Source organism: Faecalibacter sp., from assembly GCF_057177045.1.
Genome location: NZ_CM169987.1, coordinates 865,072 through 922,742, shown reverse-complemented (window position 1 = coordinate 922,742; position 57,671 = coordinate 865,072). Strand labels below are relative to the sequence as shown.

At 34.1% G+C, this 57,671-nt stretch carries 47 protein-coding genes, 7 tRNA genes, 3 rRNA genes and 2 pseudogenes (2 of these 59 only partly in view); 23 read left to right on the top strand and 36 right to left on the bottom strand.

Features of this window, described 5'->3' with window-relative positions:
- The 5 genes from AC1QSP_RS04245 to rrf form a co-directional block, all read left to right on the top strand.
- A 16S ribosomal RNA gene (locus tag AC1QSP_RS04245) occupies window positions 1-537 on the top strand; it begins 980 nt to the left of the window's first position.
- A 171-nt stretch (window positions 538-708) separates the two neighbouring features.
- A tRNA-Ile gene (locus tag AC1QSP_RS04240) sits at window positions 709-782 on the top strand.
- A 41-nt stretch (window positions 783-823) separates the two neighbouring features.
- Window positions 824-897 (top strand) — tRNA-Ala (locus AC1QSP_RS04235).
- A 223-nt stretch (window positions 898-1,120) separates the two neighbouring features.
- Window positions 1,121-3,898, top strand: a 23S ribosomal RNA gene (locus AC1QSP_RS04230).
- A 146-nt stretch (window positions 3,899-4,044) separates the two neighbouring features.
- Window positions 4,045-4,152, top strand: a 5S ribosomal RNA gene (gene rrf / locus AC1QSP_RS04225).
- Together the 16S, 23S and 5S rRNA genes with 2 tRNA genes alongside form the textbook arrangement of a ribosomal RNA operon.
- Before the next feature lie 868 nt (window positions 4,153-5,020).
- Here rrf and AC1QSP_RS04220 read toward each other — a convergent pair.
- From AC1QSP_RS04220 to queA, 6 genes and pseudogenes are all read right to left on the bottom strand, one after another.
- Window positions 5,021-5,212: a hypothetical protein gene (locus AC1QSP_RS04220; protein ID WP_484079928.1), complete on the bottom strand. Its 192-nt coding sequence runs from the start codon at window positions 5,210-5,212 to the stop codon at window positions 5,021-5,023.
- Window positions 5,213-6,097: pseudogene (locus AC1QSP_RS04215) on the bottom strand (RHS repeat-associated core domain-containing protein); the annotation flags it as partial.
- Window positions 6,098-6,212: 115 nt separating this feature from the next.
- Window positions 6,213-7,145, bottom strand: a complete 933-nt coding sequence (locus AC1QSP_RS04210) for a polyprenyl synthetase family protein (RefSeq protein ID WP_484080384.1) — start codon at window positions 7,143-7,145, stop codon at window positions 6,213-6,215.
- Between the two features lie 56 nt (window positions 7,146-7,201).
- Complete coding sequence (locus AC1QSP_RS04205) at window positions 7,202-8,155, bottom strand: hypothetical protein (protein WP_484079927.1); 954 nt, start codon at window positions 8,153-8,155, stop codon at window positions 7,202-7,204.
- Window positions 8,156-8,166: 11 nt separating this feature from the next.
- A complete protein-coding gene (rlmN, locus tag AC1QSP_RS04200; RefSeq protein ID WP_322969575.1) occupies window positions 8,167-9,216 on the bottom strand; it encodes a dual-specificity RNA methyltransferase RlmN in 1,050 nt (349 codons plus the stop codon).
- Window positions 9,217-9,227: 11 nt separating this feature from the next.
- Window positions 9,228-10,277 (bottom strand): tRNA preQ1(34) S-adenosylmethionine ribosyltransferase-isomerase QueA, encoded by a 1,050-nt coding sequence (gene queA, locus AC1QSP_RS04195; protein ID WP_323674100.1) that lies wholly within the window; start codon window positions 10,275-10,277, stop codon window positions 9,228-9,230.
- A 107-nt stretch (window positions 10,278-10,384) separates the two neighbouring features.
- Here queA and AC1QSP_RS04190 point away from each other — a divergent pair, with 107 nt between their 5' ends.
- Together AC1QSP_RS04190 and AC1QSP_RS04185 are read left to right on the top strand one after the other, a co-directional pair.
- On the top strand, window positions 10,385-10,960 hold the full coding sequence (locus tag AC1QSP_RS04190) for a TlpA family protein disulfide reductase (protein ID WP_484079926.1): 576 nt from the start codon (window positions 10,385-10,387) through the stop codon (window positions 10,958-10,960).
- 14 nt (window positions 10,961-10,974) lie between these two features.
- The gene (locus AC1QSP_RS04185; RefSeq protein WP_484079925.1) at window positions 10,975-12,165 is read left to right on the top strand and encodes a hypothetical protein; all 1,191 of its coding nucleotides are present in this window, start codon (window positions 10,975-10,977) and stop codon (window positions 12,163-12,165) included.
- Window positions 12,166-12,227: 62 nt separating this feature from the next.
- Here the strand turns inward: AC1QSP_RS04185 and purB are convergent, their stop codons facing one another.
- The 3 genes from purB to AC1QSP_RS04170 form a co-directional block, all read right to left on the bottom strand.
- Entirely contained in the window at window positions 12,228-13,655 is a 1,428-nt protein-coding gene (gene purB / locus AC1QSP_RS04180) for an adenylosuccinate lyase (protein ID WP_484079924.1), read from the bottom strand.
- 13 nt (window positions 13,656-13,668) lie between these two features.
- Window positions 13,669-14,538 (bottom strand): fructosamine kinase family protein, encoded by an 870-nt coding sequence (locus AC1QSP_RS04175; protein WP_484079923.1) that lies wholly within the window; start codon window positions 14,536-14,538, stop codon window positions 13,669-13,671.
- A 74-nt stretch (window positions 14,539-14,612) separates the two neighbouring features.
- The gene (locus AC1QSP_RS04170; RefSeq protein WP_322969582.1) at window positions 14,613-15,902 is read right to left on the bottom strand and encodes an adenylosuccinate synthase; all 1,290 of its coding nucleotides are present in this window, start codon (window positions 15,900-15,902) and stop codon (window positions 14,613-14,615) included.
- 387 nt (window positions 15,903-16,289) lie between these two features.
- Between AC1QSP_RS04170 and AC1QSP_RS04165 the strand changes: the two genes are divergently transcribed.
- Window positions 16,290-16,976, top strand: coding sequence for a DsbA family oxidoreductase (locus AC1QSP_RS04165; protein ID WP_484079922.1), 687 nt, complete (start codon window positions 16,290-16,292; stop codon window positions 16,974-16,976).
- A 46-nt stretch (window positions 16,977-17,022) separates the two neighbouring features.
- On the opposite strand, the gene AC1QSP_RS04160 is transcribed toward AC1QSP_RS04165, so the two are convergent.
- Complete coding sequence (locus AC1QSP_RS04160; protein ID WP_484079921.1) at window positions 17,023-17,619, bottom strand: N-acetylmuramoyl-L-alanine amidase family protein; 597 nt, start codon at window positions 17,617-17,619, stop codon at window positions 17,023-17,025.
- 199 nt (window positions 17,620-17,818) lie between these two features.
- Here AC1QSP_RS04160 and AC1QSP_RS04155 point away from each other — a divergent pair, with 199 nt between their 5' ends.
- Entirely contained in the window at window positions 17,819-18,193 is a 375-nt protein-coding gene (locus AC1QSP_RS04155; protein ID WP_484079920.1) for a YchJ family protein, read from the top strand.
- A 196-nt stretch (window positions 18,194-18,389) separates the two neighbouring features.
- Window positions 18,390-18,941, top strand: coding sequence for a hypothetical protein (locus AC1QSP_RS04150; protein ID WP_484079919.1), 552 nt, complete (start codon window positions 18,390-18,392; stop codon window positions 18,939-18,941).
- Window positions 18,942-18,973: 32 nt separating this feature from the next.
- Here AC1QSP_RS04150 and AC1QSP_RS04145 read toward each other — a convergent pair whose 3' ends face one another.
- From AC1QSP_RS04145 to AC1QSP_RS04135, 3 genes are read right to left on the bottom strand one after another with little or no spacing between them, the layout of a single operon-like run.
- Window positions 18,974-19,687 carry a nucleotidyltransferase family protein gene (locus AC1QSP_RS04145; protein WP_484079918.1) on the bottom strand — a complete coding sequence of 238 codons (714 nt, stop codon included), beginning with the start codon at window positions 19,685-19,687 and terminating at the stop codon, window positions 18,974-18,976.
- 2 nt (window positions 19,688-19,689) lie between these two features.
- A complete protein-coding gene (locus AC1QSP_RS04140) occupies window positions 19,690-20,115 on the bottom strand; it encodes a RapZ C-terminal domain-containing protein (RefSeq protein WP_322969588.1) in 426 nt (141 codons plus the stop codon).
- Entirely contained in the window at window positions 20,096-21,124 is a 1,029-nt protein-coding gene (locus AC1QSP_RS04135; RefSeq protein ID WP_484079917.1) for an aminoglycoside phosphotransferase family protein, read from the bottom strand. Before AC1QSP_RS04135 ends, AC1QSP_RS04140 begins: the two co-directional genes overlap by 20 nt.
- A gap of 180 nt (window positions 21,125-21,304) precedes the next feature.
- On the opposite strand from AC1QSP_RS04135, the gene AC1QSP_RS04130 reads away from it, so the two are divergent.
- Entirely contained in the window at window positions 21,305-21,688 is a 384-nt protein-coding gene (locus tag AC1QSP_RS04130) for a hypothetical protein (protein ID WP_484079916.1), read from the top strand.
- 67 nt (window positions 21,689-21,755) lie between these two features.
- On the opposite strand, the gene AC1QSP_RS04125 is transcribed toward AC1QSP_RS04130, so the two are convergent.
- Both AC1QSP_RS04125 and AC1QSP_RS04120 read right to left on the bottom strand, forming a co-directional pair.
- On the bottom strand, window positions 21,756-23,114 hold the full coding sequence (locus AC1QSP_RS04125; protein ID WP_484079915.1) for an acyl-CoA dehydrogenase family protein: 1,359 nt from the start codon (window positions 23,112-23,114) through the stop codon (window positions 21,756-21,758).
- Window positions 23,115-23,178: 64 nt separating this feature from the next.
- Window positions 23,179-24,135, bottom strand: a complete 957-nt coding sequence (locus AC1QSP_RS04120) for an NAD-dependent epimerase/dehydratase family protein (RefSeq protein WP_484079914.1) — start codon at window positions 24,133-24,135, stop codon at window positions 23,179-23,181.
- Between the two features lie 256 nt (window positions 24,136-24,391).
- Here AC1QSP_RS04120 and AC1QSP_RS04115 point away from each other — a divergent pair, with 256 nt between their 5' ends.
- The 6 genes from AC1QSP_RS04115 to AC1QSP_RS04090 all read left to right on the top strand — a co-directional run bounded on the left by AC1QSP_RS04115 (window position 24,392) and on the right by AC1QSP_RS04090 (window position 31,037).
- Window positions 24,392-26,413: a M13 family metallopeptidase gene (locus tag AC1QSP_RS04115; RefSeq protein ID WP_484079913.1), complete on the top strand. Its 2,022-nt coding sequence runs from the start codon at window positions 24,392-24,394 to the stop codon at window positions 26,411-26,413.
- 3 nt (window positions 26,414-26,416) lie between these two features.
- Entirely contained in the window at window positions 26,417-26,752 is a 336-nt protein-coding gene (locus tag AC1QSP_RS04110) for a rhodanese-like domain-containing protein (RefSeq protein WP_322969594.1), read from the top strand.
- A 156-nt stretch (window positions 26,753-26,908) separates the two neighbouring features.
- Window positions 26,909-27,178 carry a 30S ribosomal protein S15 gene (gene rpsO, locus AC1QSP_RS04105; RefSeq protein ID WP_322969595.1) on the top strand — a complete coding sequence of 90 codons (270 nt, stop codon included), beginning with the start codon at window positions 26,909-26,911 and terminating at the stop codon, window positions 27,176-27,178.
- A gap of 138 nt (window positions 27,179-27,316) precedes the next feature.
- Window positions 27,317-29,479: a polyribonucleotide nucleotidyltransferase gene (locus AC1QSP_RS04100; RefSeq protein WP_484079912.1), complete on the top strand. Its 2,163-nt coding sequence runs from the start codon at window positions 27,317-27,319 to the stop codon at window positions 29,477-29,479.
- A 98-nt stretch (window positions 29,480-29,577) separates the two neighbouring features.
- Window positions 29,578-30,468 (top strand): restriction endonuclease, encoded by an 891-nt coding sequence (locus AC1QSP_RS04095; protein ID WP_484079911.1) that lies wholly within the window; start codon window positions 29,578-29,580, stop codon window positions 30,466-30,468.
- 77 nt (window positions 30,469-30,545) lie between these two features.
- A complete protein-coding gene (locus tag AC1QSP_RS04090; protein ID WP_484079910.1) occupies window positions 30,546-31,037 on the top strand; it encodes a hypothetical protein in 492 nt (163 codons plus the stop codon).
- Between the two features lie 14 nt (window positions 31,038-31,051).
- Here AC1QSP_RS04090 and AC1QSP_RS04085 read toward each other — a convergent pair whose 3' ends face one another.
- From AC1QSP_RS04085 to AC1QSP_RS04075, 3 genes are all read right to left on the bottom strand, one after another.
- The gene (locus tag AC1QSP_RS04085) at window positions 31,052-31,480 is read right to left on the bottom strand and encodes a hypothetical protein (RefSeq protein ID WP_484079909.1); all 429 of its coding nucleotides are present in this window, start codon (window positions 31,478-31,480) and stop codon (window positions 31,052-31,054) included.
- 158 nt (window positions 31,481-31,638) lie between these two features.
- The gene (locus tag AC1QSP_RS04080) at window positions 31,639-33,060 is read right to left on the bottom strand and encodes an alkaline phosphatase (RefSeq protein WP_484079908.1); all 1,422 of its coding nucleotides are present in this window, start codon (window positions 33,058-33,060) and stop codon (window positions 31,639-31,641) included.
- 23 nt (window positions 33,061-33,083) lie between these two features.
- Window positions 33,084-34,349, bottom strand: coding sequence for a CobW family GTP-binding protein (locus tag AC1QSP_RS04075; protein ID WP_484079907.1), 1,266 nt, complete (start codon window positions 34,347-34,349; stop codon window positions 33,084-33,086).
- 277 nt (window positions 34,350-34,626) lie between these two features.
- On the opposite strand from AC1QSP_RS04075, the gene AC1QSP_RS04070 reads away from it, so the two are divergent.
- The 3 genes and pseudogenes from AC1QSP_RS04070 to AC1QSP_RS04060 all read left to right on the top strand — a co-directional run.
- The gene (locus tag AC1QSP_RS04070) at window positions 34,627-35,718 is read left to right on the top strand and encodes a metallophosphoesterase (RefSeq protein ID WP_484079906.1); all 1,092 of its coding nucleotides are present in this window, start codon (window positions 34,627-34,629) and stop codon (window positions 35,716-35,718) included.
- A 108-nt stretch (window positions 35,719-35,826) separates the two neighbouring features.
- A complete protein-coding gene (locus AC1QSP_RS04065) occupies window positions 35,827-35,976 on the top strand; it encodes a GNAT family N-acetyltransferase (protein ID WP_484079905.1) in 150 nt (49 codons plus the stop codon).
- A gap of 12 nt (window positions 35,977-35,988) precedes the next feature.
- A pseudogene (locus AC1QSP_RS04060) lies at window positions 35,989-36,144 on the top strand (GNAT family N-acetyltransferase); the annotation flags it as partial.
- Between the two features lie 74 nt (window positions 36,145-36,218).
- Here AC1QSP_RS04060 and AC1QSP_RS04055 read toward each other — a convergent pair.
- The 5 genes from AC1QSP_RS04055 to kbl all read right to left on the bottom strand — a co-directional run bounded on the left by AC1QSP_RS04055 (window position 36,219) and on the right by kbl (window position 42,670).
- The gene (locus AC1QSP_RS04055; RefSeq protein ID WP_484079904.1) at window positions 36,219-37,484 is read right to left on the bottom strand and encodes a dicarboxylate/amino acid:cation symporter; all 1,266 of its coding nucleotides are present in this window, start codon (window positions 37,482-37,484) and stop codon (window positions 36,219-36,221) included.
- A 139-nt stretch (window positions 37,485-37,623) separates the two neighbouring features.
- Window positions 37,624-40,332, bottom strand: coding sequence for a PD-(D/E)XK nuclease family protein (locus tag AC1QSP_RS04050; protein ID WP_484079903.1), 2,709 nt, complete (start codon window positions 40,330-40,332; stop codon window positions 37,624-37,626).
- A gap of 61 nt (window positions 40,333-40,393) precedes the next feature.
- Complete coding sequence (locus AC1QSP_RS04045; protein WP_484079902.1) at window positions 40,394-40,918, bottom strand: toxin-antitoxin system YwqK family antitoxin; 525 nt, start codon at window positions 40,916-40,918, stop codon at window positions 40,394-40,396.
- On the bottom strand, window positions 40,918-41,400 hold the full coding sequence (locus AC1QSP_RS04040) for a hypothetical protein (protein WP_484079901.1): 483 nt from the start codon (window positions 41,398-41,400) through the stop codon (window positions 40,918-40,920). The genes AC1QSP_RS04045 and AC1QSP_RS04040 overlap by 1 nt, the downstream gene beginning before the upstream one ends.
- Window positions 41,401-41,470: 70 nt before the next feature.
- Window positions 41,471-42,670 carry a glycine C-acetyltransferase gene (gene kbl, locus AC1QSP_RS04035; RefSeq protein WP_484079900.1) on the bottom strand — a complete coding sequence of 400 codons (1,200 nt, stop codon included), beginning with the start codon at window positions 42,668-42,670 and terminating at the stop codon, window positions 41,471-41,473.
- Between the two features lie 83 nt (window positions 42,671-42,753).
- Between kbl and AC1QSP_RS04030 the strand changes: the two genes are divergently transcribed.
- Window positions 42,754-43,641, top strand: a complete 888-nt coding sequence (locus AC1QSP_RS04030; RefSeq protein WP_322969611.1) for a GNAT family N-acetyltransferase — start codon at window positions 42,754-42,756, stop codon at window positions 43,639-43,641.
- A gap of 14 nt (window positions 43,642-43,655) precedes the next feature.
- Here AC1QSP_RS04030 and AC1QSP_RS04025 read toward each other — a convergent pair whose 3' ends face one another.
- The 4 genes from AC1QSP_RS04025 to AC1QSP_RS04010 form a co-directional block, all read right to left on the bottom strand.
- Complete coding sequence (locus AC1QSP_RS04025) at window positions 43,656-44,570, bottom strand: MerR family transcriptional regulator (RefSeq protein ID WP_484079899.1); 915 nt, start codon at window positions 44,568-44,570, stop codon at window positions 43,656-43,658.
- Window positions 44,571-44,646: 76 nt separating this feature from the next.
- Window positions 44,647-45,762, bottom strand: a complete 1,116-nt coding sequence (locus AC1QSP_RS04020) for a glucosaminidase domain-containing protein (protein ID WP_484079898.1) — start codon at window positions 45,760-45,762, stop codon at window positions 44,647-44,649.
- Window positions 45,759-46,676, bottom strand: a complete 918-nt coding sequence (locus AC1QSP_RS04015) for a 1-aminocyclopropane-1-carboxylate deaminase/D-cysteine desulfhydrase (RefSeq protein WP_484079897.1) — start codon at window positions 46,674-46,676, stop codon at window positions 45,759-45,761. The genes AC1QSP_RS04020 and AC1QSP_RS04015 overlap by 4 nt, the downstream gene beginning before the upstream one ends.
- Complete coding sequence (locus tag AC1QSP_RS04010) at window positions 46,676-47,005, bottom strand: hypothetical protein (RefSeq protein ID WP_484079896.1); 330 nt, start codon at window positions 47,003-47,005, stop codon at window positions 46,676-46,678. The genes AC1QSP_RS04015 and AC1QSP_RS04010 overlap by 1 nt, the downstream gene beginning before the upstream one ends.
- A gap of 110 nt (window positions 47,006-47,115) precedes the next feature.
- Here AC1QSP_RS04010 and AC1QSP_RS04005 point away from each other — a divergent pair, with 110 nt between their 5' ends.
- Both AC1QSP_RS04005 and AC1QSP_RS04000 read left to right on the top strand, forming a co-directional pair.
- A complete protein-coding gene (locus tag AC1QSP_RS04005; protein WP_323674057.1) occupies window positions 47,116-47,283 on the top strand; it encodes a C1orf53 family protein in 168 nt (55 codons plus the stop codon).
- Between the two features lie 3 nt (window positions 47,284-47,286).
- On the top strand, window positions 47,287-48,024 hold the full coding sequence (locus AC1QSP_RS04000; protein ID WP_484079895.1) for a DUF2911 domain-containing protein: 738 nt from the start codon (window positions 47,287-47,289) through the stop codon (window positions 48,022-48,024).
- Between the two features lie 32 nt (window positions 48,025-48,056).
- Here AC1QSP_RS04000 and tamL read toward each other — a convergent pair whose 3' ends face one another.
- The 9 genes from tamL to AC1QSP_RS03955 form a co-directional block, all read right to left on the bottom strand.
- Window positions 48,057-50,405 carry a translocation and assembly module lipoprotein TamL gene (tamL, locus tag AC1QSP_RS03995; RefSeq protein ID WP_484079894.1) on the bottom strand — a complete coding sequence of 783 codons (2,349 nt, stop codon included), beginning with the start codon at window positions 50,403-50,405 and terminating at the stop codon, window positions 48,057-48,059.
- A complete protein-coding gene (locus tag AC1QSP_RS03990) occupies window positions 50,405-55,624 on the bottom strand; it encodes a translocation/assembly module TamB domain-containing protein (protein WP_484079893.1) in 5,220 nt (1,739 codons plus the stop codon). Before AC1QSP_RS03990 ends, tamL begins: the two co-directional genes overlap by 1 nt.
- A gap of 225 nt (window positions 55,625-55,849) precedes the next feature.
- A tRNA-His gene (locus tag AC1QSP_RS03985) sits at window positions 55,850-55,925 on the bottom strand.
- Between the two features lie 46 nt (window positions 55,926-55,971).
- Window positions 55,972-56,047: transfer RNA gene (locus AC1QSP_RS03980), tRNA-His, on the bottom strand.
- Between the two features lie 46 nt (window positions 56,048-56,093).
- Window positions 56,094-56,169, bottom strand: a tRNA-His gene (locus tag AC1QSP_RS03975).
- Between the two features lie 46 nt (window positions 56,170-56,215).
- A tRNA-His gene (locus tag AC1QSP_RS03970) sits at window positions 56,216-56,291 on the bottom strand.
- A 46-nt stretch (window positions 56,292-56,337) separates the two neighbouring features.
- Window positions 56,338-56,413: transfer RNA gene (locus AC1QSP_RS03965), tRNA-His, on the bottom strand.
- 117 nt (window positions 56,414-56,530) lie between these two features.
- Entirely contained in the window at window positions 56,531-57,232 is a 702-nt protein-coding gene (gene bshB1 / locus AC1QSP_RS03960; protein ID WP_484079892.1) for a bacillithiol biosynthesis deacetylase BshB1, read from the bottom strand.
- A gap of 6 nt (window positions 57,233-57,238) precedes the next feature.
- Window positions 57,239-57,671, bottom strand: the 3' portion of a protein-coding gene (locus AC1QSP_RS03955) for a glutathione peroxidase (RefSeq protein WP_322969620.1). Its footprint extends 158 nt past the window's final position; only the last 433 of its 591 coding nucleotides appear in the window; its start codon lies beyond the right edge, outside the window — the gene reads right to left on this strand; the stop codon is at window positions 57,239-57,241.

Sequence of the window (57,671 nt, the reverse complement as noted above, 5' to 3'; positions counted from 1 at the left end):
GCATAATGACGTATTTGGAAACAGATATTTCTTCGGACAGAATGCAAGGTGCTGCATGGCTGTCGTCAGCTCGTGCCGTGAGGTGTTAGGTTAAGTCCTGCAACGAGCGCAACCCCTATCATTAGTTGCCAGCGTTTAAAGACGGGGACTCTAATGAGACTGCCAACGCAAGTTGAGAGGAAGGTGGGGACGACGTCAAGTCATCACGGCCCTTACGTCTTGGGCTACACACGTGCTACAATGGTAAGTACAGAGGGCAGCTACCTGGTGACAGGATGCGAATCTCGAAAACTTATCTCAGTTCGGATTGGAGTCTGCAACTCGACTCTATGAAGCTGGAATCGCTAGTAATCGCATATCAGCCATGATGCGGTGAATACGTTCCCGGGCCTTGTACACACCGCCCGTCAAGCCATGGAAGCTGGGGGTACCTGAAGTCGGTGACCGTAACAGGAGCTGCCTAGGGTAAAACTGGTAACTAGGGCTAAGTCGTAACAAGGTAGCCGTACCGGAAGGTGCGGCTGGAACATCTCATTTTTAGAGAACGACGAATTTTCTTCTATTTATAGAAGATTGACCTTAATTCGGTTTTATTTTACTGTCATATACTAGTAATTAGTAAAAAGTAAATAGTAATTAGAAAATCTAAGTACTCATTACTAACTACTGAAAACTAGAAATATAGACCACTCTTTAAGAGTATTAAAGAGTCTCATAGCTCAGCTGGTTAGAGCGCTACACTGATAATGTAGAGGTCGGCAGTTCGAGTCTGCCTGAGACTACAACGTAAAACGTTTAACGTATTACGTAATACGTAAGAAGAGGGGGATTAGCTCAGCTGGCTAGAGCGCTTGCCTTGCACGCAAGAGGTCATCGGTTCGACTCCGATATTCTCCACAATATTTAGTTCTAACGACTAAAAGAAGAGTTCATTGACATTATTAGAAAAAGATAACAAGAAATTGTTAACGACATACAATCAAACAGAGATTAAGAAATTAATCAAAGCAATATAGAATTAAATAATTAAACGATTTAATTCGGCAAATTGAAGGTATACAATTAAACAAAAACGAGTAAGATTAACATAACCGCTCATTATTATGACGGTTAAATTATGAAAAAAGTTACTAAGGGCGTACGGCGGATGCCTAGGCTTTGAGAGGCGATGAAGGACGTGATAAGCTGCGATAAGCTACGGGGAGCGGCACATACGCATTAATCCGTAGATTTCCGAATGGGACAACCCGGCATGTTGAAGACATGTCACTGCGCAAGCAGAGCGAACGTTGGGAACTGAAACATCTAAGTACCAATAGGAAAAGAAATCAATTGAGATTCCGTAAGTAGTGGCGAGCGAACGCGGATTAGCCCTAAAGACTTTATAATGCTAGCAGAATAACCTGGAAAGGTTAACCGAAGAGGGTGATAGTCCTGTAAGCGAAAGTGTTATAAGGTTGATAACGAGTAAGGCGGAACACGAGAAATTCTGTCCGAATATGGGAGGACCATCTTCCAAGGCTAAATACTCCTCAAAGACCGATAGTGAACTAGTACTGTGAAGGAAAGGTGAAAAGCATATCGAATAGATAGTTGAAATAGAACCTGAAACCGTACGCCTACAAGCGGTCGGAGCACGTAAGTGTGACGGCGTGCCTTTTGCATAATGAGCCTACGAGTTAATGTCACTGGCAAGGTTAAGTACTTCAGGTACGGAGCCGAAGCGAAAGCGAGTCTGAATAGGGCGATATAGTCAGTGGTATTAGACGCGAAACCTTGTGATCTACCCATGGGCAGGTTGAAGCTTTGGTAACACAAAGTGGAGGACCGAACCGGTTGACGTTGAAAAGTCTTCGGATGACCTGTGGGTAGGGGTGAAAGGCCAATCAAACTGGGAAATAGCTCGTACTCCCCGAAATGCATTTAGGTGCAGCGTTTAGTGAAGTATATTAGAGGTAGAGCTACTGATTGGATGCGGGGGCTTCACCGCCTACCAATTCCTGACAAACTCCGAATGCTAATATATGTTTCTAGGCAGTGAGGGCATGGGTGCTAAGGTCCATGTCCGAGAGGGAAAGAACCCAGACCATCAGCTAAGGTCCCCAAATATATGCTAAGTTGAAAAAACGCGGTTGGATTGCATTGACAGCTAGGATGTTAGCTTGGAAGCAGCTATTCATTTAACGAGTGCGTAACAGCTCACTAGTCGAGCGATCCGGCATGGATAATAATCGGGCATAAGCATATTACCGAAGCTATGGATTCATACTTATGTATGACTGGTAGGGGAGCATTCTAACGGCGCAGAAGTCACCTGGTAATGGGTGGTGGAGCTTTTAGAAAAGAAAATGTAGGCATGAGTAACGATAAAATAAGTGAGAAACTTATTCGCCGTAAGACTAAGGTTTCCTAAGCTATGCTAATCAGCTTAGGGTTAGTCGGGTCCTAACACGAACCCAAACGGGGTAGTGGATGGCAAACGGGTTAATATTCCCGTACCTGCACTCAATAAAAGTGACGAATGATTGTAGGAGGTGCGTGCTGACGGAATAGCACGTTGAACCTGCGTAAAGCAGGGATAGTACACAAATCCTTCGGGTGGCGTGATAATCCTCTGAAAATTGTTCCAAGAAATAGCGAGATGTGCAGCCCGTACCGTAAACCGACACAGGTGGTCGAGGAGAGTATCCTAAGGCGCTCGAGTGAGTCATGGTTAAGGAATTAGGCAAAATAGACCTGTAACTTCGGGAGAAAGGTCGCTGGCGTAAGTCAGCCGCAGTAAAAAGGCCCAGGCGACTGTTTATCAAAAACACAGGACTCTGCAAAATCGAAAGATGACGTATAGGGTCTGACACCTGCCCGGTGCTGGAAGGTTAAGGAAGGGGGTTAGCTTCGGCGAAGCTCTTAACTGAAGCCCCAGTAAACGGCGGCCGTAACTATAACGGTCCTAAGGTAGCGAAATTCCTTGTCGGGTAAGTTCCGACCTGCACGAATGGTGTAACGATCTGGGCACTGTCTCAACCATGAGCTCGGTGAAATTGTAGTATCGGTGAAGATGCCGGTTAATCGCAACGGGACGAAAAGACCCTGTGAACCTTTACTATAGCTTTGTATTGACTTCGGGTAAATAATGTGTAGGATAGGTGGGAGACTATGAAGCAGGTTCGCTAGGATTTGTGGAGTCATTGTTGAAATACCACCCTTTATTTACTTGGAGCCTAACTTCCTTAAGGAAGGACAGTGCATGGTGGGTAGTTTGACTGGGGTGGTCGCCTCCAAAAGAGTAACGGAGGCTTTCAAAGGTACCCTCAGCACGCTTGGTAACCGTGCGTAGAGTGTAATGGCATAAGGGTGCTTGACTGTGAGGCCAACAAGCCGAGCAGGTGCGAAAGCAGGACATAGTGATCCGGTGGTTCCGTATGGAAGGGCCATCGCTCAAAGGATAAAAGGTACTCCGGGGATAACAGGCTAGTCTCCCCCAAGAGCTCACATCGACGGGGAGGTTCGGCACCTCGATGTCGGCTCGTCACATCCTGGGGCTGGAGAAGGTCCCAAGGGTTGGGCTGTTCGCCCATTAAAGTGGCACGCGAGCTGGGTTCAGAACGTCGTGAGACAGTTCGGTCTCTATCTGTTGTGATCGTTAGAAGTTTGAGCGGACTTGACTCTAGTACGAGAGGACCGTGTTGAACAAACCTCTGGTGTATCAGTTGTGCCGCCAGGTGCACCGCTGAGTAGCTACGTTTGGATGAGATAAGCACTGAAAGCATATAAGTGCGAAACTCGCCGCAAGATTAGACTTCTTTAAAGGGTCGTGGCAGACTACCACGTTGATAGGCTATAGATGTAAAGGCAGTGATGTCAAAGTCGAGTAGTACTAATTACCCATAAACTTTTTCAAATATTAATTTAACCGTCATAGAGAAGGTTAGTTAATCTTATTTGAATTGTATACTGGATTGTATAAGCAAGAGTATTTGTATTCAATTATCTAATAATGTCAAAAATAGATTAGGAATCAAACCTAATTAAAAATAACTAAGAAATTAGGGTGGTTATAGCGAAAGGGCTCACCTCTTCCCATTCCGAACAGAGAAGTTAAGCCTTTCAGCGCCGATGGTACTGCTATTGCGGGAGAGTAGGTCGCCGCCAGTCTTTATTTAAATCCTCAATCATTTATTTGGTTGGGGATTTTTTTTTATGCTATAAGCTGTAGGCTTTATGCTATAGGCTTTAAATCTTTACTTTGCTAATGTTTCGTGCTGAATGAAAGATTTCCGGTGTCTGAGGTTCTCGAAGACAAAGGAAATCGGCACTTCGAGAACCTCAGTGACCGATTTTTGTATGTGAATAAATAATTTTGAGCAAAAAGATTAGTGAATAACTAAAAGTGAAAAGTGAAAATTGAAAAATTTACTTTTGTTCTAACTTCGTCTTACGTCTTACGCATTACGTAATACGTTTTGGTTTTTGTAAAATGTAAAAAGATTAGTGAATAGCTAAAAGTGAAAAGTGAAAGCAGTATCCAAAAAATGGACAAAACCAATTCAAAACTGGGGATTAATTTTAAATCAATTTTTAGCTATATTTGAAAAAAGGGTTCAACTATAAAATAGTCAAACCCATCTGAAATATGTTTACACAAAATTTTGGACAGTGTCCTTTTTATTTTATTGTGAATGTTGGGTTAAAATTCTAACAACACATATAACATTCTACTTTTTTAAAATTTATAAAAAAATGATTTTTCATAAATATATTTATACTTCTGTTTTTTGTATATTTTTAATTCTTTACTATTTTTTTCTTTGAAAACAGAATCTCCTATTTCTAAATAATGTGAATATCTATTTTCAAAATATTCGTCATCTGTAAAATATTTTTCTATGCTTTCCTCCTTTATAGTAAAAATATCCGAAAAGTATTAATAAAATAACTATAGGATATAATTTCCATATATTTTTAAATTTCATTTTCTATTTAGATTTCATTAATGGTATTGCAGCATGAACTTTATTACCAACTATAAATCTCCTAAAATTTTCAGGAAAATTAAAATCCCTAATGCAGTAGATATTAATCCTGAATAAAAAAGTTGTATTTCTACAACTTTTTTAGGATCGTCTTCTGATAATTTCCAATACTTATTCCTTAAAGTTATTATTATTCCTACAGATAAGAAAATAATTGACAAAACAAATAACTCAATGTCCATTTATTTATATTTTATGAATTGATCCGCAGTTTTCTCTGCTCCCATAACAGTTCCTTCTATCATAACTTCACTAACCTTATTTTGACCAGCTTTTACAGCCTCATCTCCCGCAACCTTTCGAGTTGCGTTTATTCCACTTTTACTTAAGATCCCAAAAACCAAAGATAATCCTAGTTTAATGGAATTATTAATGATAGTTTCTTTGGTTATACCATTTTTTATAAAATCACCTGAAATTTCCATCGCTAATCCTGCCTTTGACACTGTTGCTCCTACTGTCGCTGTAGGTATTCCAACTTCAGCACCAATACCAGTAGCGGTCATTCCTAACCCTGTAACTGTTGTTACATCTCCACCTATTTGAAGTGACTCATCTGTTGTTTGTAATCCTTCTCCAAGTGCTTGTCGAGCAACTCCCGAATAAATAGCATTGTCTTTTGGATTGAGAGTAGAAATACCTGAAACACTTTGATTATCATACATTGCAAGTAATGCTTGATCTTGTACCGATTCCGACTTACCATTTGCAGTATAATATCCATTATTACCTAACGTAATATTTCTTCCAGTATCTCCTGCTGTATATGACGTTCCATTCGCAAAATGTTTTGAACCACTTCCATATAATGAAGTTGCTGTGTTTTGATTTTTCACTCTGCTATCATATATCATTTTACCATTTGACAAAACCCAATCCTCAGCAGCCATCCCATCAGGATCTATGAAGAATACAAAGTTATTAAGAGCATATGTATAAGGAGAAAAACGTCTTGATTCCTCCGCGAGCGGGTCAATATTAAACCAACGTCCAATAGCAGGGTCATAATTTCTTACGCCGTAGTTGTATAAGTTAATGTCTAAGTCTGTTTGCAATACTTTTCCGTTGTATTTGTAATTATAATCTTAACACTTCCAAAATTTAAAAATAATCAGCATACATATCATAAATAAAAAAGCCCAACTAAAAAGTTGAGCTTTTAATTATAATTAATGTAATATATTATTTATCTCTTGTCATCACGTAATTCACTAGTAACTCTAATGATTTACGATATTCGTTATCGGGCATTTCTTTAAGGATTTCTAATGCATCATTTGCATATTTTTCCATCGTCGTGCGAGTGTATTCAATTCCACCGTTTGCTTTCACAAATTCGATCACCTCTCGTACACGTTTTTTATCATTATTGTAACGCTTTACGGAATTAATTAACCATTTTCGGTCTTTATCACTCACATGATTTAACGTATAAATTAATGGAAGAGTCATTTTCTGTTCTTTGATATCAATTCCAACAGGCTTACCAATAGCATTGGAAGTGGTATAATCAAACAAATCATCTTTAATTTGAAATGCAATTCCTACCAATTCACCGAAGCGATGCATTTTGTTTGCAGTTTCCTCATCCACACCAACTGATAAAGCACCAGCTTTACAACATGCTGCAATTAACGTAGCCGTTTTCATACGGATAATTTCATAATAAACTTCTTCCGTAATATCTAATTTGCGTGCTTTTTCTAGTTGCAGTAATTCACCTTCTGATAATTCTTGAATGGCAGTTGAAACAACTTCTAATAGATCAAAATCTTTATTTTTACACGATATGATTAATGTTTTTGAAAGTAAATAATCTCCAACCAACACCGCTACTTTATTCTTCCAAATCGCATTTAACGAAAAGAATCCACGACGTAATTGACTATCATCAACTACATCATCGTGAACTAGAGTAGCCGTATGAATTAACTCGATAAAAGAAGCCGCACGATAGGTACGTTCTTGCATTTGTCCTAGCATTTTAGCAGATAAAAAAACAAACATTGGTCGCATTTGTTTTCCTTTTCTACGGACAATATAATGAGTAATACGATCTAAAAGTGAGACATTACTCTTCATGGATTCGAAGAACTTGTTTTCAAACAATTTCATCTCCTCAGCAATAGGAGCTTTTATTAAGTCTACAGTGTTACCCAATTTGAATATTTTTAATTAGTAAAATTTTTAAAACAGTGTAAGATTTGTTTTGCGTGGAATCCTTTAAACTTGAACTCCTCACCACTGATGCAAATTTGATTTTGCTCGCGTGAAGATAATGAAATTCCCTCTAATTGTCCTAATTGGGTTGTAAAACCTAAGGGTAAAGTCACCGAGTGTTTACTATCGGTAAAAATTAAATCAGACGAGTTCTCTGGTAAATCAAACCATTGCATCACGGCAATTGTTTCTAAAGTATAACCAATCAGATATAATCCTTTATCTTTTGGATGAGTGGAAAGATATGCTCCAGTTACCATATAATTGGTTGGGAATTCTTCAAGTTTTTTAGCGGCATGTTTTTTCGAAGAATCGATTGGAATAACGTAATGGGAAGTCGCTTTATTGGTCCATTCTTTTGTTAAGAGATGAATTTGATTGTTAAAAACAAAAAAAGCTTCAGCATCCCAATTGGTTGTCAAATTTTTGTATCCAAAAGTATCTTGTTCGGGATAGAAAAATTCGATTTTTTCTGCTTGAAGGGTTTGTTTTTTTGCATTTAAGTTAATGTCATCACGTTTAATGTAGTAAATAGCCAAATCCTTACGTTTGCCTAGATTATTCCCAAAGTCAGCAAAAAAAAGGTATTCATCACTCAATTCGATTTCTTCCCAATCGATATTAGGTGCATTTGAAATGGTGATGGTTTGTAGGATTTCACCTTTTTGAGAAAAACGATATAGTTCTGATGAATTTCCAGAATCATTTAATCCCCAAAAAGAAACTACACTCTTATCTCTATCTTCATACGCTAGAGCTGATATTTCATCTAATTCTTTTGGAAGTTCCGTCGAATGAAATTGAATATCATCAATTGATAACGTATCTCGTTTTACTGGATGTTGTTGTGCACAACTGATTTGCAATAAAACAAATAAAGATAGGAGTGTAGGTAGTATTTTCATTGTTATGATAATTAATTGTCGCCAGTCTTATTGGCTAATTGCCCGCAAGCCGCATCGATGTCTTTTCCTCGGCTACGTCTTACATTGACCACAACATTATTCGCTTCCAACGCACGAATGTAATCATCAATGGCTTTTTCAGACGCTTGTTTGTAGATGCCGTCATCAATTGAATTGTACTCGATAATATTGACTTTCGATGGAACTTTTTTACAAAATTTTACCAAGGCATCAATATCTTCTTTTTTATCGTTTACGCCACCCCAAACAATGTATTCGAAAGTGATGCGTAAACCAGTTTGAGCGTACCAGTATTGTAACGATTGCATCAAATCTGTTAAAGGAAATTTAACAGAGAAAGGCATAATGACATTACGCACTTCTTCACGTGCTGAGTGTAAAGAAACCGCAAGATTTACACGTAAATCTTCATCGGCTAATTTTTCAATCATTTTCGGAATTCCTGAAGTTGAAACCGTAATACGACGAGGCGCCATTCCTAACCCTTCTGGTAATGTAATTTTTTTGATGGCAGAAATCACTTCATTGTAATTCAATAAAGGTTCTCCCATCCCCATGAATACAATATTACTCAAAGGTCGATTAAAATAACGTTTACTTTCTTCATCGATAATCACTACTTGATCTACAATTTCAGCAGCCGTTAAATTTCGCATACGTTTCAATTGAGCGGTTGCACAGAATGTACAATCGAGACTACAACCAACTTGCGAAGAAACACATGCTGTTGTACGAGTATCTGTAGGGATTAAAACTGATTCAACAACGTTACCATCATGAAGCTTCACAGCATTCTTGATGGTACCATCATTTGATTTTTGTAAAAGATCAACTTCAACAGGCTGAATTTGAAAGGACTCTCCTAATTGCTCACGTAAAGCTTTAGAGATGTTCGTCATATCTTCAAATTGGTGGGCATTCTTTTTCCATAACCATTCGTACACTTGTTTTGCGCGAAATGATTTTTCACCAATTGATTTGAAGTAATCTTCAATTTCAGCTTGAGATAATCTTCTGATGTCTTTTTTATTATTATCCAAATTTGATAATATTATAAGATTAACATTGCATCACCGTAAGAGTAGAATTTATATCCTTCTTTTACCGCTTCGTTATACGCTTTCATTGTTAATTCGTGTCCTGCAAATGCAGATATCATCATGATTAACGTTGATTTTGGCGTATGAAAGTTTGTAATCATACAATTTGCAATTGAGAAATCGTAAGGTGGGTGAATAAATTTATTTGTCCAACCATCAAATGCATTTAAATGACCATCTGCTGAAACAGAAGATTCGATTGAACGCATTGAAGTAGTACCGATGGCACAAACTTTCTTTTTGTTATCAATTGCACGATTAACTAAATCAGCTGATTCTTGAGGAATAATCACCTGTTCAGATTCCATTTTATGTTTCGATAAATCTTCTACCTCAACAGGGATAAAAGTTCCTAAACCAATATGTAAAGTTAATTCAGCAAAGTCAACACCTTTAATTTCTAATCGCTTTAATAAGTGTTTAGAGAAGTGTAAACCAGCAGTAGGAGCTGCAACTGCACCTTCGTGTTTTGCATAAATTGTTTGGTAGCGCTCAGCATCTTCTGGCTCTACTTCACGTGTAATATATTTCGGAAGTGGAGTTTCTCCTAACTCTTTTAATTTGGCACGGAATTCTTCGTAAGAACCATCAAATAAGAAACGTAATGTACGTCCACGAGAAGTCGTGTTATCGACAACTTCTGCTACTAAAGTATCATCGTTGTCAAAGAATAATTTATTTCCGATACGAATTTTACGAGCTGGATCAACTAAAACATCCCATAGGCGCGTTTCAGCATCTAATTCTCTTAATAAGAAAACTTCAATATTCGCACCTGTTTTCTCTTTATTACCCATTAAACGAGCTGGGAAAACTTTAGTGTTGTTACGAATCATTACGTCTCCTTCATCGAAATACTCAATAACATCTTTAAATAATCTATGCTCAATCTCACCAGTATCACGGTGTACGACCATTAATCTTGCCTCATCTCTATTTTCAGCTGGGTGTTCAGCTAATAGTTCATCAGGTAAATTAAAGTCAAAATCGGAGGTTTTCATTTTCATAACTACAGAATTTTTTGCAAATATACGCCATCGAGACCCCCTTTGTCAAGTTTATTTGCATATAATCTCTGTTAATCGTTGATTCCTATTATATTTGATGCATGAAAAAAATGGTTTTATTCCTATTTATCATTCTTTCCTTCATAAATTGTCATCAAAATTTAGCAGAAAAAGAAAATTTAAAGAAGGAAGAAAACGCGGAGTCATCGGAAGAAGATTTTGCAGTCGAATACCCGAAAGCACCCGATTTTTCTTTATCGGATCGTGAGGGGAGAGCTGTAGCTTTAAGTGATTTCAAAGGTAAATTGGTTTATATGGATATTTGGGCGACTTGGTGTGGTCCGTGTCGACAACAATTTCCTGCTTTAAGAGCCATTGAAGAAAAATACAAAAATAAAGGCATCGTATTTTTAAGCATCTCAGTGGATCCCGATCATCTGAAACCTCAATGGGAAAAAATGATTGACGAAGAGCAATTGAAAGGTGTGCAGTTATTCGCTGGGAAGACATCTGGGTTTGATGAGGCTTATGGAGTCGAATTTATACCTCGATTTTTATTAATTTCTTCTCAAGGGGATATTTTAATGGATCAAGCTCCATTCCCGATGGATCATCAATCGGGTGAAATAAATCCACATTTAGAAGAAATTTTCCAACTTTATATCAATACTAAATAAAATAAATTACTCAAATGAAATTAACTCTACTATCGCTGTCTTTGTTAGCAGGAATCACGGCTAATGCACAGTCCAACTATGAAGAAGGTTATGTGATCCAATTAAATGGTGATAAAGTCGAAGCGATGATTCGATATCAAGATTGGGCTAAAAATCCTAATGTTATTGAATTCAAAATCAACGGGGAGAAAAATGTAAAAACTCCAAAAGAGATTAAAGGTTTTGGATTGAATAATGGGGTTTATTATATCAGTTATAATGGAAAAGTGGATCAATCCAGTCAATTTTACAATCGATTATCGGAAGATAAGCAACCAGAATGGGTGGAAACTTCAACTTTTTTGAAACGATTAGTTGAAGGGCCAGCAAGTCTATTTGTATACGACAATAATACTGCAGTAACTTATTACTATAATTTAAATGATGGTGAAATAAGTCCTCTGATTTATAAAATGTACAAAACGGATATGGGAAATTCTGCTTATAATGAGCAGTATAAAAATCAATTAAGAGCAAACGTTTATTGTGGAGGCCAAGAAATTAATAAAGTTAAATATAAATATTCTGACTTAGAAAACTACTTTGAAACTTATAATGAATGTGTGTCAGGAGCTGATTATGTGCGTTATTCAACTGAGAAAACGAAAAGTATAGTTGAATTTGGAATTCAAGCAGGAATTCGTTCGGAAAAGAATAATGTCGATTATCCGGTATACAACGCAGCACATACTTTTTCTGCGACATCACCTACTTTCGGAATAAATGCTGAATATCAATTTCCATTTTTAAAAAATCGTTATGCCTTGGCGGTTGAAGCGAATTATTTTCATTTTAAACGTCAGGATATACAAGCAAATCCTCGCTTTGGGTTAGCGATTGAACGAAAGATTGTCGAAATACCCCTTGGTTTAAACTATTATATTATGAAAGAAGCCCAGCATAAATTATTTGTGGGTGCTTTTTATAACTTCAAAATTGATTTGTCTGATTCTAATTATACCGAAGTGGTATATTCTGAATCGAATAAATCCAATATTAATAATATTTCCTCTTTTAGTTTAGGAGCAGGATATCAATGGAAAAATTTAGGAATTAAAGCGAGATACAATTTGAATTCAAAATTTGATGTCAGTGAATATATGAAAGGTAATACATCCTCTTTCAGCTTGAATTTATTCTATAAATTTAAAACGATATCATTTTAATCCAAATAAAAAGCATCTCATACGAGATGCTTTTTTGTGTTCCTCAGTAGTTGTTGTTAATTTTAAACCTTTAGGTCTGTGTTTGTACCTAAAAACTCTTTATATTTTTCGACGATAGGGTCTACTAAATCTTTTAAGAAATCTTCTGTTTGCTCTTCGGCAAACCCGATAAAGTTTTTAGGATCTAATAATTCCACTAATTTATCTTTATCGATTTTGACATTATCATCCGCAATGATACGTTCAATTAAATCATTGTGTTTACCTTCCATTTTCACTTGTTTAGCCGCTTCCATAGAATGTGTACGGATGATTTCATGTAACTCTTGACGGTCTCCACCATTTTTCACCCCTTCCATAATAATGTACTCTGTTGCCATAAATGGTAACTCTTCCATAATATGTTTTTCGATGATTTTCGGATAAACAACTAAACCATCTAAAATATTATTCCAAATGATTAAGATGGCATCAATTGCTAAAAACGCTTGTGGTATAGCTAAACGTTTATTCGCTGAATCATCTAATGTACGCTCAAACCATTGTGTTGAAGCCACCATGGCTGGAGACGATGTTAAAGATATAACAAATTTTGCTAACGATGAAATTCTTTCTGAACGCATTGGGTTACGTTTGTAAGCCATTGCAGATGAACCGATTTGGTTCTTTTCGAAAGGTTCTTCAATCTCTTTTAGGTTCTGTAATAATCTTAAATCATTGGTAAATTTATGCGCAGATTGTGCAATATTTCCTAATAAAGCTAATGCTTGTGCATCAATTTTACGATCATAAGTTTGTCCTGAAACGGCAAAAACATTATTAAAACCGAAGCGCTCTGATAAACGACGATCTAATTCTTTTACTTTGTCGTAATCTCCATTGAATAATTCGCTAAATGATGCAGCTGTTCCTGTTGTACCCTTCACCCCACGGAAACGTAAAGTTTCAATACGGAATTCTAATTCTTCCAAATCCAAAAGCACGGATTGCAACCATAAAGTAGCACGTTTTCCAACAGTTGTTAATTGAGCTGGTTGAAAATGCGTGAAACCTAATGTAGGTAAACTCTTGTATTCACGAGCGAAACGACCTAATCCATGAATGACATTGATCAATTGTTTTTTAATCAATTGGAATCCATCACGAATTTGAATAAGATCAGTATTATCCCCCACAAAAGCAGAAGTAGCGCCTAAGTGAATAATAGCTTTTGCTTTTGGTGCTACATCTCCATAAGCATGAACGTGAGCCATCACATCATGACGGAATTTCTTCTCGTATTCAGCTGCTTTGGCATAGTCGATATTTGTAGCATTATCTTTTAATTCTTGGATTTGTTCATCTGTGATGTCTAACCCTAAGTCTTTTTCAATTTCTGCTAAAGCAATCCATAATTGTCTCCATGTTGTAAATTTTTTCTCTGGAGAAAAGATGTATAACATTTCGTCACTACAATATCTGGATTCTAAAGGATTTTGGTATTTGTTCATTTTGTTTGTTTTGTTATTGTAATTTGTATTGGTATTTTTTTAGAATGGTTTTTACATCTTTAACGTAATACCCTTCAAATAGAAATGCGTGCACCAGTAAAGGAAATAATTGAGCAACCGGTTTACGTTCGTTAAATCCAACTTCTAATGGATAAATTTCTTCGTAGGCATTAAAAAAAGATTCGTCGAATCCTCCAAACAGATCGGCAATGGCTAAATCCATTTCACGATGTCCATAATAAACGGCCGGATCGATCAGCGCCATTTCTCCTTGCGCTGTCGGTAGAATGTTGCCATTCCATAAATCGCCATGCAATAATGCAGGGTTTTCTTTTGGAAAAATAGAAGGTAATTCTTTGCATAAGACTTCAGCCGATTTTACATCTTTCGTAGTGAATAGTTTTTTATCTGCTAGAAGTTTAACCATTGGAAGTATGCGGTTGTTGGCATAAAAATCTTCCCAAGTGGATTTCATCTGATTGGGTTGAAGAATAATGGCAATATAGTTGTCTTCATGCCAACCAAATTGGTCATTCGAAATTTGGTGAAATTGAGCCAATTGATGACCTAATTTTTGCCAATGGTCCAGATGAGCAGATCCGCGATCCATCCATTCGAGAATTAAATATTGAAAATTATTATCTGTTTCACCGAATTTGATGACTTGAGGAACTTTGAATAATCCGGTATTGGCAATGGTTTCTAAACCTTGTGCCTCTTTCTGAAAGAGATGAGGGAAATTCTGAGCAGTATTTAATTTTAAGAAGTATTTATCTTGGTATGATTCAATACGGTAAGTATCATTGATATCTCCACCTTTTACGGGAAAAATATTCTCAATTCCTAAGTTTAATGCCTTTAAACGCTCTAAAATTTCATTCATAAAAAAAGAAGACAATTAGTAATTATAAAATATTATAGTCCAACAATGTCGGACTATAATATTTGTATTAAAAATTAGAATAAGTTTGTTCTAATAATGTTTTGAGATCGCTCAGGACCAACAGAAACTAAATACACTTCGATTCCTAAATATTTTTCGATGAAGTGGATATAGTCTTGTGCCGTTTGTGGTAATTCATCAAACGATTTTACGCTCGTGATGTCTTCTTCCCAACCTGGCATTTCTTCATAAACCGCTTCGTAGTCGGCTAATTTTGTTGTAGAAGATGTAAAGTAATCGATGATTTTCCCATCTTCTGTTTTGTATCCTGTACAGGCTTTAATAGTACCTAAACCAGTTAATACATCTAATTTTGTAATCACAAGGTGAGTAATCCCATTGATCATACAGGCATGTTTTAAAGCCACTAAATCTAACCATCCTGTACGACGTGGACGACCTGTAGAAGCTCCAAATTCGTGTCCTACTTGACGAATTTTTTCACCTAATTCATTGTCTAATTCCGTTGGGAAAGGACCATTACCAACACGAGTACAATAAGCTTTAGAAACTCCAATTAAGTTTTGTAACTTCGTTGGAGGTACACCAGCACCTACACAAACACCTCCTGTAGTTGGAGATGAAGAAGTAACGAATGGATAAGTACCGAAGTCAATGTCTAACATTAAGGCTTGAGCACCCTCGAATAATACATTTTTTCCTTCGTCGATGGCTTGATTAATTTCTAATTCTGTATCAATGATACGCTCTTTTAAGCGTTGACCATATTCTACATATTTATCAAAAATATCTTCAAATTTCAAAGGCTCTTTTTCGAATAATTTTTCGAATAAAGCATTTTTTACAATTAAATTTTCTTTGATTTTTTCTCTTAAAACCTCAGGGTTTAATAAATCAATTGCACGGATCCCAACACGAGCTACTTTATCCTCGTAACAAGGACCAATTCCACGTTTTGTAGTCCCAATTTGTGAATCTTTTCCTGCAAATTCTTCACGGTATTCATCCAATAAAATGTGATATGGCATAATGATATGCGCTCTTCTACTGATAAATACGTGATCTGTAGATAATCCTCTGGCTTCTAATTTTTCAATTTCGTTAAAAAAAGCTTCAGGATTTACAACAACTCCATTGGCGATAATACATTTTCCTTTGCATTGTAATACACCAGAAGGTAATAAGTGTAAAACGAATTTATCGTCTCCGACATATACTGTATGTCCTGCATTATTTCCACCTTGATAACGTACTACGTAATCTGATTTTTCGGCTAAAACATCAGTAATTTTACCTTTTCCTTCGTCGCCCCATTGAAGACCGACAACTACGTGTGTTGACATATTTGTTTTTTGTTTGTTAAATTTTTGAATTTGGAAAATAAAAATGTTTTTAATTCCTAGATTCTTGGTTCGTTACAAAGGTAATTTAAACCTTATTTTAAACCAATTAAAATCGTACAATTCGCATAAAAAACTTATTAAAATGTGTTGATAAATTTTTAGTGTATTGAGTACTAAATTATAAAATGAATATTGTGAAAAATTAACCGTTGTAGGTCAAAATAAAAGCTTATTTTTACAGACTTTTTATACAATAAGTAACGATGAAATTGCGCGAGTAGGAGTAGATAATCCTTTCATTCGGATGAATTTCTTATCATTTGTCAAGGTGCTCCCCATTTATTCGCTGTATTTTTACCTATCCATAAATCCCTAATATAATTCATTATGAAAATAGAAATTTGGTCTGATGTAATGTGTCCATTTTGTTACATCGGTAAAAAACATTTTGAAGCGGCTTTAGAACAAATCCCTTATAAAGATAAAATTCAAGTCGAATGGAAAAGTTTTCAACTGGATCAAGATTTGAGTAAAGTTGAACCCATTGAAGCTAAAGCATATTTTGCTAAAAAAGGATATGCAGAAGAACAAGTGGCGGGTATGAAAACTCGATTAAAGGCGATGGGTGAAGCGATCGGTATTACCTTTAACGAAGGTAATATTATGATTAATACAGGTGAAGCTCACCGATTAATTCAATTTGCTCAATCTAAAGGTTTAGGAAATGAAGCAGAAGAAGCTTTATTCAAAGCGTATTTCACGGACAATAAAAATGTGGCTGATCATGAGACGTTAGTTGCCATTGGTGAATCAATTGGTTTAAATCAAACGGAAGTTTCTGAAATGTTACAATCAGATGCTTTTGTGTTCGAAGTGGCTTCTGATATTTTAGATGCTCGAAATATTGGTGTAACGGGTGTTCCTTTTTTCGTAATTGATCGAAAATATGCCCTTAATGGTGCACAACCAGTAGAATACTTTGTATCAGCACTAACACAAGCGTACGAAAAAGACCATTTGAAATCAAATGAGGACGATGCTGTTTCGTGTGATTTGAATGGACAATGTGATTAAAATTATCATTTAAATAAAAAAAAGCGATTCAACTGAATCGCTTTTTTTATTCTAGACCTTCAAGAATTTTGTCGGCTATTTTGCTATAATTTTCGGAGTTGGATAAATACTCTTTATCTTCATCATTCGATAAATGTCCAATATGAAGCATAACCGTTGGTGATTGAGGATCTCTCAATATTTTCGTGTTATTCTCTTTGATTCCTAGATTTTCAAAACCTAATTCCATTAATTTTTGATTGATGCGCTGAGCATACATTTCCGAATCTTCATGGCAACGATTCATCGGAGAAATATGAGCTTCAAGTCCTTTTACTGTTGATTTAACATTCGAATGAATGTGTAAAGACAAGACTAAATCCGGTTGATGCGAATTGATGATTTTCGTACGATTTTCGTTACTAATTTGTTCATCTCCTGTACGAATAATGACAAATTCGATGTCTTGATACGGGTTACGTGCTTTAATTAATTGAGCGATTTCAAGTACAATTTCCTTTTCTTGGAATTCATCATTTTTTACCCCAGAATCTACACCACCATGTCCTGGATCGATGACCACAATACGCTTGTTGTCGTGCATAGGATTGGCTAGTAAAGAAATGGATAGAAATAAAGTAAATAATTGAAATAATTTTTTCATTTGTTGGGTCGTCTAATGGTTGAATTTTAGCAAGAATCGTTCAAATTTTGAAGTATGGAGTAAAAAAATATTAAAAAATTAACCCTTAAATTGTAAATCGTAGATTATCAAAATCTTATCATCTGTCCAATGTGGAATCTTTTTATAAAGCGTAATACAGACCGTTTAAATTTTTACCTTTGGAATAAAATTTTATTCAATGGAATGTCCTTGTTGTTCAGGAAAAGAATATAAAATGTGTTGTGAACCTTATCATTTGGATGAATTGTTGCCCGCAACACCTGAATTGTTGATGCGTTCGCGTTATACAGCATTTGCATTAAATTTAACGGATTATTTGGTGGAAACAACCCATCCGAGTAAACGTCCTTATCATTCGAAAAAAGAAATTGACCAATGGTCAAAACAAAATACGTGGTTAAAATTAATAGTTGTAAAGGCTTGGGATAATTATGTTCATTTTAAAGCGTATTATCAAGATCATCTAGGTGATTTCTACGAACACGAAGAACTATCAGGTTTCCAAAAAGAAGGAGGGAAGTGGTATTATGTGGATGGAAAATTTGATTTGTAATTACAATTTACTCTTCCTTTTTTTATTTTGAATAAAACTAGCGATTATAAATAATACAGCTGGAAGTAAATAAAAATAATTTTTGGTTGTAATACTTAGTATAAAGAAAACTAAACCTAGAATTAAAAATACAGGATTTCTTTTTTTCATAAATTGAAGATACAGAATAAAAGAGTATTATTATCAAAAATTATATATGGAAGAATTTATAGCGAACTTAAGAGTAATAAGTCACATTTCTTCAGATTATTATCGCAAACTGATATGTTTTAAGGATTTAATGAGTAAAAGTGATTTATCTTTAGGTTATTATAATGATGGCAAGAACAATATTAATTTAGAAGATGTAGCTTATGCAGTTTTTGTAGATTCATTAATACTTCAGTATAATAGATTTGAAGAAATTTATGATCAAATAATCAAAAATGTTGCAGTAGAGCAAGATATTAAAGAAAGGATTAAAAGAGTCAAAAGAGATGATAAATTCTTATTTAAAACTATAGCTACTAAATATCCTGATTTAAAAAATTATAGAAATAATATATCTGCGCATATTTATAAAAAGAATTCTAGTTCATTATTATTAGATGGAGTAAAAACTGAATTTATTATTCCAACTAAAATTAGTGATTTTGAGTTTATTTGGGGAATAATTTTAGAATTGAATCAAAACATATTTAAAGAATTTAACGAACTAATTGGTAATGTTAATAATCACAAGATAAATGATAATATAACGTATATATAATAGAAAAGCCGGAGATTTATCCGGCTTTTCTCTTATTTAAATATTTCTTCAGCTTCTAAAACACTTGATGGGCGACCAACATCAATTAATATTCCACCAGAATGGTCGAATCCGATAATGGTTTCAGTTTTCATCAATTCCATATACACTTTCATAATTGAAAATTTACCTTCAAAATGAATCTGTTTAAAAATGGATGGTTTGATGATATGAATCCCTGAGAATGCTAATTCTTTTAAACCGTTCGCTGTATCGTTCGCTAAGATTTCTTCATTGGTGTTTAAATTTCTCCACCCCTTTAAATGATTTTCAGTATTGAATAATAATTTTCGCGAAGAATCACGATTGGTTACTGCTAAACTAACCATGGCATTATTTTCTTGATGTGATACGATAAAGTCTGATAAGTTCAAATCAGTTAGGATATCCACATTCATCACCAAGAAATCTTCCGTAAAAAAGTCTTTAGCCTTTACTAAACCTCCGCCAGTCTCTAAAACTTCAGGACGTTCATCTGAAATATGAATCGTCATCCCAAAATTGTCGTTTGCGTTTAAGAAATCGATGATTTGATCCGCAAAATGAAACACATTGATCACAATTTCCGTAAATCCATAAGCCTTTAGATACTCGATATTGCGTTGTAACAAAGGTTTTCCATTGACAGGAGCCAGTGCTTTCGGATGATTTTCAGTAAAAGGTTTAAGACGCGTCCCTAATCCGGCCGCAAATAACATTGCTTTCATTCTTAATAGGCTTCGTTGATCCAGTTTTTCGCTTCTTGAATCACGTGTTGAACTGTAACTTGTGCTTCAGGGAATTTCTCTTGAATATGTTTGGCAGTTGCATCGGCTGAGTAAACTGATCGATGTTGACCACCTGTACAACCAAAGTTGATTTCTAAATTTTCAAAACCGCGGTTCAAATAATCTTCGATCGAAATATCGATAATTTGATACACTCCATTTAAAAATTCTAACATTTTCGTTTCTGTTTCTAAATAATGTTTTACTGCTTCGTCACGTCCCGTTTGCGTTTTGTATTCTTGGATGCGACCTGGGTTTAAAATACCACGGCAGTCAAATGCAAATCCACCACCATTACCGGTTGGATCTGCTGGAATACCACCATTTTTATAAGAAAAACTACGTACGTTAATGTTTAATTTCGCCATTTATTTTTTGATTTATACGTTCTACTGTTTCCGGTTGAATCAGTACTTTAATAATATGTTTTAATTCGGGATAATTTTGTAAAATTGGATAGTCGATAATAGCTTTTAAATTTTCGATTCCAAATGCAATACTTTCAATAAAGTGTGGTTTTCGTTCAATCAGACCACGCAATCCATAAGCGCCTAATACTTGTAATAGACGAGCGACTACACAGTATTCGTAAGATACACGAGAGTCTATGGTGATTAAATTGGCATCTAATTTTTTGACTGCTTCAAAGTAGTGGTCGTAAATTTCTTTTTTGATGCACATGGGTAAATTGGCTTTTGCTTGCCAAATCAAAGAAACTAAATCATAGAAACTAGGCCCATATAATCCGCCTTGAAAATCGATGAAATAAGGCTCGTTATCTTTGATCATGATGTTGCGCGATTGGAAATCACGAAATACAAATCCTTTGGGTGATAAACGTTCAAATTGAGAGGCAAATAAGTCAAAGTCCTTTAATAATTTTCCTTGGTTAAAATCGATATCCAAAGCATTTAGAAAGTAAAATTTAAACTGAAAAAGATCCCTTAAAATTAACGTCTTATCTAAACGAGGATAGGAGAATGTTTGATTAAAATCAATGATTTTCCCTCCTTCGATTTGAGCTTGAGCCAAAAGCTCTACAATTTTTAGATAGTATGGTCGAGCTTCGTTGACATCTTTTTGAATGATTGTCATTAAACTGATATCCCCTAAATCCGTTTGAGTGTACAATGTTTTGTCTTCATTGATGTGAAACACTTGTGGAATATTGGGTAAAATGGATTGCAATTTTTCAGAAAATTCGATGAACACTTTATTTTCATCCACATTCGAGCTTTCTGCTAAAATATAGGATTCGCCTTGATCATGAAAGCGATAATAGCGACGAGAAGATCCACCACCTGTTAATAATGTCAAGGTATAGATGGCTTCTTGCGAATAATGTTGGTTTAAAAAGTCATTGATCTTAGGTTGCACGCTTTTCGATTTTTCTGCAATTTACTTCTAAAAAGTTGCACATAAAAATGAATTTGGTGTAACCTTTTTGGGATGACTGCATCTTTATTAAAAACACCACGATGAAAAATATAGTATGCTTGTAATGGATGTTTGTACGTTTCCTTCTTGTATTAGCGTAAAAATTAATATGAAGAAGGTTTGAATAAAATTTATGCGAATCATAATAATTCAAATATTCGTACAAAAGGAACTTATTTTGAAAATGGCGTAATGGATTCGGATTGGTCGAACGAAAATTCTTCCAATGCAACAAAAGCAAAATTCAAAAAAGCCAATGGTGTGAGTTATATTAAGCTCAGTACAAAGAAGAAAGTTGAGGTTGCATTTCATCATCAAGTAAAACTTGAAGGGCATATTAAATTTGAAATTATGGATGCTACTAAAAATATTGTTTTTCAACGTGATTTATCCCAAAATCAGGATGAAAACTTTGAATTGAAATTAAATGAAGGCGAGTACACTATTCGTTGGGATGCTAAAAATGCTAACGGATCTTACTTTTTAGAATGGAAAGAAAAATAGGAATAAAATAAAAAGGTCAACTCTGCAAAGTTGACCTTTTACGTATTTCAAACACCACATTTGAAAATTAAACAAAAGCGCTAAATCCAGTAATTGATCTTCCGACAATTAAAGAATTAATTTCTTTTGTTCCTTCGTATGAATAAATTGCCTCTGAATCGGCAACAAATCTTGCGACATCATGTTCTAAAAGAATTCCATTACCGCCCATTACTTCTCTTGCACGAGAAACAATATCTCTTGTACGCATTGTACAAAAAACTTTGGCTAATGAAGCGTGTTCATCTTTTAAGTTTCCCTCATCTTGTAATTCAGACAAACGATAAACCATCGTTTGCATGGCTGTCAAATTGGATAACATTTCGACTAAATGTCCTTGTATCATTTGAAAAGCAGCAATGGGTTTCCCGAATTGTTTACGTTGACGGGTATACGCTAATGCACTTTCATAGGCTCCTCTGGCACAGCCTGTCGCCATCCAAGCGACACCAGCTCTTGTCATTTGTAATACTTTAGCAGTATCTTTGAACGAATTCGCATGTTGCAAACGATCTTCTTCTTGTACAATACAATCGGTTAACGTTATTAAACCATTCTGCACAATACGAAGCGCCATTTTACCTTTGATTTTCTCTACAGTAAAACCAGGATTGTCTTTTTCAACAATAAACCCTTTGACCTCCCCATCGTCCAAACATCGTGCCCAGATGATAATAAGGTCGGCAAAGGTAGCATTTCCTATCCATTTTTTCTGTCCATTTAATACCCAACCTTTATCTGTTTTTTTGCAAGTCGTGGTTAAACCTCCTGCAGCGCCAGATCCCACTTCGGGTTCAGTTAGTCCAAAAGCTCCGATTTTTTCAAATTTCTGCATTTGTGGTAACCATTTTTGTTTTTGTTCTTCAGAACCGCAGATGTATATTGACCCCATGGATAATCCCGATTGAACACCAAAGAAAGTAGCGATAGACGAATCTACACGAGCCATTTCCATCGCTAATATTCCTTCCATTAGAAACGGAAGGTTTGGACATCCATAACCTTCGTAGGTTAGCCCACAAATGTTTAATGCGCTGAATTTTGGGATAATTTCGAAAGGAAATTCATCACGTAACCAATAATCATTAACAATTGGTTTGATTTCTTTTTCCATAAAATCGCGGACTTTCAGTTGGAGTTCGCGTTGAGAAGGGGTTAGTTTATGCGAAATGTCGTAAAAATCACCATCAATCGCCGGAAGTTCACGATGTTTCGGTTTTTGGTTGAACATTTTCATCAATGCATTCAGTTGATTTTCGTCCATTGCATTTAAATTTTTTACGATTTGGATTAAATCAACTTTTTTAGAAAGTTCAACTAATTTATTGACGTCTAATTGTTGGAGTAGGGCGGAAATTCCTTCCATATTAAAAAATGCTCTTGACATAGTTTTCGTTTTGGGTACCGAAAGCCAATCAAAGAGCATTCCTAAATATGATATTGTGTTAAAATTAAGCAGTTGCTAATTTTACACGTAAATTTTCTAACATCGTTTCTGTCATTTTCTCTGTCGAGAATTTTGGAGCATATCCCCAATCTGCTTTTGCTACTGTATCGTCGATAGATGATGGCCAAGAATCCGCAATCGCTTGACGGAAATCAGGTTCGTAGGCAATTTCAAACGTAGGGATGTGTTTTTGAATTTCAGCAGCTAAATGTTCTGGTGCAAAGCTTAAACCTCCCAAGTTGTACGATTTAAATTCACCTAATTTTTCTGCATCAGTTGTCATCAATTGAACAATGGCATCAATGGCATCATCCATGTATAACATCGGCAAATATGTTCCTTCTTTTAAGAAAGAGGTGTATTTTCCTTCTTCGATCGCTTTGTAATAAATGTCAACAGCATAATCAGTTGTACCTCCACCTGCAGGTGTTTTCCAAGAGATTAAACCAGGGAAACGAACAGAACGAACATCTACTCCATGATTTTGTTGGTACCATTTGCACCAATATTCACCCGCTAATTTCGAAATTCCGTAAACCGTTGATGGTGTTTGTACAGTATTTTGTGGGGTATTATCTTTAGGTGTATCCGGTCCGAAAACACCGATGGAAGAAGGCCAGAAAATTTTATCGATGACTTTATCTTTCGCTAATTCTAAAAACGTTAATAAAGTATCCATATTTAATTTCCATCCGAACATTGGATTTTTTTCAGCAGTTCCTGATAATAATGCAGCTAAATGATAGACTGTTTTGATGTTGTGTTTGGCAATGACTTCTTTAATTCTTTCCGTATCCAATACATCAATGACTTCATATATTCCATCATAATTCACATCTTTAGGATCACGGATATCAGAGATAATTACATTTTCTTTTCCGTAAATGGTTTTTAACTTTTCGGCTAATTCAGATCCAATTTGTCCTAATGCACCGGTGATTAAAATCGTTTCGGTTTCCATTCAAAAAATATTAATTTGTTTGCCTTTCAAAGATACTAAGATTTTAATTATAGCGAAGGATTGTCTCTGAAAACATTTATCAACTTGTGATTTTTTACCCCTTTAAATCGAATAAAGAATAAAATATCTTTGAATTATTCATAAATCCTCAATATCGAAACCTCTGAATTATTTTTTGAGGGTTTGTATCGTGTGTTTAAAATATCTCATTAAATTTGTATGTATAGCATTAGAATACATAAAAGATTTAACTATAATGAAAAAACACTTTTTATTTGCTGCTGTAGCTTGTACTTCGGTATTGGTTAATGCGCAAACACCTTATCAAGCGTTTAATCCAAATTATATGGATAAGAGCGTTCGACCTCAAGATGACTTATATGGATTTGTAAATGGAAACTGGAATAAAATCACAGAAATTCCATCTGATCGTGCACGTTGGGGAAGCTTTGATGAATTAAGAGAAAATACAGATAAAGTCTCTTTGCAATTGGTTAAAGACTTATTGGGTAAAAAATATGCGAAAGGTTCAAATGAACAAAAAATTGCAGACTTATATAATGCTTACACGAATTTAGAAGCACGTAATAAGACGGGATTAGCTCCAATTCAGAATTATTTTAAGCAAATTGATAACATCAAAAACTTAAAAGATTTACAAAATTATTTAATTGAAGTTACGCCAATTGGAGAAAATCCATTTTACGGTGTTGGAGTTTCTACAGACATGAAAAACAGTAAAGAAAATGCTGTTTATTTAGGAAATGCTCGTTTAACTTTAGGTAAAACATATTACCAAAAAGAAGATGCCAAAAATGCAGAAACCTTGACTCAATTTACACAATATGTGGATCAAGTGTTTCCATTTACAGGAGCTAAAACAAGAGATTTAAAAGGAGCTAAAATCGTTGCCTTTGAAAAAATGATGGCCAAATACATCAAAACAGTAGAAGAGGGACGTGATCCGAATAAGTCTTACAACAAAATGACTTTGGCTGAAGCTGATGCTTTAACGAAAAACGTTGATTTAACAAAGTTTGTCAAATCTTTTGGAATCAATCCTGATCAGGTTATCATTCGTGAGTTAGGGTACTACCAAAATTTAGATCAAATCATCAATACAGAGAACTTACCGATTATTAAAGATTATTTAAAGTTTAAATTATTAAATTCTTTTGCAGATAGCTCTACGACCGAATTAGAAAAAATTAATTTTGATTTCTTTGGTAAAAAATTATCGGGTCAAAAAGAGCAACGTGCTTTAGATAAAAGAGGTTTAGGCTATGTCAACGGAACTGTAGGAGAATTATTAGGACAAATTTATGTTAAAGATAATTTCCCACCAGAAGCTAAAGCTGATGCAGAAGAATTAATTCGTTATGTGTTTAAATCATTCGATATGCACATCAATAACTTAGAGTGGATGTCTGCAGAAACGAAGAAAAAAGCCATTGAAAAATTAAATAAATTTACGGTTAAAATTGGTTACCCTGACAAATGGAAAGATTATTCAGGTTTAACTGTAAAATCAATTGAAGAAGGTGGATCATTAATTGAGAATAATTTAGCCATTAGTAAGTGGCGATTTGCTGAAAATTTAAAAGATTTTGGTAAGCCAGTAGATAAAACACGTTGGGGAATGTCACCACAAACAGTAAATGCTTACTTTAACCCAACGAATAATGAAATCGTTTTCCCAGCTGCTATTTTACAAGCGCCTTTCTATGATTATCGTGCAGATGCAGCGGTAAACTTTGGAGGAATTGGAGCAGTTATTGGACATGAAATTTCACACGGATTTGACGATTCAGGAGCGAAATTTGATGGAGATGGTAACTTAGTGAACTGGTGGACTCCGGAAGATGAGCAAAAATTTAAAGATGCAACTGCTGCATTGGCAAAACAATACGATGCTTATCAACCGGTTGAAGGTGTACATGTAAATGGTGTATTTACTTCAGGAGAAAACATTGGAGATTTAGGAGGAGCTTCTGTAGCTTTTGATGCTTTACAAATGTATTTAAAAGATAAAGGAACATATGCTCCAATTGATGGATTCACACCTCAACAACGTTTCTTCTTATCATGGGCAACGATTTGGAGAACGAAAGCTACGAACGAAGCTTTAATTAACCAAGTGAAAACGGATCCTCATTCGCCAGGATATTATCGTGCATTCGCGCCAATTATTAATATTGATGCATTCCACGAAGCTTTCCAAACGAAGCCAGGAGACAAGCTTTACAAAGCGCCATCAGAGCGTATCAAAATTTGGTAATATATGTTTAAAAAAATCAAAGCTTGGTTTTTAAATAGAAATAGAGTAATAAGTATGACAACTGTAGAAGCGATTAAAAGTGGAAAAGGGACATTAATTGATGTTCGTGAGCCACATGAATTAGAATTGGATGGATTTGTTCCAAACGCCATTAATATTCCATTAGGAGATGTTCCTCATCGCGTGGATGAAATTAAAGGTATGGAATACCCAATCATTGTTTTTTGTAGAAGTGGACAACGTTCTGCGAATGCAGCGATGTTTTTACAATCACAAGGATTAGAAGATGTTTATAATGGAGGAGGTTTCCAAGATGTTTTAGATGTTTTAGAAGCATAATCCAACAAACAATAATAATGACACCAAAGCGGTTAGCGAAAGCTAATCGCTTTTTGTGTTTTCAGAACGCTAAAACTTTTCATCTTTACCTTGTGGGATTCGATAATTATCGTACCTTTGCAGCTCATTACATAATAATTATTAAACAATATTGGCATGTACTTAACATCAGAAGTAAAAAGCGAAATTTTCGCAAAACACGGGAAATCAGCTCAAGATACAGGATCAGCTGAAGGGCAAATTGCTTTATTCACTTACCGTATCAACCATTTAACTGAGCACTTAAAAAAGAACAGAAAAGATTTCAATACAGAAAGATCTTTAGTTTTATTAGTTGGTAAACGTAAATCGTTATTAGACTACTTAAAGAAAAAAGATATTACACGTTACCGTGCGATTATCGCTGAATTAGGATTACGTAAGTAATTTTAAAACCGTATAAAAAAGGGCAATTGAAATTAATTGCCTTTTTTTTTGTTATAAAAAGGATAAAATAACCTAATTTTATAACTTGTTAAAGCAAACGGCTTTAACTTTAGACGAATTTAATAGACAAGAAGACGAATGATTCCACAGGCGATCACAGAAAAAGTGACTCTTTCAGACGGAAGAGAAATTACAATCGAAACAGGGAAGTTAGCAAAACAAGCGAACGGATCTGTGGTTGTACGCATGGGTGACACCATGTTATTAGCTACAGTTGTAGCAAACAAAGATGCAAATCCAGGTGTAGATTTCTTACCTTTAACAGTAGATTACAGAGAAAAATTCTATGCTGGAGGACGTATCCCAGGAAATTTCTTTAGAAGAGAAGCAAAACCATCAGACGACGAAGTATTAACAATGCGTTTAGTAGACCGTGTATTACGTCCGATGTTCCCTGAAGATTTCCATGCAGAGGTTCAGGTAATGATCTCTCTTATGTCTTACGATAAAGAAGTAATGCCAGAAGCATTAGCTGGTTTAGCTGCCTCAGCAGCCATTGCAATTACAGATATTCCATTCACATTAATTTCAGAAGCTCGAGTTATCCGTTTAGACGGTGAGTTAATGATTAATCCATCCATAGAACAACTAAAACGTGCCGACATTGACATTATGGTTGGAGCGTCTAAAGACTCTGTGGTGATGGTTGAAGGGGAAATGCAAGAAATTTCTGAGCGTGAGATGTTAGAAGCAATTCAATTCGCACACGAAGAAATTAAAAAACAAATTGAAGCCCAAGAACGTTTAGCTGAAAAAGTAGGTTCTAAAGCGTTCCCAAAACGTGAGTACTGCCATGAAACACATGACGAAGAGATTCGTGAGAAAGTTTGGGCATATGCTTATGATAAATACTACGAAATTGCAAAAACTCCTTCTGAGAAACACGAAAGAGGTGAGAAGTTTGCAGCAGTAGAAGCTGAATTCTTAGCACAGTATGCGGAGGACGAAGAAGAGTTAGCACGTGTAACTCCATTTGCTCACGTATACTTCCACGATGTACAAAAAGAAGCGGTTCGTCAATTAATTTTAAATGAAGGAATTCGTTTAGATGGGCGTGACCCTAAAACAATTCGTCCAATTTGGTCGGAAGTAGATTACTTACCATCTACACATGGTTCTGCAATCTTTACACGTGGGGAAACTCAAGCCTTAGCTACAGTAACTTTAGGATCTTCTAAAGATGCGAATATGGTTGATGGGGTTGTTACAAACTTTGACGAAAAATTCTTTTTACACTATAATTTCCCTCCATTCTCAACAGGTGAAGCTCGTCCATTAAGAGGAACTTCTCGTCGTGAGATCGGACACGGAAACTTAGCTCAAAGAGCATTAGCACAAGTATTACCAGACGATTGTCCTTATACAGTACGTATTGTTTCTGAAGTTTTAGAATCGAATGGTTCTTCTTCAATGGCAACAGTTTGTGCTGGAACTTTAGCATTAATGGATTCAGGTTTACCAATCAAAAAACCAGTTTCTGGTATTGCGATGGGATTAATTACTGATCCTAAATCAGGAAAATTCACTGTTTTATCTGATATCTTAGGGGATGAAGATCACTTAGGTGACATGGACTTCAAAGTTACTGGTACTGCTGATGGTATTACGGCATGTCAGATGGACATCAAAGTACAAGGATTATCAATGGAGATTATGGAAACTGCCTTATTACAAGCGAAAGAAGGTCGTGAACATATCTTAGGTAAAATCTTAGAAACAATTGATGCACCACGTCCACAGTTAAAACCAAATGCACCTAAAGTTGTTGTGATTGAAATTCCTAAGGAATTCATCGGAGCAGTAATCGGTCCTGGAGGAAAAGTGATTCAAGAAATGCAAAAAGAAACTGAAACAGTTATTGCAATTACTGAAGAAGATACAATTGGTCGTGTAGAAATCAATGGTGTTATCCAAGAAAACATCGATCGTGTCGTAGAGCGCATTAAGCAAATTGCTTTCGTTCCTACAGTTGGTGAAACATACCACGCTGTTGTAAAATCGATTAAACCATTTGGAGCTTTTGTAGAAATCTCTAAAGGTGTTGAAGGATTAGTACACATTTCTGAAATTGAGCACAAACGTTTAGAGAAAGTTGAAGATGCATTAAACATTGGAGATCAAATCGACGTTAAGTTCTTAGGGTACGATGATAAAAAGAAAATGAAATTATCTCGTAAGGCGTTATTGCCAAAACCTGAGAAAAAAGAAGCTCCTAAAAAAGAGGATAAACCAGAAGCTTAATTTCTAGCTTTTAAATAATCTCAAAGTCCATGCGTAAGCGTGGACTTTTTTTGTTCCCAATTTCTTTTATATCTTTATTGTAAATATTAATACTTTTTATGAATAAGGAATTACCTAAATTTCACGAAACTTTTAATCCGATTTTAGATATTTTATCCAATAGAGAAATAATACACACAAGGGAAATGCAAAAAAGAGTAATTGAAAAATATTATTCCCATTTTCCAATTGAAGTATTAGAAGCAAAAACGAAATCTGGTGAAATTTTAATTAATAATAGAATAGCTTGGGGTAAATCTTATTTAAAAAAAGGTGGTTATATCCATTATCCTACAAGAGGACATGTTCAAATCACAGAGAAAGGTTTAAATCAAAAATCAATTTTAAACTTAAAAGAATTAGAAAATGAAGACTCCATGTTTGATTTTTACCAAACAGAAGTTGATAAGAATAATAATAATTTCAATATAACACCAATTGTTAATGCCTCACCACAAGATTTGATTGATGAAGGTTTTGATCAAATAGAAAAAGATGTTAAGAATGAATTATTAGAAAGATTGAAAACGATTGATCCGTATTATTTTGAAAAAGTTGTTTTGAAGTTGTTAAAGAAAATGGGATATGGAGAATTTAAGGAAACCCCTAAATCTGGTGATGGTGGAATTGATGGAATTATTAATGAAGATAAACTTGGTTTAGATAAAATATATATTCAAGCAAAACGATTTAATGAAAATAAAGTAAGAGAAAAAGATATACGAAATTTTATTGGTGCTATGAGCGGAGATACCAATAAAGGTGTTTTTGTGACAACCTCTTTATTCGATCAAGGAGCTATTGAAAAAGCTAAAAATGCACATCATAAAATCATTTTAATTGATGGAAATAAATTGGTTGATTTGATGCATGAGTATAATGTTGGGGTTCAAATTAAACAAGTTTATGAAGTGAAACATTTGGATGAAGATTTCTTTATTGAACAATAAATTGTCATTAGTTTCTCTATACATTTCCATTTAGATAAAAGTACTTTCAATCACTCGTAACTAAAATATAAAAACGTATGCATATCAAGAACATCTTTATTTCACTTGTTTTTGTATTATTTGGGATTAAGACCGTGAATGCTCAATCTTCAGTGGAAGTGGTCGAGTCTTATATCATTGATCAGAACATTACATCCAAGCTGATTCGAAAAGTGATACCAAATGAACGATTTAAAGAAGTGTTGCTGCATGAATATTTACAATCGATAGATCCATCCGATTTAGATCCTGAAGAGCTCACTTTATACCAATTCGTTCAATCTGAATTCAATTGGGATAAAATCGAATGGTCCAATTATAAAATGTATCATTATCGTTTAGAACAAGAAGTAAAAAAGCCTACAAAATTTCAATTTTCGACGATTATCTATTCAAAACATAAAAATTATGCCCTTTTTTACGTGGAAGAACGTTGTCAACATATGCGTAGTAATGGTCATTTAATTTTAATGGAATTGGTCGATGGTGAATGGCGTTATCGCACGACTTTATATGCTTGGATGGAATAAATTCCGAAATGGACTTATAAACGTATAGTATCAGTTGCTATAATCTGTTGTTCCTCATTGTGCAAGGTTAAAATAATGGTTTGAATGGATGTTGGAATTTTCACTTGTTTCTGTTGTTGAAAATTGTAACCGATAATGTATGCCCCTTCTTTTCCAAAGCCCTTTTTCGTTACAATCGTGTGTTTGATGTACAAGGTATTTTGATGAATATGGTTCTCCGTTTTAATTTTTTTGAGTGACTTTTTATAATGTCCAAACGATGAAATAAATCCTTGAATTTGATACGATAGCGATTTTTCATTGTGTTTATGGATCAAGAATTGAGGCTGGAAAGGTTTATTATTTTGATGAGGTTGCAGGGGATGATTCACCATAGTGGTTAATTTATATTGTGCGTTTAAACTTGTGGTTAAGAAGCAAAATAACATCATTAATTTTTTCATTGGTTGGTTTATTTGATGTACAATGTAACTAAAATTGTTCAATTGAAATGAAGAAACGATGATAGGATAATATAAAAGCGACTTCTTTTGGAAGTCGCTTCACTTTTTCATACTATTTCACGATAAAAATCCTGATTGGATTTCATGTGAAATGATGTTTAAAACTTATTTTCGATTTGAGCAGCTTGGAGCATCAAATAGTGTAAATCGGTATTTTTTACAAAAGGCTTTAATAATTCTTTTCCAGGTCCAAAAGCTGCGACTTCCACGTGATCACTTGAGTGATCCATCGAAATCCAACCCACTGAACTGTGTTTTTTCTGCATGTTGGCAAATCCTTCGTAAGGCAAATGTTTATAGTTATATAAACCTTGTTCTTCCTTCTGAATGTTGCTATAATATCCTAAAATATGGTGTGCTTCGGCGGATGTGATTTCAAATCCTAAGTTCGTATAGACCAAATCACGAACTGCATTTGGAGAAAAACTATTATCAATTTGGTTTAAAATCCATTCGTTTGTGTACTTGTATTTAGCCACCGTTTCAAAATCTTTATTGGCGTTTTTCCCGTAGATTAAACCAGGGTTGGCGTTTCCATGGTCCGTAGTAAAGATTACTAATGTTTCACCATCTTTTTCCGCAAATTCTAAAGCGACTTTTAATGCTTCATCAAATTGAATTTGTTCAAATAATAATCCTCCTAAATCGTTTGCATGAGCAGCCCAGTCTACTTTACCTGATTCAATTTGTAAAGCAAAACCTTCTTTTCCTGTATTTAAATGTTCAATGGCTTTTTGGGCCATTTCTGCTAAAGAAGGAACATTTGAATTTAATTCAGGTGTATTGATGCGGTCCAATTGATAAGGTAAAGCACCTTCGCCAAAAATTCCTAAAATAGGTTTGTTTTTACTTGTTTTCTTTAATTCAGCAGAAGTTTTAGCAATTGTATATCCTTTTTCAGCATAGGCTTTGTATACATCTTTTTTGTCTTCACGTTTGTCCCCGTTAAAGAATTCGTCTCCACCTCCCATGACAACATCTAAACCTAAGTTTAAATAATCAATTGCAATTTGAGGTTCCGCATAACGTGAATTATTATTGACGTTGAAACCAGCAGGAGTAGCATGTGTGGCTGTAACTGTAGTCACAACACCAATTTTCTTTCCTTTACGTTTCATTTTTTGCCAAATTGGTAAGTAATGTTCTCCATTTGCACCAACATTTAATGAACCGTTAGGAACACGAACACCACCTCCAAAAGAAGAACTTCCTGCCGAACTATCAGTAACAATAGAAGAGGCTGAAGAAGTCTCCATCAAACCACGAGAAACTTTATTCTCCATATAAGCACTCATCCATACCGATCGATGTCCTAAAATATGATTTTGAAAATGATCAGATAATGCTAATGTTCCTGTACTCATTCCGTCAGAAACCATAAAAATAATATTTTTCGCGCGTTTACCTTTTACAGATAAATCGTAATCCATTGTTGTTGCTAATCCACTGATGGGATTTCCGAACAATGCACCTCCAGCAGCTAATAATGTTCCTTTTTTAAAGAACTTTCTTCTATCCATTTTGGCTTTGTATTTTGTATTTGTTATGCGTTATGTTTGGCTTGCCATTCGGCAATTTCTTGTTCGTTTAATAAACAAGCATTTAATTCTTTCGTGATTTGTTCTTTGTCGATTCCTTGTCCAATAAAAACAATTTCAATCACACGATCGCCCCATTCTTTTGACCATTTGGCATCGATACTGGCTTTATTCATTTGATAAGCCGCATACATTTCGCGCTCATGTTTTGGTATTGCAGACCACCATGCTCCCGCAGGATCAATACGAATGCTTCCCCCAGCTTGGCTTAAAAAAATCGCATCGTCAGGACGATTTGCCATCCAAAATAATCCTTTTGAACGATAAACGGATTGAGGGAATGAATCATTTAAATACGTTAAGAAACGTTCAGCATGAAAAGGTTTTTTTTCACGGTAAACAAATGAAGTCATTCCATATTTTTCTTGTACGTGGTGGTGGTGATCATGTGTACAATTGGGTCCACAAGTATGTCCATGTTCATGATCATGATGATGGTGTTCGTGTTGATGTTCTTTTTGTTTTTCCTCTTCTTCTAACATTCGAACCCACGCATCCATATCTTGTGCTTTTTCAAAATCAAAAAGATTAGTATTTAAAATTTCGGCTAAATCAATTTCTGAGAATTTAGTCGGAATAATCTTCGCTGATGGATTTAATTTGTGTAAGAATGACTCGATGTTTTGTTGTGTTTCCGCATCAATGGCATCAATTTTATTTAATAAAATCACATTCGCAAATTCAATTTGATCGATTAAAAGATTAACAATTGGACGATCATCTTCATTATTTTCTGTATATCCTCTGGTAAACACATTTTCATCAGTACCGAAGTTTCTAAAGAAATTTAAGGCATCAACAACAGTAACTAATGTATCCAAACGTGCATATTTCGGGATATCAATCGTTCCATCAGGAGAAACAAAATCTAAGGTTTGCGCGATAGGGCCCGGATCAGAAATTCCTGAACTTTCAATGACCAAATAATCATATTTACCAGCTTGTGCCAACTCATGAATGTTTTCGATTAAATCTTCACGAATTTCACAACAAACACACCCATTACTTAATTCGACTAATTTTTCGTCGGATTGAATGAAATCATTGTCTCGAGCAATCATTTGTGCATCGATGTTTACTTCACCCATATCATTAACGATTACAGCGACTTTTAATCCTTTTTTGTTGTGTAAAATATGGTTAAGTAAAGTCGTTTTCCCACTTCCTAAGAATCCAGAAAGAACGGTTACTGGTAATTTATTTTGCATCATATCTATGAATATATGGTGCAAATTTAAAGAATAATCAAAGTTCAATTGGCATAAACCTTAAATATCTGTTAAGTCTTTTCTAAAATGCTTGGTTGCCATCTTGAAACGATTATTTTTGTTCAAATTTTAATGGATTATGTTTCAAGGAAGTTTGATTGGTTTATTGCTTATTATGGTAATTGTTGAGGTTTATTTGTATTACGCCTTCAAATCTTTTATTAGTAATAAGTTGATTTTATTTGGTTGTATCTTATCCACGATTTTTGTCCTCTCTTTTATGGCTTACAATTTTTTAGCATTTGATCGTAATGTCGGTCAAACGCCACTCTTTATGTGGAGTGTAGGATTGTTTATGCTTATTGCCTTCCCACGTGTAATCTTCTTATTGTTTTTTTTAACTGATGATCTTATTCGACTGATGGGGTGGATTGTCAATAAATTAAGAAATACTTCAATCGAAGAAGGAACCTATTTGCCGGCTCGTCGAAAATTTATTTATATGACTGCAGCAAGTTTAGCTACGTTATTGTTTGCAGGCCTTGTTCATGGAATGACCTTAGGTAAATACAATTATAAGGTGATACGTGAACGATTAAGATTTAAGCGATTACCTCAAGCATTTAATGGTCTTAAAATCTTGCATATTACAGATATTCATTCAGGAAGTATTGATAATAAAACAAAGATTGAAAAGGCCATCGAATTAATTAATCAACAAGAATTTGATTTGTTATTATTTACAGGGGATATTGTGAATAATTTTCATTGGGAAATGGATCAATGGATACCTGTATTTAGAAAACTAAAAAAAGCTCCGTTAGGAAATTATGCGGTATTAGGAAATCATGATTATGGAGAATATACCGATTGGAAAACGGAGGCGGAAAAATTGGATAATTTTAATCGAATCAAAGCTATATTTCCACAAATCGGATTTGAATTATTATTGAATGAAAATCGTATTATTGAACGAAATGGTCAAAAAATTGCTTTAGTGGGTGTTGAAAATTGGGGTGCTCGATTTAAAAAAGCCGGAGATTTAACTTTAGCGAGTGAAGGATTGGATTCGTCAATTTTTAAAATCTTAATGTCTCATGATCCATCCCATTGGAATTTAGAAGTAAAAGACCATTCTTTGCATTATGATTTAACTTTGTCTGGACATACCCATGGAATGCAATTGGGAATTGAAGTTCCTTCTATAGGGTTAAAATGGAGTCCATCACAATACATCTATCCTCAATGGGCAGGTTTTTACCAACAAGAGGATAAATGGATTAATGTGAATCGAGGTTTTGGATTTCACTTTTATCCGGGAAGAGTAGGGATTTGGCCCGAAATAACTGTCATTGAATTGACTCAATCTTAATACAACATGATATTTAGGCATCTTTTTTTATGATGCCTTTTTTCTTATCGTATATCAAGGATATATTGCTCTGATAGAACTAACTTTATAGTATTAATACAAAATACTATGAAAGAAGAATTTTTAGCCTTAGATGTAATCAAGAATGATACGACGCATCGTTTTGAATTGACAGTAGATGGTGTAATAGCATTTATTGATTTTAAACAAAAGGATCAGTTGATTAAATTAATCCATACTGAAGTTCCTGAAACCTAAGGTGGAAGAGGAGTAGCTGCTGCTTTGGTCGAGAAAACATTGATGTATTTAGAATCTAACGATTATACACTATATCCTTACTGTCCTTATGTTTTTGCATACATCAAAAAACATCCAGAATGGAAACGTATCGTTGATCCTACATTTCCAAAGATTAGTGAATTATAAGGAGCTATTAAAATGATTTGTATAAAAAAAACCGAGTACAATACTCGGTTTTTATAATATATATTCTTTTAATTTTAAGCTTTTGGATCATCATGATGAACAAATTCTTGTTCAATTGCCACATGACCTTCCCATTTATCTACTGCAACAGTCGATAACGCATTTCCTAAAACATTTGTCATCGAACGCGCCATATCACAGAAGTGGTCAATTGGTAAAATTAAAGCAATACCTTCTGGTGGAATACCAAACATAGAACAAGTCGCTACAACAACAATTAATGAAGCTCTTGGTACACCTGCAACTCCTTTAGAAGTTAACATTAAAACCAATAGCATTAGCAACTGTTTCTCGATCGGCATATCAATTCCATATACTTGTGCAATGAAGATGGATGCAAACGTCATATACATCATCGATCCATCTAAATTGAATGAATATCCAAGAGGTAATGTAAATGAAATAATTTTCTTTTGTGCACCGAATTTCTCTAATTCTTCCACTAATTTAGGGAATACAGCTTCAGATGAAGTGGTAGAGAAGGCAATTAATAAAGGTGCTTTAATGTGACGTAATAAGTCAAATAAACGTTTACCAATGATAAAATATCCAACAATCAATAGAACCATCCATAACAACAAAATTCCTAATGTGAATGCTGCTAAATATTTTAGATATAAGGCAAAGATACCAAAACCATAGTTTGCAACGGCAGCTGCGATTGTACCTAAAACTCCTAATGGGGCAGTCCACATCACGTATCCTACCATGATAAGCACAACGTGTGAAATTTTATCTAAGGCTTTTGTAAGAGTTTCCCCTTCTTTACCAAATGCTGCTAGAGCTACACCAAAGAAAATAGAGAAAACAACAATTTGTAAAATCTCATTCGTAGAAAAGGCTTCGAACACTGATTTCGGAATCATATGTTCTACGAAATGTTGTAAGGATAGGTTTGATTTGGCTTTTAATAAATCTTCGGCTGAGCTGCTATCTGGAACTAAATCGAGCCCAACACCTGGTTGTGTAATATTTACAACAACTAACCCAATTAATAAAGACATTAAAGAGGCTGTAATGAACCAACCCATAGCACGACCACCTACACGTCCTACCATTTTCATATCACCCATTTTGGCAATTCCAACAACTAAAGTTGAAAAAACTAAAGGAGCAATAATCATCTGAATTAATCGAATAAAAACTGTACCTAAGATTTTAATGTTCGTTGAAAACGAAGCAATAAATTCCGGCGATGTATTGTAGTGGACGAATCCTCCAAGAACAACACCTAATACAAGCGCAATGATAATCGCGATGAAAAGTTTATTGTTTTTCATTATTAATTTTATTTGTACCAAAACTAAGGTTTTTTTGCATAACCTTAACAATATTTCCCTACAATTCCATCGATTTCATCCGAAGAGATTTTTAAATGAATAACTAATAATAAATTAGTTCAAAATTTTAGTGTACTTCTTACTTCTCTCGTTTTTGAAAAGGTATACTAGGATTCAAAATTTCCTCTATTAAGTTACTCAATGGGCCATGAGTTAATTCGATAATGGATTGATCGATGATGGTTGATTTATCCCATTTTAATTTTAATAATTCCTTTTTCGGGAATTTAATGGGATAGATACAAAGTTCAATCTCACGTGAGCTATAGCTTGGATTCTCATAAAATAAATGGGCGTAAAAAGACAACTGGAGTTCTTTGGCTTTATCACTCTCTTCAAATACGACGTTTACTTTTTCAGAATCGATTTTTACATCTTTGGTATATCCTGTTTTATAATCAATGATTCGAATTTGTCCGTCAACTTGATCGATACGGTCGATGATTCCACGAAGTTTTACCATTTTGCCATTTGTGAGTTGAAATGGTACTTCATATTTACTTTCCAATTGTAAGAGTATGAATTCTGATGCTAGTGCTGTTTTTTTATCTTTATCTAAAACACCATTTACAATTCGTTCCGCAATTTTATACACCAAATAATTAGGACCTTGGTCGGTATGACCATCTTTGTATTCTTCTTTGAAAAATTTCTGAAGCACTTGGTGCTTTACTTTATGAATCAAATCAAAGTCTTTCGCTATCATTATTTGATTAAGAAATGGCTTATATAATTCTTCTAATGTGCCATGAACAATATTTCCTAAAGTTTTGGCAGAAACCATTTCCTCAGCTTCTTCAACTTCATCGATTCCAAATACACGTTGCTCATAGAAATCTAAAGGATCTCTAAGGTAAGTGGATAGGGAAGAAGGTGAAATACCGTAATCCGCCCAAGCCCAAAGTTTTTCCATGGTTTGAGGTGTTTTCTCAATCACAATATCTTTTAACGGTTGCGTTTTAAAACTTGGTGCAGCAAAATTTTCATGGATCTGATGTGAACTTTCAAATTTCATTTGAGCGATAAAGCGTGATTTTTCACCTGATCCCATTCCATCTGCCTCAGTATTGTAAACCAAATGTACCTTTTTAGCGCGCTGCATTAATCGGTAAAAGTGATAAGCATAGATGGCATCATTTTCAGAGAATGTATTTAATCCCATTTCTTTTCGAATATCGTATGGAATAAACGTATTATTTTGACGACCTAAAGGTAAAATCTCATCATTGGCAGAAGTCATGATGATGTTATCAAAATTAATTAAACGCGTTTCCAATAATCCCATAAGCTGCAACCCTTTCAGAGGTTCACCGATAAATGCAATGGATTCAGATTGAACAATTTTATTATACAATAAGAATAAAGTTCGATAATCTTTAACATCCGTCACTTGTGTAAGGTTTTCATGCAATTGAACAAATACTTTTTTGAAGAAAAACAAATATTCTTTCAAAAGGAGATGCTTGGCATCGTTGCCCTCATTTAAAGAAGGATGATTCATTAAGTTTTCGGTCCAATCTTTTAATTGGTGAACGAATTCTGTTAGTGAGTTTGGAATAAAAAATAATCCTTGGAATAAATTATCGTGTAAATGTTCTTGTAATGTTTTTTCCGCATTAAAAATTCGGTTATTGATACGAATGGTATGCGATAATTCACGTGAAGATGGAGTACTAAAACGCGAAAGCGTTCGGTTTTCTAAAATTTGTAATACATTTTTAAAGTAAAATGCTTTTCCTTTTCCTAATTTTTCACGGTTCATTTGTAATTCAAATACCGATTTGAAGAATTGAGCTAGAGGAACTGTCTTCAATGGAATACCCATCGAAATATTTAGATATGAAATATTAGCTGGTAAGGCATTTAAAATTGCAGGGAGAATAGCTTCATCGGCTAAGATTAGAGCCGTTTTCTTAATCTCCTCTTCATCCATTTTTGCAATGATATCAGAAATGTATTTGGCTTGTCCCACTTGTTTTGCAACACCTGTTACATGAATGTTTTTTTCTTTTGAAAATTCATCAAATGTCCATTTCCATTCTTTAACTTTTGTTTTGTAACGGCGCATAAATGCTCCCGCTTCTTGTTGCGGATTATCCAGATAGTATTGATCGGCATCCCAATAAATTTGGGCAATATTATTTTTTTCTAAAGTGAATATTAGTTTTTGTTCAGCTTCTGTCAACGCATTGAATCCAGCAAAAACATAGTTTTGTTGATGATTTTCAATCATATGATCCACTTGGTCAGCCGCTATTCGAAAAACTAATCCAGCATATCCTTGGTTTAGAGCGAGTAAATCTTCTTTTAATTGGAAATAAAATCGTGTTACAATTTGCCAGAACAATAAGTGTTTTTGCATGACTTCGTTCTTATTGACAAAGATTTCATCTTTTCCCCATTTTTCAATTCGTTCAACGGATACCAAATAATCTAAAATTTTCTTCGGATCAACTAAAGCTGAATCGATGTCGTCGAAATCCTTTAAAATAGTAGGTCCCCATTTGATGAAGTCTTCGAAAGTATCGGGTTTTTCGACCACTTTCTTATACGATTGATAGGCTTTGAACCATAAATTTATTCCTGAAATCACTTCCAATTGAGCCACTTCACTCATGAAATCTTCAATGCTGCTCATTTTTGGTAATAGAAGGGTATGTGCTTGTTTTTGAAATTCTTGACGAAAGAATAACATGGGACGTTTTCCCGGTAATACAAGTGTTGTTTGAAGAAAATTGGTTTTTTGGCTTAATAAATCTTGGACTACTTTTTCTATGAAATGCGACATGGTTTATAAATTAGATGGTTGTAAATTTAAATGTTATGAATGACAAAGTATGACGCTTAAATTATTCAACATACTGTCGTTCGACCATTTTACCTTCTTTAAAAATATCTTTTGCCACGACATTACCTTTACGATCGTAGATGTTAATAAAACCATTTCCACTGTTAATCACCCCACAATATACTTTATCTCCATTCGGTAAATAGCAATCCAAAATACCAACCACTAAATTATTATAATACACAATTTTTTGTTTTGGCTTTCCATTTTCATGAAAATATTCGAATTGGCCGTGCGCTAAATCTTGAGTCACAGTACCTACACTTTCTGTCATTCCATTGGAATAAAAATTCATAACTTCCCCATCGACTTTATCATTTTTATAATTGATGACGCTTTTTTCTAATCCATTGGGATAATAATGAATTGTTTCACCATCAAGTTGATGGTTCGAATTGTATGTAAATACTGATTTAATCTTTTTATTCTCGTAGCGAATAATTTCTTGATAGTGTGATTGGGCTTGTAGTTGTAACAATGAAGTAATAAGAAATACCCCTAAGTATAGATTGAATTTTAGTTTCATTATTTATTTTTTTGTGGAATTACATTCGTATGAAATAGATTTTCAAAAGTTTTAGAAATTGTATCTTTTACTAGTTTAGGTAAAAAATAAAATAATAAAAACCCAAAGAGTAGGATTATTACAGCAATACCAATTGCTATAGGCTGAGCAATTAGAAGAGCTGAAATAAAAAATATCACCATAAATATGCACCAAATGATTGTAAATATTTCAATAAAAGTGGGTAATTTGAGTTGATATTCAATTTGTGTTTTTTGGTTAACACTATTTTTAATCGTTCCTATTATTATTGGGTTAAATGAATTTTTATACTTTAAGATTTTTTTTATTCTAAAAGTTTCTTTATTGATTTGACCTTGAAATTCTTTATTAGGTTGAAAAAAACTGAAGGTGTTTTCTGCAGTATTTTCAACTAATATTTGGTGAACTTCATCAGCTGTTAAAGTCGTTTCGAATTGAAAGTAATGATTTTGTGAGAACATGGACTAAAGATAATAAAAAAGCGACTAAATATATTTAGTCGCTCATGTATTATTGTATGGAAAATTATTTTTATTGAATTACTCCTAATTCTTTTCCCACTTTTGTAAAAGCTGCTATGGTATGATCTAATTGTTCTTTTGTATGAGCAGCGGATAATTGAACTCGAATACGTGCTTTATCGCGTGGTACAACAGGGAAAAAGAATCCAATGACATACACACCTTCATCTAATAATTTGTCTGCCATTACTTGCGATAATTTAGCATCATATAACATTACGGGTACAATTGCCGCATCACCATCTGGAATGTCAAATCCAGCTTCAACCATTCCTTTACGGAAATAGTCTGCATTCCACATTACTTTATCACGTAATGACGTATCTTGTTGTAACATGTCTAATACTTGTAAAGCTGCTCCTACAATTCCGGGTGCTAATGAATTCGAGAATAAATAAGGACGAGATTTTTGGCGTAACATTTCAATGACTTCTTTTTTACCAGAAGTAAATCCACCCATGGCTCCTCCTAACGCTTTTCCTAATGTAGACGTAATAATATCCACACGTCCCATGACATCATTATGCTCATGTGTTCCACGACCTGTTTTACCAATAAAACCTGTGGCGTGAGAATCATCAACCATAACTAATGCGTCATATTTATCTGCTAAATCACAAACACCTTTTAAGTTTGCTACAATTCCATCCATTGAGAAGACTCCATCGGTAACAATAATTTTAAAACGATGATCTTTTTCCGAAGCTGCAATCAATTGCGCTTCTAAGTCTTCCATATTATTGTTTTTATAACGATAACGTGCAGCTTTACATAAACGAACACCATCAATAATAGAAGCATGGTTTAACTCATCCGAAATAATCGCATCTTCTTCTGTAAATAATGGTTCGAAAACACCACCATTGGCATCAAAAGCTGCTGCATAAAGAATAGTATCCTCCATGCCTAAGAAATCTGCGATTTTCTTTTCTAATTGTTTATGAATATCTTGTGTACCACAAATAAAACGTACTGATGACATACCATAACCACGGTCATCTAACATTTTTTGTGATGCAGCAATAACTTCAGCATTATCTGATAATCCTAAATAATTGTTGGCACAAAAATTTAATAATGTTTTACCGTTTTCTAAGGTGATTTCTGCACTTTGTGGAGAAGCGATGATTCTTTCTTTTTTGAACAATCCTTGTTCTTCTAAATCATTCAATTGGGTTTGTAAGTAGTTCTGAAATTTATTGCTATACATAATAAATCACTTTTGTTTACTACAAATATAATTGTTTCCCTTAGTTTTTACTTAAATTTGTAGTTGAATAAATCCAAAGAGAAGTGTTTTTACTAATTATAATTTCATTACAATATTATTTTTTAGCGCGTGTTTTCAAAAAGAATAAACTAAAGACTGTTTTAACAGTGGTTGGAATGTTTGTCGCAGCGGTTTTTATGTTTTCATTTGCCATAGCCATTTTATGGGTGATGCAAGTATTTCCTGTTGAACTGGATATGAAGAATCCAAACACGATCGCTTTAAACGAATATTTATTTGAAAAAAATATTCCCATCATTTTCGAGATTATCTTGTTCTTATTGATTGGTGTATTTTATTTCAACTTTTTAAAACGTAAATGGACAAAGGAAGTCATCCTACAACAAGAACCGATTATACAAGAAGTTGTTGAAACGATTCAGAAAATACAAATGACGATACCAGTGAAAACTGATTTTTACTGTCATTTTCACCGAGTGAATGATTCCAATATGCATTGGATTCCGATATTGGCAAAGGAAATTTGGAATGATTGCTATAAAGATATCATTTCACAAGAACAGATTGATTTTATGTTAAGCTCTATGTATGATGCGAATAAAATTAAAGAAGCTCTAGCCAATGGTGATCAATGGGAAATTTTAAAAGCGGATAATGAACCGGTGGGTTATATTCATTACCGTATTGAGGAAAATAAATTATTCCTTTCAAAAATTTACTTAAAACAAGATCCGAAATATAAAGGACTTGGGCAGGTCATGATGAATCATGTGATTGATTATGGAATACAAAATGACTTAGAGGTCATCTACTTAACAGTGAATAAAAATAATCAAAAAGCCATTCGATTTTATGAAAAAAATCGTTTCCAAAATGTTAAATCAGAGACATTTGATATTGGAAATGGATTTGTTATGGATGATTATATTTATGAAAAGAAATTAAAATAAGCATTAAACGGAACTTATGCAAGTTCCGTTTTTTTATGTTCAATTTGTTCTAAGATTTGATTCAAACCTTCAACTGAATCAGCTTTCAAACATTTATTTGTTTTGATGTATTTCATATTTTTTGGGGTGGCTAACACCAATAAATTTTCAAGATGATCAGCAAGATAATCAAAGGCTTCAGTATAACTTTTAATATTTTCGTTTGTAGGTAAATAGGTTAAAAGTAAATCTGGCTTTAAATCCAGAATTGCTTGTTTTATGGTGCGTTCATTTTGATTAAAACCGATATAATAGGTTTCAAATCCATTTTGTTTCAACAATAAATTGGCAAATAAAATTCCGATTTCATTGAATTCATTTTCAGGTAAGAAGAGTAGAACCTTGCATTTTTTATCAACAACTGAGGCTTCTAAATTAATTAGATGATAAAATTTACGTTTCAGTAAATTTTTCATGTAATAAAATTGTACGGGCTTTTCATCCGATCCTTGAAACATATCATAGATTCGTAAAAGGAATGGATATATAATGAAATTGTAAAAATCAGAAAGCGTTAACTTTTTTAACGCGGTGTCTATAATGAGATTAAATCGTTTTTCATTATAAGTTAAAGAGGATGATACCAATTGATTGATTACATCTTCGTTTAACTTCTTCGAAATTAAATTTCCCATTAATTCAATTTCATTTTTGATTTGCAATTGCTCATCTTCCCAATGACAAATGGTTTCTAAGGCGTATTTTTTATCCAAATGGAAAAGCGTAGAAATATTAATTAAACGATTCAGATGATTGACTGAATACTTAACTTCATTGGCTGTTTCTTTTGTTACGTCAGAAAATACGTTATAACGTTTAATCCAAAAAATAATGGTTTTATCAGGAATTCCCGATAAATAACTCAATTGATTCAAAGTAAACCGATTCATATTGTGGTATTTGGTCGTTATTAAATATAAAAAAAAATCGCCATTTCTAATGACGATTTTAAATATTTAATATTCATTATCCTTTTTTGGAGCGTAAATAGATGTTTTGACCTTGTTTGGGTTGATCTCCAGGATTCATATTATTGTATTTGTACAAGTTTGAAATTTTGATTCCAAATTTTTGGGAAATGGTATACATATCATCTCCTGCATTGGCACGATAAGTACTTTGAGAACCCTTAGGTTTTTTCTTATCAAAGAAAATAATCTGTCCCTCTTTGATTTTAGACCCTAATTTAATTTCATTGTATTTCGCTAATTCAGAAGGTGTTTTTTTATATAATTTACCCAATGTTCCTAGAGTTTCACCAGCTTCAGCGACCACATATGCAATATTATTTGGGTGACGTTTGATGCGTAATTGAGGATTTTTCTTACGAGTTTCAATGGTAATTGAAGGACGAGTCTCGTTTGAAGTTTTTGTTATTGTTGTTGTTTGTTTTTCTTCAAACTGTACATTTTTATCTTCTTTAATAACTGTACGCGAAATGGTAGTTTGATTGGGCGTTCTTTCTGTTACACGTTTGGTTTCAGAAATGATTTTAGAAGAGTTTCTTGCTAAATGTTTATCTTGTTCGTTCGAATAAAGCAAATATAATTTAGCATATACCTCATCTTCCGAAATATGATCAAATTGATCAAGGTTGTATTTTTCAATGCGAGAGATAAGTTTATTCGCATAGCTTGGATCGGTTGCATATCCCGCTTTTTTTAATCCATGTGCCCAAGCTTTATAATCTTTCATATCCAAATGAAATAAAGCTTTATAATACGGGCGTAATGCTAAAAATTCGGAGTGGTCTCGGTAACTTTCTTGTACATTTTTGTAACTTCTAAAACATTCTCCACGGGCATCATCATCATGATAAATGCGAGGTTTATGAGAAGGCCATTCATTCTCGGATTTACATTTAATTCCAAAATGATTGTTGGCATGTTCAGCTAATCGGCTTTGTCCTCCACCTGTTTCTAATAAACCTTGTGCTAAAGTGATGCTAGCTGGAACTTTGTACAAATGCATTTCTTGTACGGCATACAACGCATGATTTCGAATATACGTGATATCGCGACTTTCTTGCGCATAAATTGTCATTGAAGTCAAAAGACTAAAAAAGAATAGGAATATTCTCATTTTATAATCGTTTTGTTTTTTTTAATTAATTGCTGATTGATTCCTTCAATACCTTGTAAACCACCCGTGTGGATAGCTAATATGGACGAGTTAAATTCGAAATAATCATTTTGGATCAAATCAAAAATGCCATACATCATTTTACCGGTATAAATTGGGTCTAAAGAAATTCCTGTATGGTCTTTGAATCTATTGATCCATTCGATTAAGTCATCTTTTATTTTAGCATATCCTCCAAAATGATAGTCATTGATGATTTGATAACCTTTATGAGAGGTTAATTTACAAATTTCTGCTTCAAAATCAATATTTTTTAAAGCAGAAAATCCCAAAACCATTTGATTCTGAGCTTTTGAATTAATAATTCCTGTAATTGTACCAGCGGTACCAATCGCACTGCAAATATAATCAAATGAATTGGTTTCCTCGTTTAGGATCTCTTCACAACCTCTTATGGCTAATTCATTTGTACCTCCTTCAGGTATAATGTAATAATCAGGATAATCCACTTGAAGTTGATGTACGAATTCCATAGAATCTTTTTGCCGGTAGGTTTCTCGAGAAATAAAACGAAATTGCATTCCATTTTGGCGAGCAAATCGTAACGTTGGATTTTCGTCTATGCGATGCTCAAGTTCTTCTCCGCGTATAATTCCTATTGCTTCTAAATTATTCAGTGCAGCCGCTTTTGCTGTAGCTGCAATATGGTTAGAAAAAGCTCCACCAAAAGTTAAAATTTTACGATATCCTAAAGATTGAGCATGAAGGATATTGTATTTGAGTTTTCGGTATTTATTTCCAGAAATTTCAGGATGTAGTAAATCTTCTCTTAAAATTGAGAGGTGTATTCTTTTCTTTTCTAAAAGAGGCAGTTCAATGGGCTGAATAATACTTTTTGTCGCCGTCCATTCCATTATAAGTAATTTAGAAAAGAATAAAATTTACGTTTTTTTAGGTATTCCAAATCATGTTCGTTGGCATAAGCTTCACGTTCAAAACTCAGGTTACGATAGGCTTTATGTCCATCAAATTTATACTGAATTAATCGATAGATATATTCAAAGCCATACCATATAAAAAAAGGAATCACTAAAAGTTCAATTTGTTGAATGATATGTATGCGTTCATGATGCACCAAATGCATATCGTTTTTGTCTTCTTTATTTCGAAGAAGAATAAATGGGAATATCGCCATACCGACGAAATTTTTTCTGAACAACCATTGTAAGGCAATTACAAACATATCAAGCGTTTTAAGAAGTACAAAATTAATCAAATTTAATAAACCAAATTTAGTTCCTATGAGTCCTCTTTTTTGAGGATTAAATCGTAAATTAGACGTATAAAAATCATGTGGTGAGCAAATTTGAAGAAGGAGATTATTATTTATCCCCGGAAGGTTTTCGCATATTTACCGCTCAATATTTGAAGCGGAGAGGGTATTGTTGTAAAAGTGGTTGCAAACATTGTCCTTATGGATTTGACAAGAAAACAGGATTAATTAAAAAGAAAAATACATAAAATATGAAAGGAAAAGTAACATTATTTACTTTATTAATGGCGGGGTTTGGATTTGCACAAATCCAATTTCCACAAGTCAGTTCAAAATCAGAAATCGAACAAACGATTGGATATACGAAAGTTGAGGTTGATTATTTTCGTCCTAACCTTAATCAGCGTACAGCGTTTGGTGGAATCGTTCCTTTTGGTCAAGTATGGAGAACAGGAGCTAATAATAATACGGTTATTCAATTTGATACTGATGTTTTAATTGAAGGAAAACCATTGGTAAAAGGAGAATATTCTATTTATACCTTACCATCAGATGCTTCTTGGGAAGTATACTTTTATAAGAAAACTGATAACTGGGGGAATCCAAAAGATTGGAATAAGGATTTAATTGCATTAACTGTAAAAGTTCCTGTTCAGAAAATTTCTGAAAAAGTAGAAAGTTTTACGATTGGATTTGATGAGGTAACTGTAAACAATGCCAAAATGTATCTTGCTTGGGAAAATACCAAAGTAGCGCTTAAAATTGATGTACCTACACAACAAATTGCTATGCAAAATATTCAGACGCAATTGAACGACCAATCATCTGCTCGGGATTTTTATGGTGCAGCAAATTATTATTATTCAAATCAGTTGGATTTAAAGAAGGCACAAGAATGGATCAATAAAGCCATTGCTAAAGATCCGAAAGCCCCACAGCATTTCATTGATTTAAAAACTAAAATTGATCAAGATTTAAAGAAAAAATAAAGTAAAAAGCCACGAGTACCGTGGCTTTTTGCTTAGAATGGATATCCAATGGCGATGTTAAAAATCAAATTGTCTTTACGCCATTTTTTGTCCGATATTTTGATTTCATCAAATGCCCAACGATTTCCTTTCTCATAATATGGAACTCGGATTGGTGTAGCAACATCTAATCGGAAGATTAAGATGTTAAAGTCAAATCGAAATCCAATACCAGCTCCTACGGCTATTTCATCGAGAAAATCTTTCGAAAATTTCCCGCCTGGACGGGTTTCATCTTCATTAATTAACCAGATGTTTCCAGCATCCGCAAAGAATGCCATATTAAAAAAGCTAAATAATTTAAGGCGATATTCGGCATTTAATTCCAATTTAATATCTCCCGATTGGTCAAAATAGAAATTAGCATTTTGTGTACGGGGATCATAACTTCCTGGACCTAATGCACGAGCACGGAATGCTCGGACACTGTTACTTCCTCCTACAAAGAATTGTTTAGAAAATGGGATATTTTCTGAATTCCCATAGGGTAGGGCAATACCACCTATAAAGCGTGCAGCAAATGAAGAATTTCGGTTAATGCGATAATAATATCTAAAATCGTGTTCAGTTTTTACATATTGACTGAAGGGGATTTTAAATATTTCTTTTTGATTATCTTTTTTTGCATTTGCTCCTGAAATTAAGCCGGTTAAATTTCCTGACAAATCAAGCATACCACGGTAATACATTGTATTTCGTTTCGGTAACATGGTATTGGTATAAGTATACGCATACGTTGGCCCAAATATCAATTGTTTATCCACGACACGTTTAAGAGAAGGGTTAAGTATATTTCCTTCTTGATCATAGATTTGGTTATAATATTCATCCGTTACTTTTTCAGGTGATACTAATGTAATATCAATTACTTTTAAATCATGTTCTTTGCGCGCATTTTCTTTCCATAAATATCCAAATGATGCGTTGAAATTGTGCAACGTATATAATTTTGTTCTGTTTTGATATTCATACCCAAGCTCAACATTCGTTCGGGGTAAAAATGCACTCGATGAATTAAAACGGAAAGGAGCTATAATTCGTGGAAATGTTAATTGGGTTTTGATCCCTGCTCTAAAAATATTATTTGCGTCCTTAGGGCCTCCTAATTGGACATCAAATGCTCCGTATAAAGAAGTTTTTAATTGTTCGGCACCTTTAAAAAAGTTTCGGTTGGTCCAGTTTAAATTGATTTCACCACCACCATAGTTTGCAGAATTCGTACGCCCCAATACTTCTAATCGTAAAGATTGTATTTCTCTTGGGGTCAGCAAGTAATACGCGTCAAATTTTTGGTTGACACTATCTGAAATAACAAAATCATTTTTTACAAATTTAAAAACACCTAAGTTTGTTAAACGATTTAAAGTCAAATTATGATCTTTTCGATTGTATAGGTCGCCTTTTTTAAAATATAACACCCGATCAAATACTTTAGGTTTGAACGTATTGTTGGGTTCAATCATATAGAAATCGCCTTTATCATAGGGTGTTAAAGAGTCATTTGACATCGGAATTTGATACAATCCTCGACGGACATCCCGAATATTATAATCCGGGAAAACCACAACCTTATCTATGGTATATGCTTTTTTCGCTAATTCAGGTGTATTTTCTTTTAATTTGACGAATAAATCCACTTCCGTTGTATTGCTTACCGTGCTATCCGCTTGAACAATAATATTATCAGGATGAAAGTAGAAATATCCCATTTCTTTTAAACGACTATCAATACGCTCTCGTTCTTGTTTTATTACATCCAAATCAAATGGACGACCTTTACGAAGGAGTGAACGTCTTGCTGTTGTTTTTAAAGCAATATTTACGGGATCGATGGTATCTTGAGGAAATTCAACGTTACGAATTTTGTATTGTTGTTTCGGTTCCAATTGATACTTTACTTTTACTTTTTTTCCATTCGTTATCGTATCACTTGTAGCTCTTGCATTAAAATACCCTTTATTTTCAGCATAATTTTCTAACAATTCTTCATTAAAGTTAGTATCTACACTTTGAAAAAGTACCGGTTTTTCACCGATTTTATATTTTAACCAATGGCGTAGTCCTTTATTGGATTTCGGTTCTTTGGTGATGTTATAAATGTATAATTTCGGACGAAGACCTAAAAAACTACTGTTAGGTTTCGGGCGAATATTTTCTTCTAATTGTGATTTAAGTTCTTTCTTTTTGCTCTTAGAAATTGAATCTCCTTTGATTTCTAAAGATGCGCCAGTGTACAACTGTTCACCTTCTTTAAGAAATTTGGTATTGCTACAAGACGAAAATCCCAATAGAAGAGAAGTTCCAAGGAGTAGTGAAGGGTATATATTTGGATTCTTTTTCATTATTTCGATTCAGTTGCGTTCATTTTACGGTATGTACGGTTGCGTTTTCTTTTTTCAAAAATTTCTTTGAAATGATCATAATCTAAGGTGATGATAAAACCTACACCTGTTTCAATAATTTGACCTTGTAAAGCGACTTGATATTCATTTTTACGATAAGCTCTAATCATATAACGTCCATCGCGTGATAAACTATAATCAACACTAATATCTCCAGCAATGTTGGTCATGTTTTCATTTTCTCGAGCGTCACCTTCTAATCCAAAATTACTACCGATTGATACTTTTAGTCGGTCATCCAAAAGACGTTTACTCACCGCAACATTTAGATCGGTCCTTGTATTTTTTGATCCTGTTGAATAATCATCATCCGTGTTTAATCCAAAATCAATATCAACGCCTGTAATTAAGTCCGCGGCAAGATTGTTTAATTGTTGAGAAACAATATTACTTACACTTTGTTTAGCCATGGTTTCTGCAGATATCCCCGATTGACTTTGGAACGGATTTTCGCCTATAAAACGATTCAATAACAATAACGAAATGACCTGCTTATTCATTTCAGCTTCATCGTTTCGCAATTGATCTAGTTTGGATTTGGTATTGTCAATCACTGCTGTTGCAATGGATGGATTATCCTCATTTAAGGTAATATCAAATGAAATTTCAGGTTTTAATAATTCACCTTTCAATATTAAATTGGTATTAAAAGGAATTCGTTGTTTGTACATATTAGTTTCTGAAGCAGATAAACCTGTTAATTGTTGCTCGATTAAATCAATCGGAGCCGCATTGGTTTGATAAATGGCAGTAATATCTAATGTAGCAGTTGTAGGTTCTCCAGTCCAAGTAATGGTACTTCCTTTTTGAATGTCAAATCGACGTTTCAATAAGCTTACCGACATTTCATAGGCTCCTTTTTCGACTTGATACACTCCAACTAATGTTATTTTCCCCGAAGGATCCATTCCTCCAGTCAATTCTGCTTCTCCTTGTAACTCTACGAAATCTCCATTCGCCTTATCAATTACAATTGACGTTTTAGCTTCTTTATCAATTTCGATGTTTACACTGACATCGAAACCTTTGATGCGCGATTCAGCTTTTAATTCTTTCTCAGTGATTGTTTCTTGTAATGCAATTTTATCTTGATCAATAAATTCTACGATTCCTTCTCGTTCTTCTAACGATGGATTCGATTGTGGTAAAACAAAGGTGAAATTTGTTTCATCTGTTACAGCTAATGTTCCACTCACTACCGGTAAATCGAGATTACCTTTAATTTGTAGATTAGCATTCACTGCTAAAACACCATACGTTAGTGCATCGGCTGATTCTTCAGAGTTAATGACCTTAAAATCACGACCATTTGCCGTTAAATCAAAGTCAAAATCTGAATAATTTTTCGTTAAAATGTCACCATTCAACGTTAATGTATTTCCATCATTATCATTGATTCGGAAGCGATTGAATTCTATGCCTTTTGAAGTAAAATCAATTGCGTCATCGATATTACGAAAATTACTTCCATATTCTTTTAGTGTTAAACCTACTTGATTGAATTTCATTTGACCTCGAATTTGAGGTTCGTCTATAGATCCTTTTATATCCAATTGACCTGAAATGTGTCCTTCTGTATCATGAATCATATTCATGGTAAAACCTTGAATGGTATTCATTTCTAGTCGATGAATGTTTAAATCCATATCAAATGCACTCGCTTTGGTATTATAATTTCCCACCAAAGACAAATCATTATTATTCCCCGTTAATTTGACATCGGCATTGATATTCTCTGCAGAAGAATTTAATAGTTTGGCTGTAACGTTTCCAACAGGTTGACCAAATGCTTCAAGATCAGTGACGTTGATATCGGCATTAAATGTCATATTGGTATTAAGGTCTCGAATTTGAGCGGTACCATTAATAATTCCTGCAGCGGGAAGATCTTGTTTTTTGATTAATTCAGTAATGGTTTCAATTTTAAAATCTTTGATTTCAATATTTAATGGACTTGAAGGACTATTTGACTCTGAATTAACGATAATTTGACTTTCTCCATTGGAAATTTGAAAATCATTGGCAACAAAACCATTCGCAAGTAGGTTAATGCTATTTTCTTCACTCACTTGCCATTGATCATAATTTAAAATGAGCCCATTTGGTTTCAGATGAATTTGGGTTAAATCCTTTAAACTATTGACTTGTGCAGCGACTAAAAATTGCGTTTGATCTTTTTCGTCCTTCGTTGAAGCATTAACGTTAATCGAATTATTGGCGATATCTCCATTCAAATCAATTTTATTTAATTTGAAACTTTCATTGTTTAATGTTCCCACTTTCAGTTGATAATTCAATTGTCCATCGGAATTTGACATGGTTAAAACTCCATTTTCAATCTGATTTTCGCCATATACAATTTTTGGAATTTCACCGTTGATGAAAATCTGTTGAGAATCGGCGTCATATTTTCCATTCAATGTAATATTATCAAAACGAGTTAATTCCGGTAAAAATTTGCGGATTAAATCATCATCTTTGATTTGGGCATTGAATGTAAAATATTGATGAGGTTCAATAGCAGTTGTATTGGTATCCTTTTGGAAATGATAATATTGATTTAAGGTTTGTGTTAAAGCTGAAGCGATTTGCGTCAATTTAAATTTACCTTTCATTTCCGCATCTGCAACTTGTGATTTGATTTGAAGTTGATTGGAATCTGCAGTAGAGATGGCAACCAAACTAATTTCGCTTAATGGAAGAACACCTTTATCATCCGCTATTGCAAAGTTTTTAAGATAAAGTTGTCCATTTAAGGCATCAATATTTAAATCGTCGAAATTGGCATCAACTTCGCCTGCTATTGCTAAAGGTGAATCATAAAATCCCAATTCATTCAAATCCATTTTATCTACAGTCCCGGATAATTTTACATCTTTTAAATCGGTTTTATACTCGCCTTGTGCCACTAAATTCAGTTGAGCATTCTTATCATTCGAAACGACATGTGCATCAAATGCTCCTTGATTGATTTTAGCCTCTAATTTTACATTTTGATAATTGTATTTGTTGAATTGAGCCGATTGAATATTTCCAGATACTTGTGCTACCGCTTGATTTAAGTCGAAACTTTGCCCTTTTGCATGTAGCGTACCTGTAATTTTACCTACTTGATTATTGCTAATTAATGTCCCAATATCTAAATGCGAAACATCAGCTGCAATTTGATATTTCTCTGTATCTTTTTTACGCATATCCAACTGTGCATCAATAGTCGCATTTCCTAACGTTGAAGTAATTTGTGCTTGGGTATTAATATTCTCTAATGTTCCTTTAGCTTTTCCTTTTATGGCTAAACGAGAAGGAATTCGAATGTTATTAGGAATTGTATTTTGAGGTAATAATTTATAAATTGTTTTAGATGAGGTCGAAAAATCCTTAATGTTCAAATCGTAATTTAGACGATCCATATCCATTGCATTTTTCACTATGCCAGAAGCATTTATATGCAAATCATCAAAGCCTTTTACTTGTAAATATGAAATCTTTAAATCATTGATGCTTCCGTTGATTTTTGTATTTACTTCTAAGATTTCATTTGGATAGGTCTTGAAAGGTGTGGTATTTCTTAGATCAGGAACCAATGTAAGAATATCGGCAAATCCAATACGTGAATTTTTAATGTTAGCACGAATCATAGCATTTTCAGGTCGTTTAGCCAATTCATCTAACGATTGATAATTTACGATGACCTCATCGCGTAAAAGTGTTCGTGGTGTTTTTAAATACAATTTTTTGAGATGAGCTTCTTGTGCAGCATATAAAAATTCAGTTCGAAATTCTTGAACATGTAAACCACTTTCCTCCTTAATTTCAGCACTTTTTACTCGACCACTGATGGCATTATCCATCATTTTAAAATCGCGTAATTCTAAAGCAATTTGGGAAAAATCCAAATGATTAAAATCCATTCCGCGATTAGTTTGTTGTGTTGCAGTATTATTATACTTCACCTTTACATTTTCTAAAGAAGCTTGGTTTAATAGAACCTGTAGGGGAGTAGTTGTTGCAGAATTCGACTCATTATTGGATGCAGATTGATCTAAAAATAAATTGGCATCAATTGTCGCATTTTTTAAAAGAATATCTTCAATATCATATTTGTTTTGCGCTAAATCCAGGGCGTTTATTTTAGTTTCAAGTTCATCCAGATTAACTTTCGCATAGGTTTTACTTTTAGCATCACCATAATTGATCTTAATATCATTCAGATTAATTTTACCTAAAGCTAATTTTATTGGTTCAGATGATGGTTTTGAATCAACGTTATTTGAAACTTGTTGTAGATCTTGAACGACTTTTTGATTAAAATCTAAATCTAATCCATGCAAGCGAATATCTCCAACGGCATAATTGTTTTTTTGAAGATCAATCGTTTTAATTTGCGTTTGGAGTTGATCAAATTTTAATTTGGCATACATCCCTGAATTATCATCACCATAATCTATATCAATTTTGGACAAATCAATTTCTCCCAATTGAATTTGCATAGGTTTTTGTTGACTTAATGAATCGACTTTTTCGTCGACTTTTTGTGCAATCTCTTGAACTAAGTCTTGCTTTAATTGAAGACGAAACTCATTTAACATAATCTTGTCAATGGCATACGTATTTTCTTGCAAATCGAATTTTTTGACCCGTGTATCAAAATTTCCGATAAATGCTTTTATAGAATTTCCAGCTTGTTGATCGATAAAGTTTGCTTGAATATTTTTTAATTTGATTTTATCCAGTGAAATAATAAAAGGTTTGGATTCAGTGGCTTCTTTTTCTTCAGTTACAAAAGCATTGATGATATAATCAAAATTAAAAGACCCATCTTTGCGACGGACAATATTTGCCGTAGTTCCTTCTAAATCAATTGACTTTAAATCGGCTTTATTATTAATAAGCTGTAAAAGATCTAATCCTACATCTAATTTTTTAGCAAATAAAAGAGTATCAATATCTTCCCCTTGTAAATACAAATTTTCCATCACTAAACTGTTCGGAAAATCAATATATACTCGTTCAAGTTCAACGTCTGTTTTGATTTTATTTTCTAAATAAACAATTAATTTATCCTTGATAAAATTTTGAACAGCAGGTAGTCTTAAACTGAAAATAAGTAAAGTTAATAGAACAATAAGGCATAGAATTACAATGCCCAATCGTTTCATTATTTTTTTAACGTTGAATTTCAATTAGTTCGTTTTTGGTTGTGTTACAATAATGTTAGCTCGCAACTATAATACCATTTTTTAGTTGGATAAGCTTACGAAATCTAAGATAAACAAAATGAATAATTTAAAAAGCTTTACGATTGAAATTATTGTAATATAAATAGAGAAGAAGAAGTGATATAAAAAAAATCTCAACTCTATCATTAGAGTTGAGATTTAATAGGGTGAATGATGGGTCTCGAACCCACGACCTCCGGAACCACAATCCGGCGCTCTAACCAACTGAGCTACAATCACCAAGTTATTGAATTTTTCTTTTGTAACTAAAATTCGTAAAGTGTTTAGGGTGAATGATGGGTCTCGAACCCACGACCTCCGGAACCACAATCCGGCGCTCTAACCAACTGAGCTACAATCACCAAGTTATTGAATTTTTCTTTTATAACTAAAATTCGAAAAGTGTTTAGGGTGAATGATGGGTCTCGAACCCACGACCTCCGGAACCACAATCCGGCGCTCTAACCAACTGAGCTACAATCACCAAGTTATTGAATTTTTCTTTTGTAACTAAAATTCGTAAAGTGTTTAGGGTGAATGATGGGTCTCGAACCCACGACCTCCGGAACCACAATCCGGCGCTCTAACCAACTGAGCTACAATCACCAAGTTATTGAATTTTTCTTTTATAACTAAAATTCGAAAAGTGTTTAGGGTGAATGATGGGTCTCGAACCCACGACCTCCGGAACCACAATCCGGCGCTCTAACCAACTGAGCTACAATCACCATTTTTCCTCTTGTTTTCCCACTTATTAGTGGTTCAATTGGATTGCAAATATAGTGTTGAAATCCGTATTTCCAAACATTTTTTAAGAAAAAAACACTGATTTTATCAGTGTTTTTTCTAAAGTAAAGAATCTAAATTATTTACAGCGATGTAACTTCTCGAAATAAATCCTTCTCCAGCTTCCGTTCCAATTAAACGACCTAAATCCATGGCACGATATTGTATAGAATCCGTAAAATTCTTCGTAGCAATTGGTGTTACAGGCTCTTTAGAATTAGGATCAAAGAATTGAGTTTTGTACGCTAAACACGATTCTACTTTTTGATCTAAGAATCCTGTAATGTCTACGACAAAGTTAGGTTCTAATGGTAGCCATTGGATGTAATGGAAGTGTTTTTTAGGACGCCATGGTTGTAATCCATTCTCAATTTTTGGCAATCCTGAAAGAAATATAGCGGTGTTGACAAGATCTGAACCTTTTCCATGGTCGGGATGACGGTCAGAAGGTGCATTACTTAAAATAACATCGGGTTGGTATTTACGAATCATTTCGATGACTTTCATTTGATTTTCTTTGTTGTTTTCAAAGAAACCATCACCAATATTTAAATTTTCACGTACAGTTACACCTAAAATTTTAGCTGCTTCAGTTGCTTCTTCTTTACGAGTAAGATCTGTTCCACGTGTTCCTAATTCACCTTTTGTTAAATCGATGATCCCGACTTTTTTACCCAGGCTAATTTCTTTGGCTAATGTTCCGGCACAACCTAATTCGACATCATCTGGATGTGCGCCAATAGCTAAAATATCTAATTTCATTTTGATTTATTTATTTTCAATCCAAGCGATAATTTTTTCATCGTCTGGTGTTACATTTGAAGGGTAAGAAGCTTCTAACGTTCCATCAGGATTAATTAAGAATTTTGTAAAATTCCACTTAACATCATAATCTGATTTCCCATTTAAAGCTTTTTGAGTTAAATATTTAAAAATTTCATTTTGTCCTGTACCTTTTACATCACTTTTTGTCATTAAAGGAAAAGAAACACCATAATTTAAACGACAGAAGTTAGCAATCTCTTCGTTGTTCTCAAATTCTTGTCCTCCAAAGTTATCCGAAGGAAAACCGATAACAACAAAATCATCATTTCGGTATTGTTGATATACTTTTTCTAATGCATCATATTGTTTGGTATATCCACATTTAGAAGCGGTATTTAAAATCAAGACTTTTTTACCCTTTAAATCAGCAAAATTA

Coding starts and splice junctions, on each gene's coding strand:
- AC1QSP_RS04010 (WP_484079896.1), bottom strand. CDS start 47,005: ATGTTTGTAATTGCCTTACAATGGTTGTTCAGAAAAAATTTCGTCGGT.
- AC1QSP_RS04055 (WP_484079904.1), bottom strand. CDS start 37,484: ATGAAAAACAATAAACTTTTCATCGCGATTATCATTGCGCTTGTATTA.
- AC1QSP_RS04050 (WP_484079903.1), bottom strand. CDS start 40,332: ATGTCGCATTTCATAGAAAAAGTAGTCCAAGATTTATTAAGCCAAAAA.
- rpsO (WP_322969595.1), top strand. CDS start 26,909: ATGTACTTAACATCAGAAGTAAAAAGCGAAATTTTCGCAAAACACGGG.
- AC1QSP_RS04075 (WP_484079907.1), bottom strand. CDS start 34,349: ATGATGCAAAATAAATTACCAGTAACCGTTCTTTCTGGATTCTTAGGA.
- AC1QSP_RS04020 (WP_484079898.1), bottom strand. CDS start 45,762: ATGAGAATATTCCTATTCTTTTTTAGTCTTTTGACTTCAATGACAATT.
- AC1QSP_RS04040 (WP_484079901.1), bottom strand. CDS start 41,400: ATGTTCTCACAAAATCATTACTTTCAATTCGAAACGACTTTAACAGCT.
- AC1QSP_RS04160 (WP_484079921.1), bottom strand. CDS start 17,619: ATGAAAAAATTATTTCAATTATTTACTTTATTTCTATCCATTTCTTTA.
- AC1QSP_RS04205 (WP_484079927.1), bottom strand. CDS start 8,155: ATGAAAATACTACCTACACTCCTATCTTTATTTGTTTTATTGCAAATC.
- AC1QSP_RS04045 (WP_484079902.1), bottom strand. CDS start 40,918: ATGAAACTAAAATTCAATCTATACTTAGGGGTATTTCTTATTACTTCA.
- AC1QSP_RS04065 (WP_484079905.1), top strand. CDS start 35,827: ATGAAAGAAGAATTTTTAGCCTTAGATGTAATCAAGAATGATACGACG.
- AC1QSP_RS04110 (WP_322969594.1), top strand. CDS start 26,417: ATGTTTAAAAAAATCAAAGCTTGGTTTTTAAATAGAAATAGAGTAATA.
- AC1QSP_RS04165 (WP_484079922.1), top strand. CDS start 16,290: ATGAAAATAGAAATTTGGTCTGATGTAATGTGTCCATTTTGTTACATC.
- AC1QSP_RS04220 (WP_484079928.1), bottom strand. CDS start 5,212: ATGGACATTGAGTTATTTGTTTTGTCAATTATTTTCTTATCTGTAGGA.
- queA (WP_323674100.1), bottom strand. CDS start 10,277: ATGAAAACCTCCGATTTTGACTTTAATTTACCTGATGAACTATTAGCT.
- AC1QSP_RS04145 (WP_484079918.1), bottom strand. CDS start 19,687: ATGAAAGCAATGTTATTTGCGGCCGGATTAGGGACGCGTCTTAAACCT.
- AC1QSP_RS04190 (WP_484079926.1), top strand. CDS start 10,385: ATGAAAAAAATGGTTTTATTCCTATTTATCATTCTTTCCTTCATAAAT.
- AC1QSP_RS04095 (WP_484079911.1), top strand. CDS start 29,578: ATGAATAAGGAATTACCTAAATTTCACGAAACTTTTAATCCGATTTTA.
- AC1QSP_RS04115 (WP_484079913.1), top strand. CDS start 24,392: ATGAAAAAACACTTTTTATTTGCTGCTGTAGCTTGTACTTCGGTATTG.
- tamL (WP_484079894.1), bottom strand. CDS start 50,405: ATGAAAAAGAATCCAAATATATACCCTTCACTACTCCTTGGAACTTCT.
- purB (WP_484079924.1), bottom strand. CDS start 13,655: ATGAACAAATACCAAAATCCTTTAGAATCCAGATATTGTAGTGACGAA.
- AC1QSP_RS04185 (WP_484079925.1), top strand. CDS start 10,975: ATGAAATTAACTCTACTATCGCTGTCTTTGTTAGCAGGAATCACGGCT.
- AC1QSP_RS04170 (WP_322969582.1), bottom strand. CDS start 15,902: ATGTCAACACACGTAGTTGTCGGTCTTCAATGGGGCGACGAAGGAAAA.
- AC1QSP_RS04150 (WP_484079919.1), top strand. CDS start 18,390: ATGGAAGAATTTATAGCGAACTTAAGAGTAATAAGTCACATTTCTTCA.
- AC1QSP_RS04120 (WP_484079914.1), bottom strand. CDS start 24,135: ATGGAAACCGAAACGATTTTAATCACCGGTGCATTAGGACAAATTGGA.
- AC1QSP_RS04140 (WP_322969588.1), bottom strand. CDS start 20,115: ATGGCGAAATTAAACATTAACGTACGTAGTTTTTCTTATAAAAATGGT.
- AC1QSP_RS04025 (WP_484079899.1), bottom strand. CDS start 44,570: ATGAATCGGTTTACTTTGAATCAATTGAGTTATTTATCGGGAATTCCT.
- AC1QSP_RS04070 (WP_484079906.1), top strand. CDS start 34,627: ATGGCTTACAATTTTTTAGCATTTGATCGTAATGTCGGTCAAACGCCA.
- AC1QSP_RS04175 (WP_484079923.1), bottom strand. CDS start 14,538: ATGAATGAAATTTTAGAGCGTTTAAAGGCATTAAACTTAGGAATTGAG.
- AC1QSP_RS04085 (WP_484079909.1), bottom strand. CDS start 31,480: ATGAAAAAATTAATGATGTTATTTTGCTTCTTAACCACAAGTTTAAAC.
- AC1QSP_RS04100 (WP_484079912.1), top strand. CDS start 27,317: ATGATTCCACAGGCGATCACAGAAAAAGTGACTCTTTCAGACGGAAGA.
- bshB1 (WP_484079892.1), bottom strand. CDS start 57,232: ATGAAATTAGATATTTTAGCTATTGGCGCACATCCAGATGATGTCGAA.
- AC1QSP_RS04210 (WP_484080384.1), bottom strand. CDS start 7,145: ATGAAATTGTTTGAAAACAAGTTCTTCGAATCCATGAAGAGTAATGTC.
- AC1QSP_RS04000 (WP_484079895.1), top strand. CDS start 47,287: ATGAAAGGAAAAGTAACATTATTTACTTTATTAATGGCGGGGTTTGGA.
- kbl (WP_484079900.1), bottom strand. CDS start 42,670: ATGTATAGCAATAAATTTCAGAACTACTTACAAACCCAATTGAATGAT.
- AC1QSP_RS03990 (WP_484079893.1), bottom strand. CDS start 55,624: ATGAAACGATTGGGCATTGTAATTCTATGCCTTATTGTTCTATTAACT.
- AC1QSP_RS04125 (WP_484079915.1), bottom strand. CDS start 23,114: ATGTCAAGAGCATTTTTTAATATGGAAGGAATTTCCGCCCTACTCCAA.
- AC1QSP_RS04080 (WP_484079908.1), bottom strand. CDS start 33,060: ATGGATAGAAGAAAGTTCTTTAAAAAAGGAACATTATTAGCTGCTGGA.
- AC1QSP_RS04155 (WP_484079920.1), top strand. CDS start 17,819: ATGGAATGTCCTTGTTGTTCAGGAAAAGAATATAAAATGTGTTGTGAA.
- AC1QSP_RS04090 (WP_484079910.1), top strand. CDS start 30,546: ATGCATATCAAGAACATCTTTATTTCACTTGTTTTTGTATTATTTGGG.
- AC1QSP_RS04015 (WP_484079897.1), bottom strand. CDS start 46,676: ATGGAATGGACGGCGACAAAAAGTATTATTCAGCCCATTGAACTGCCT.